This is a genomic window from Azospirillum sp. OGB3 (assembly GCF_014192915.1).
GTDB lineage: Bacteria > Pseudomonadota > Alphaproteobacteria > Azospirillales > Azospirillaceae > Azospirillum.
This window is the reverse complement of the sequence record NZ_JACHYN010000008.1, coordinates 136989-194659: the sequence shown is the minus strand read 5'-3', so window position 1 is coordinate 194659 and position 57671 is coordinate 136989. Positions and strand designations below refer to the sequence as shown.

Sequence of the window (57671 nt, the reverse complement as noted above, 5' to 3'; positions counted from 1 at the left end):
ATCGGTCTGGGTCATGAGATGGCCGGGTGTCGGAACGGGCTGCGGGCAGAAAGACTTGGAAAACGGAACCGGTCGAACCGGTGCGGCCGAGCCACAGCCTGCCGCCGTGGCTCTCGACGATCGAGCGGCAGATGGGCAGGCCGAGCCCCATGCCCGCCGGCTTCGTGGTGGCGAACGGCGAGTAGAGATGCTCGACCATGCCCGCCGACACGCCGGGACCGCTGTCCTCGACCTCGAAGGTCAGGCCGGCCGGCGGCGTGGCCCGGACACGCAGGACGACCTCGCGCACCGGGCTGTCCGCCGCGGCGATGGCCTCGATGCTGTTGTGCACCAGGTTGAGGAGGACCTGTTCGATCTGGATGCGGTCGCACAGAACGAGGGGAAGCGGCTCGGCCATGTCCACCCGAAGCTGGACCCGGTTGTAGGCGGCATCCCCCCGCACCAGCGTCAGCGTCTCGCGCAGGATCTCGCCGGCCGATTCCGGAGCCAGTTGAAGCGACCCCTTGCTCAGGAAGGTTCGCAGCCCGCGGATGACCTCGCCCGCGCGCTCCGCCTGGATCACCGCCTTGTCGATGAGCTCGTGGGCGCGCGGCGGCGTGTCGTTGTCTTCCAGCAGGCGCTGGGCGGCGCGCGCGTAGCTGATGGCGGCCAGCAGCGGCTGATTCAGCTCGTGGGCCAGGGCGGACGCCATCTCCCCGGTCACCGTGAGGCGGGAGAGGTGGGCCAGCTCGGTCTGGTGTTCGCGCAGCCGGACCTCGATCTCCCGCCGTTCGCTGACCAGCGCGCCGAGGAACAGGGCGGTGATGGCCAGGGCCAGCATCAGCGTCTGGTGATAGACCACCGCGCCCAGGGGAAGGCCGATCGCCTGCAACCCGGCGATCAGGCCGCTCTGGATGGCCAGGGCCGCCAGCACCGCGCCCGGCAGGCCGTGCGACACCGCCACCCAGACGAGGGGCAGGAACAGCACGTAGAACAGGTTGAACTGACCGTCGCCGATGGGCAGGAAGACCAGCAGCAGGGCCGCGGCGATGGCGGCCGTCTGGGCGGCGGTGGGCGTCTTCGGCACGCTCCAGGCGGGCGTCTGGTCCGGCCGGTGCAGGAGGAGGACGAAGGGCGTGACCACGGCGATGCCGATGGCGTCGCCCAGCCAGTATTGGAACGCCAGCGTCGGCAGGTCGGAGGCGGGCAAGGCCCCGTCCAGGACGAACACGCCGACAAAGAGGGGCGCCACGACGGCGGCGCTCAGGAAGGTGACGCCGACCAGCCAGCCGACGTCGCGCACCCGGTTCAATGCCAGACCGATCGCCACCCGGTGGCGCAGCACATGGGCGGCGGCCCCGTAGCCGGCGACGATGGCGAGGTTCGAGAGCAGCAGCGAGGCGATCGAGGCGGGATGCCCGCGCACCACCAGATCGGCGAGGATCAGCGTGGCGTAGACCATCGGCAGGCCACGCGCGCCGGTCCACAGCAGAAGGGCCATGTAGAGCCCCGCCGGCGGGTTCCACGGCGTGATGTTGAGGCTCGGCCGGGGATGAATAAAGGTCAGCCAGTCGATGGGCAGATAGGCCGCCAGGAAGGCAAGGGACAGCAGGACCATGTCCCGGCCGGTCAGGATGGCCGGCGTTCCCGTCGCACGGCTGGCGGGTGGAAAAGGCATCTCAGAACAGTCTTTCGGGCTGCACGGGCGAACGGCACGGGTGGACAGGGCATCGACTATACCGTCCAACCGGCGCGTTCGCCTATGCGGTGGGCGCCGATGCGATGAGGGGAAGCCCGGCGGGCTCCCCTTCCCGCCACGCACGGATCAGCCGACGAAGAACGGCTGCGTTCCATGCGCGGCGATGGCGTTCGACAGCCGCTCCAGCGCGTGGGCGTAGGCCGCCGTGCGCATCGGGATGTTTTTGGCCGTGCCCATGTCCCAGACCCGGCGACCCTCGGTCTCCATGATCACGCGAAGGCGCTCGTGGATCTCGCCGAGGCCCCAATAGTAGCCCTGGCGGTTCTGCACCCACTCGAAGTAGGACACCGTCACGCCGCCGGCGTTCGCCAGAATATCGGGCAGGACGATGACGCCGGCCTCGTTCAGGATGCGGTCGGCGTCCGGCGTGACCGGGCCGTTGGCGAGTTCCAGGACGACGCGCGCCTTGATGAGCCCGGCGTTGCCCTTGTGGATCTGATCCTCCAGCGCCGCGGGGACCAGGATCTCGCACGCGGTGCTCAGCAGCTCGTCGCCGGTCACCGCACGGGCACCGTTCTCGGTGTAGGCGGTCACCGAGCCGCCCCGCTCCTTGGCCGTCTGCACGGCCTGCGGGTCCAGCCCGTCCTCGCAGGCGATGGCTCCGCGGGAATCGGACAGGCCGACGATGCGGTAGCCGTCCGCGTGCAGCAGGCGGGCGATGTGGAAGCCGGCGTTGCCGTAGCCCTGGATCACCACCCGGCGGGCCGATCCGGACAGGCGCAGATCCTCTTCCAGATGCTTGATGAGGTAGTAGCCGCCGCGCGCGGTCGCGTCGTCGCGCCCGAGCGAACCGCCGAGCGGCAGCGGCTTGCCGGTGATGACCGCCGGGCTCGGCTGGCGGACAATGGAGCTGTACTCGTCGGCCATCCAGCCCATGATCATGGAATTGGTGTAGACGTCCGGCGCCGGGATGTCGCGGTCGGGGCCGATCATGCCGGCGAAGGCCTGGACATAGGCCCGCGACAGACGCTCCAGCTCCGACTTGGACAGGCTGTGCGGATCGACCTTCACCGCGCCCTTGCCCCCGCCATAGGGCAGGTTCATCACCGCGCACTTGAAGGTCATCCAGAAGGCCAGCGTGGTCACCTCCTCCAGGTTGGAACTCGGGTGGAAGCGGATGCCGCCCTTGGTCGGACCGCGCGTGTCGTCGTAGCGGCAGCGCCACGCCGGAAAGGAGCGCCGCGACCCGTCGTCCATGCGCACGGACAGGCGGACGCTCAACGTCTCCTTGGCGTACTTCAGTTTCTCGAGAACCTCGGAGTCCACCTCAACATGCTTTGCGGCTTCATCCAGGCGGCTCAGCGCCCCCGAAAGCAGATCGTCCATTCCTTTTCCCCATGGTTTCGGTCAGGAGCACCGAAGGTTGGCCGCATCTCCTTCCTGGAAGGTTCTGCTCACTTCCCCTAAGGCATATGACGGCCTTTTCTACTGGGGAATAACCCGGATCAAAATATCCGTATTATTACGGAAACCCCGTAACATTCTGTAAGTAAACGATAAATTTCTTACAGGCTGTCCGGTGCCATGCGCTCCGTATTCTTACGGATGGCCGTGGACAATGCCCGTGGGCAACAGTCCATCCGGGGTTGAACCACCGCCGCCGCGCAGGATCGAGGACGCATCGATGACCGAGGGAACCGACCAGCCGCTGATTTGGATCGGACGCATGGAGTACGGCCGCCTGCTGCGGGCCATGGACCGGCTGGCCGTGCAGGCCCCGGAGGTCTCGGCGTTCCTGTCGCGGGAGCTGGAGCGGGCGATCGTCCGCCCGGAATCCGACCTTCCCCGGACGATCGTGCGCATGGGCAGCCGGGTGCTGTTCCGCCGCGACGACGGCATGCCGCCCGAATGGGGGGAACTGGTTTACCCGGACCAATCGCCCAAGGACGACCAGATCAACGTCGCCTCACCGGTCGGGGCGGCCCTGCTCGGCCTCCGGGAGGGGGCGCATATGCCGTACAGCGACCCGGACGGAATCACCCGCCGGCTGACGATCGAACGCGTGCTCCCGGCCTGAGCCGCCTCCCCGGAGCGAGCCCGCCTCGCTCTTCATTTGCAAATGCGAATGATTCGCACTATTAGTGGAGCATGGTTCGCTCCACCGCCGCACTTGGCTTTGGACGGAACCGGAGACCCAACAGCCGAAGCCGATCGGGGGCGGAGACGATGTGTGAGCGTTGTCGGAAGACCGTGCCATCCTGCGTACTGGGACAGGCCAAACGCCGGAAGCTGTGGACGATTCCCACGGAGTATCATTGCTCGATCGTGGGCACCTGCCTGTCGTCGGAGGATGTGGCGTGGCTGTGCCGGCGGCTGAAGCTGGTGCCCACGGCGGACGCCCGCCCCTACGACATCCACCGCTATTTCGTGGAGAAGGCCGCGGAGGATGGGCCGGAAGCCCGGCTGATGCACAAGCGGCTGGATGAGAATTTCGCCGTCGCGGTGAAGCGCTTCGCCCGCGAGACGACCGAGGAGGGCTGGATGGCGCTGTGGACCGCCGCGGTGGCCTCGGGCGACGTGGCCGCCGCCTATTGGGGCGTGCTGAGCCACGGCGCCATGCCCGACGCGGTGCGGGTGCGCGCCTTCGCCGACGTGCACATGCTCTCCCACATCATGGGGGGCGAGAACCGCCGCCAACTGCGCGAGAACCGCGATCTGGCCCGGCGCTGCGAAGAGTTGACCGCCCGGCTGGCCAAGCAGGAACGCGCCGCCGCCGAACGCGTCGCCGAGAAGGACGCCCGCATCCGTGAGCTGGAAGCACAGCTCGCCGCCCAGCGGGCCGCCCCCGCGGTCGTGGAAGCGCCCAGCGCCCCGAAGCCCACACCCGGCCGGGCGCCGGGCCAGGCGCGGCTGCTGCGCACCATGGACGCCCTGCACCGTCGTGTCGCCAGCGAGCGCATGCGCGCCCGCCACGCCGAGGCCGAGGTGGAGCGGCTGCGGCGCCTGCTCGACCCACCGGCCGCGCAACTCCGCCGCACCACCGCCGCCGATACGAACGCCCCGACCGACCTTGGCGGGCGAGCCATTCTCTACGTCGGCGGACGGACCAAGAGCCTTCCCCACCTGCGGGCGGCGGTGGAGACGCGCAACGGCTGCCTGCTGCACCATGACGGCGGGTTCGAGCAGACGACCCGCTGCCTGGAGGGGCTGGTGGAGCGCGCCGACGTGGTGGTCTGCCCCGTCGATTGCGTCAGCCACGACGCCTGCCTGCGGGTGAAGGGGCTGTGCCGCCGCATGGGCAAGCCGTTCGTGCCGATGCGCAGCGCCGGAGCCACCAGCTTCGCCCGCATCCTGCACAGTTTTGGGCAGGACGGCGCCGGGGAGGAGTCGGCCCACCACTGAGCAGCGTCAGTACATTCGGCGCGGTCAGGCGCTGCGGACGCCGGCGAGGAAATCGCCAACCTCGCCGGTCAGCCGCTCCGCCTGCTGCGACAGCTCCTGCGCCGCGCTCAGCACCTGGGTCGCCGCCGCCCCGGTGTCGTTGGCCGCCTGCCGCACGCCGGCGATGTTGGACGCGACCTCCTGCGTGCCGACGGCCGCCTGCTGGATGTTGCGGGTGATCTCCTGGGTGGCGGCGCCCTGCTCCTCCACCGCGGCGGCGATGGCCGTGGCGATCTCGTTCACCTCGCCGATCACCCCGGCGATGGCCTGGATCGCCGCGACCGCGTCGCGCGTGACGGTCTGCACCTGGGCGATCTGGACCGCGATGTCGTCGGTCGCCTGGGCGGTCTGGCCCGCCAGCGTCTTGACCTCGTGCGCCACGACGGCGAAGCCCTTGCCGGCGTCGCCGGCGCGGGCGGCCTCGATGGTGGCGTTGAGCGCCAGCAGGTTGGTCTGGCTGGAAATCGCCTGGATCAGCCCGACCACCTCGCCGATGCGGTGCGCGCAGCCGGCCATCAGCCGCACCGTCTCATCTGTCCGCCGGGCGTCCGTGACGGCCCGCGTGGTGATGGCCTGCGACTGGGCGGCGCGGTTGCCGATCTCCCGGATGGAGGCGGTGAGCTGCTCGGTCGCCGCCGCCACCGTCTGCACGTTCGTCGAGGCCTGTTCCGACGCGGCGGCCACGGCGAAGGACTGCTGGTCGGTCTGTTGGGCCGCCGCCGACATGGAGCCGGCGGTCGTCTCCATCTCCGTCGCGGCGGAGGACAGGGTGCCGACCAGTCCGCTCACCTTGGCTTCGAAGCCGCGCGTCAGCCGGTCCAGCGCGACCGCCCGCCGTTCGCGCGCCTCCTGCTGGCGCCGCTGCTCCGCTTCCAGCCGCGCGCGCGCGACAGCGTGCTCCTGGAAAACCGCGACGGCCTGCGCCATGGCGCCGATCTCGTCGCGGCGGCCGGAGCCGGGAATGGCCACCCCCAGATCGCCGTCGGACAACCGCCGCATGGCCCCGGTCATTGCCGTCAGCGGGCGGACGACCCGCCGGATCACCAGCAGCGATCCCCCCACCCCGAGGAACAGGCTGAGCGTGAAGACGGCAAGGCTGGCGAGCAGGTCGGAACGCGCCTCCTCCGCGGCTTGCGCAACCCCCGAGTCAATGGCGGCGCCCACCGTGGCGGCCAGTGTGAGGATGGACTCGATGGCCATGGTCGCCCGGCTCATCCATTCGTCGGCGGTCACGGGATAGCGGCCGTCTGCACCGCCTGTCAGCACCGCCTGCCGGGTCTCGGCGAACCCCTGGAAGTAAGCGGCTTCGACCCCGTCGATGGCCCTCGCCAAATCGGGCGTGATGTCCGGCCGTGTGCGCAGCGCCCGGATGCCGTCCCAGGCCTGCTCCAGCCGTCCGCGGGATTTCGCCAGGGCATCGGCCTGTCCGGAGGCGACCGGCCGGCGGCCGGCGATGAGGGCGTTGAACAGGCCGCGCTCGCGCCCGGCGTGTTCGGCCATGTCCGCCGCGTAGCCGCGCAATTGGACGAGTTGGAGCGTCGCCGGCTTCGGCGGCGGGGCAACCGCTTCGAGCAGTTGGCGCAGGGCGGCGACCCGCTCGATGTGGGTGGTGATCACGCCGGCGAATCCCGAAACCACCTCCGGCGGTCTCTCGCCGACCTTGCGGGCCAGGGCCTCGTCGACACCGCGCCTGTGGTTCCTGAGTTCGACCAAGGATGCTTCCACGCCATCCAGGCGCGTTCCGTACGCAACCATCTCGGGCACGGCTCGCATGTCCTCCACTGCAGCGTGCAATGCGGCGTCTGCGCCGCTGCGGCGCTGCTCCAGACGGGCGCGACGCTCCGAGGACAGCGGGTCGGGGCTGTTCAGCGCACCGTTGGTGGCGCCCCGCTCAACGGCGAAATCACCCGCGGCGATGACCAAACCACCAGCCACCTGATTGACGATTCGATAGGCCGACGCCGCCTTGACACCGCGGAGAGCCCCATAGGCAGCGTTGCCCGCCATGTAAATACCGAGAAGGGCAAGTCCGCCAACAATCACTGGTAGAGTTGCCTTGATTGACAGTAATCGCATCGATTTACCTTGGGACACGGACAGCATTTGTGGAGTCAAATCCAGGCCTTGCCGTCTTTCCTTGATTTTGGTCAAAGAGCCTCCAAACACTTGAAGAAGCGCGGAATTTGCAAGAAAACCACCTATCGGTTGCAGGAATTGCGGATTTTCCGGTGGGAAATGTCCAGACGACGTTTCGCTTCAGCAAGCCGTCACCCGCCCAAAGTTGCGGGGCGCCGCTCCTCACTGTGCTACAGTGCCGCCGGAAGGAGCCCTCATGCCGTCTGAACACCCGTCGCCCGAAGCCTCTCAGCCCAGCCAGGATGTCCCCGAACCCCTTTTGAAGCTGGGCGACGCGCCCCGGCCGGCCGCCATGCCCGACAGCCTCGCCGCGGATGTCGCGGGCTGGCGCTTCGTCCTGCGCAGCCCCGTGGCCCCCAGCTTCTATTCCAAGCCGGGAACACCATGGCAGACACCACCGGAGGGCTGTCTGCGGGCCAGCGACCGTTGGAACCTGGACGGAGCCTTTCCCACCGACCGGCCTGTCGAAAACGGCGCGCAATGGGCAATCGCGCGGTTCGAAGGTGGTGTGTGGCGTGTGGAAAGCTGCGTTCCCGCAGCCCCCCGCCCGGCGGTGCGCGACCTGCTGCGCCTGCGGGTGGACCGGCTGACCGCCGCCCGTCGCTGGACGCACGGTGACCTGGAGCTTCTGAGCGGCCTGCTGGATGGCGGGACCATGGCGGAGGCGACCCTGCTGGCTGGCGACGATGGGCGGGCGCGCTCCTTGCGGTCGCTGAAGGCGCTGGGTCTGGCCGGAGCGGCCTCCGCGGACGACCCGGAGCTTCCCGACGCGGCGAAGACCCTGCTCGCGGACGGCGTGGAGAGCGTCGTCTGGCTCGACGCCGACGCGCGGGAGATCGCCGACGGCATCCTGTCCTGGCACGCCAAGAAGCAGGCGCGCGCCGCCGCGCGGGTGAGCCGGGGCGCCGAAGCCAAGCAGCGCGGCGACGACATCAAGGACGCGCTGACCAAGGCGGTGCAGCGGACCTTCCCCCGTATCCCCAAGGAGGCCGCCGCCGCCGCCGCGGCCCGGCTGGCGCCCGGCGTCAAGAAGCTGGGCCGCATGCCGGCGCTGCAACCCATCGTGGACGCGGTGGCGGAGGTGCGGCTGGAACGCTGGCGGCAGGCCGTGGCGTCGGAGCCGGAGGTGGCGAAGCGGCTGGCCGCCATGGAGGCGCGCGGCGACGCGAACCGCGCGCTCAAGCGCTATCGCGACCAGCGCGCGGTCGAGCGGGCGGAGGCCGAGCTGAAGGAATGGCGCGGCGACCTCGGTCCCGTGCTGTCCCGCCGTCTGGGCTGGTGACGGCGGAAATGGTGAACCGGCGTCAGCGCGCGCCGGGGAACCATTCGGTGTGACTGTCGCCGCTGCGGCCGTAATGGACGACCCGGCGGCCCAGGATGCTGACCGTCCAACCGGCGCAGCCGGACCGCAGCACCCGTTCGCAGAAGCCACCGTAGCGGATCATCCCGGCCTGGATGGCGCAGACTGCGGATTCCACCCCCGCGACGGCCAACGCCATGACGACCTCCGGGAAGGTGGTGCGCTCCTCGTCCGAAGCGCGGCTGCACTCCTGCAGAATGGCTGCGACCTTGGCGTCCATGACTTTTCTCCGTCCTGCGCAAGCTCTGTGGTCAATCGATGGGGATGGAGCGCAGCCCCATCCGGCGGACGATGCCCTTCAGCGTGTCCGCGATCCGCGTCCGCTCTGCGGGGTCCAGATGCCCGAAAAACTCGAATTCGTTGCAGTCGGCGAGGCCGAACGGATCGGCACGACGGTCGATCAACTGGTGGAGTCGGCAAAGCAGATCGGCTTGGTGGTCAAGATGATCTCGGACATCGCCAACCAGACGAATCTTCTGGCGCTGAACGCGACCATCGAGGCCGCGCGGGCCGGGGAGAACGGCAAGGGCTTTGCCGTCGTCGCCAACGAGGTGAAGGCGTTGGCGACCCAAGCGGCCAAGGCGACGGAACAGATCACCGAGCAGATTGAGCAGGAAGAGCAAAACCTATAATTGTGAATTATGAGAGAAGGCTCTCAACGGGCATCGCGCCGGTGTTCCGTTGCGGAAATGAAACAACCTAAAAGTTTAATGATCGGCTTGACCGATCCATTGACGGTGATATTGTCACGGGGAATCCGGAAATTGCTCCGGTGATGGTGATGACATTCAATCGGCGCGTCGCGTGCTCACGGCACCGGATCGCCGGACGTGCGCCACGCTCCGTCGTTCCGCTTTGCCGAGGCAGCCCATGCACCGCCTGATGCCGTTCCGCAACCTCGCGACCCTGTGGCTCGCCATCCTGCTTTGTGCTCCGGCATCGTCGTCCGCCCGAGCGGACGACATCTACCGGGTGCTGACCTGGAAGATGGCGCCCTACGCGATGGTGGACGAGCAGGGCAAGCTGACTGGATTCGAGGTTGAGATCGCCCGTGCGCTCTGCGACACCATGGGCATCCGCTGCGAGATCACCGCCCTGCAGTTCCCGGAGGTGCTGGATCTGCTGGACCGCAACGCCGCCGACTTCGCGGTCGCCAGCATCCTGAAGACTCCGGAGCGGATGAAGAAATACCTCTTCACCGACCGCCACAAACGCTCCAGTTCCAGCTACATCGGGCGGGCCGGCGAGTGGACGCCGGGCGCGGCGCCGGATCTGGCCGGCAAGCGCGTCTCCGTCACCCGCGGATCGAAGCAGTACGATTACCTGACCGCGAAGAACCCCGGCTGCACGGTCGTGATCTACGACGACCAGGCGGAGGCGCTGCGCGCCGTTCTCGACGGGCTGGTCGATCTGGCGCTGGCCCCGACCGCCGTCACCGTCCATCTGCTGACCAGCGCCGAGGGGGAGGCGCTGGAGGTGGTGGGCGACCCTCTGACTGAGAGTGGGCTGGGCGGCGAATCGGCGATCGCCCTGCCGCTGGGGCGCGAGGAATTGCGCGACCGGGTCAACATGGCCTTGCGTGCCATCCTGGCGGATGGGCGGTACGACGCCATCAGTTCCCGCTTCCTGCCCTTCCGGATGTACTGAGGCCCCGATGGGTTTCCGCATGCGCTTTCCCGCCGCACAGGTCGTTCCGATCATCGCGGTCCTGTTCGCCGGCCTTGCCCTGGTCCAGGCGGCACGGGCGGACGCGCCGCCGCCCGGCAAGCCGTCCCTGCGCATTGTGGTCATCGATCATTCCCCGCCCTTCAGCGACCGCGACGCCGACGGGCTGCTGATCGGCTTCAACATCGATTTCGGACGCGAGCTGTGCCGGTCGCTGGATGTGGTGTGCAGCTTTGACGCGGCCCCCTTCAAACAGATCATCGATGACGTCGCTGCGGGCCGCTACGACATCGGCTTCGGCAACGTCCTGCGCACGCCGGACCGCGAGCAGCGCCTTCTCTTCTCAATTCCCTATTGGCGGTCGAGCACCAGCCTCGTCGGCCGCCGGGGCATGCCGGAATTGACCCTCGAGGACGCCATCCGCAGCCGGCGCATCGCTTCCATCCGCGGGTCGCGGCAGCACGCGGCCCTGCTCCGTCTGGCCGACGCCGATCCGACGCTGCAGGCCAACGTGGTTCCCGTCGCGACGCTCGACGACCTGTGGGAGGCCATGCGCAGCGGACGGAGCGAGATGGCCATCGGCCCGACGCTGAACGTTGTGCATTTCCTGCTGTCCGACTCCGGGGACGGGTTCGAGACCATCGGCACCCCGATGTCCGAGGACGGGCTGGGCGGGACCGTGCACATCGTTTTCCCGCCCGGCCAGCGCGCGTTGAAGGAGGCGGTGGACCGCGCCCTGACGGCCCTGCGCAACGACGGCACCTACCAGCGGATCAACCGCAATTACTTCCCCTTCGACATTTACTGAACCGGAACCGGCCATGGCGTCCGCCCGCGACCGCAGGCATCCCCGCGTACGGCTGCAGCCCGCCATTCTCACCGGTGGTGCGATCCTGTTGGCGCTGATCGGCTTGCTCTTCCTCGGCATCGTCGCGGAACAGGGCAAGATGGAACGGCTGGCGGCCGACAGCCAGGACCGCATGGTGCCGCTGATCCTGGAGCGCCAGCGCGCCGTCGTGAATCTGGAGCGGCTGAAGCAGTCGGGCGCGATCGTTCTTTCCGCCGCCGACCCCCGCCGCCGCCGAGAAGCCCTGTTGGCCGCCCAGGCTCTGGCTTTCCACCCGACCTTCCAGTTCGATCCCACCCTGAAACGGCAGGTGACGGACGCTTATTCGGTCATCCGGCAAGTCTCCTCGGCGAAGGCGCGGCGGTTGGAAGGCGCCTCCCCCGGCGACCCCGTTCCGACCGCCGAGGAGGAACGCCTCGCCGAAGCGTGGGCGCAGACGCTGGTGGAACTGAACACGGTCGGCGACCGGCTGCTCGTTGACGTGACCGAACTGACGGCGGGACGCCTCGGCCAGATCCAGGAGCGCACCCGCCTGGTGTCGCAGGTCATCCAGTTCGCCTTCGTCGCGGTGCTGGCGATCTTCATCGCCGCCGGGCTGCTGATCCGCCGCCATGTGGTGCGGCCGCTGCTCGCCGCCGCCGACGGCCTGCGCCGCATTGGCGAGGGCGAGCGCGACATCCGGCTTCCCGGCGCCCGCACGCAGGAACTGGACAGCATCCAGAACGCCGTCGTCCGGCTGGGCACGCAGGCCGAGGAGCTGCGCCTGACCCGCGACCGGGCGGAGGCGGCATCCCTGGCGAAGGCCAGCTTCCTCGCCAACATGAGCCACGAGATCCGCACCCCGATGAACGCGGTGATCGGCCTGTCGCATCTGGCGCTGAAGACCGACCTGACGCTGCGCCAACGCGACTACCTCCTCAAGATCAGCCAGTCCGGCCAGCATCTGCTGGGCATCATCAACGACATCCTGGATTTCTCCAAGATCGAGGCCGGGAAGCTGAGCGTCGAGCGCACCGGCTTCCACCTCGACAAGGTGCTAGGCACGCTGGCCGACCTGATCGCGGAGAAGGCTGCCGCCAAGGGGCTGGAACTGATCTTCGACGTCGCCCAGAACGTGCCCAGCGACCTGATCGGCGATCCGCTGCGCATCGGCCAGATTCTGGTCAACTACGCCAACAACGCGGTCAAGTTCACCGAGCGCGGCGAGATCGCCATCATCGTCCGGCTGGAGGAGGAGGCCGGCGAGGATCTGCTCGTCCGCTTCGAGGTGCGCGACACCGGGATCGGCTTGAGCGACGAGCAGAAAAATCAACTTTTCCAGAGCTTTCAGCAGGCCGACGCCTCGACCACACGCAAATACGGCGGCACCGGCCTGGGTCTGGCCATCTCCAAGCGGCTGGCCGAGCTGATGGGCGGCTCGGTCGGGGTGGAGAGCGCGCCGGGCCGCGGCTCCTGCTTCTGGTTCACCGCCCGGCTGGGCCGCGACAAGCCGCGCCGCGTGCTGCTCCCGCGGCCCGACTTGCGCGGCCTGCGCTGTCTGGTGGTGGACGACAACGAGAACGCCCGCGTCGTGTTGACCGACATGCTGGCGGCCATGTCCTTCACCGCCGAGGCGGTCGATTCCGGCCCCGCCGCGATCCAGGCGGCCCGCTTCGCGGCGCGCGAGGGCCGGCCCTTCCGCGTCGTCCTGCTGGACTGGCAGATGCCGGGCATGGACGGGTTGGAAACCTCGGCCGGCCTCGCGGCGCTGGAGCTGGATCAGGCGCCACACCACATCATGGTCACGTCCTACGGACGGGAAGAGGTGCTGAGGGGCGCAGAGAACACGGCCATCGAAGAGGTGCTGTTCAAACCGGTCAACCCGTCGGCGCTGTTCGACGGCATCATGCGGGTTCTGGGTGCCGACGAGCAGGCTGCGGACGCTCTTCCGGTGACGGCCGTCGCTCCGGCCGACCTGTCGGGCTTGCGCGGCGCCCGCGTCCTGCTGGCCGAGGACAACGACCTGAACCAGCAGGTGGCCTGCGAGTTGCTGGGCGACGCCGGGCTGGTGGTGGAGGTTGCGGAGAATGGCGCGATTGCCGTGGCCATGGTGCGGGCGGCCCCCTACGACCTCGTGCTGATGGACATGCAGATGCCGGTCATGGACGGCATCGCGGCGACCGTGGAAATCCGCCGGTTGGGCTTCGCCGGCCTGCCCATCGTCGCGATGACCGCCAACGCCATGCAGGCCGACCGCGAGCGTTGCCTGGACGCGGGCATGAATGATTATCTGGCAAAGCCCATCGACCCGGACGCGCTGTGGACCGCCCTGCTGGCCTGGGTGACGCCCCGGCCGGGGCTGGGCGCCGAGGCCCCGGCCCCCTTCCCCGCGCCCGTTGCGGAGGAGCCGGGCGATCTTCCCACCGGCATTCCAGGGCTCGACACCGTCACCGGGCTGTCGCGTGTGCTGGGCAAGAAGCGTCTCTACCTCGACCTGCTGCGCAAATTCACCGCCGGGCAGCGCGGTGTGACAACCGCCATTCGCGCGGCGCTTGACGAGAACGACCTCGCCACGGCGGAGCGCTACGCCCACACGCTGAAGGGGACGGCCGGCAACATCGGCGCCCACCCGGTCCAGGACGCCGCCGAAGGCCTGGAGGCGATCATCCGCAACGCCCGGCCACGTCCGGAGATCGATGCACGGCTTGCCGCGCTGGAGCCGCCGCTGGGCGCCCTTCTCGCCCATCTGGACGCGGCGCTGGCGTCGATTGACGACGCCGCACCGTCCCAAGGCGGGAACGCCGCGGTGGATGCGGACGCGCTTGTTGCTGTGTGCGACCAACTCCGCCGACTTCTCCTCGACAGCGACCCCGACGCGGAGGAGGTGCTGTCCGCCAACGCGAGCCTGCTGCAAGCCGCCTTCCCCGACCGGTTCGACGCCATCGCCGATCAGATTCGCAATTTCGACTTCGACGAGGCCAGTGCCACCCTGAACGCGGCGCTGGTCGTCCGCAACGCGGCCGCCCAAGTCTGAACTGAGGCCGGCCCTGCCAGTCCCCTCCACATCGGAACGCCTTCATGGACATCGCATCGCCCGCACCGGCTCCCGCTGCGCCAAAGCCCACGATTCTCATCGTGGACGACACGCCGGACAACCTGAAGCTGCTCAGCGGCTTGCTGAAGGAAAGCTACAAGGTGAAGGTCGCCAACAACGGGCGCAAGGCGCTGGAGATTGCCGCCGCGTCACCGGCGCCCGACCTGATCCTGCTCGACGTGGTGATGCCGGACATGGACGGCTACGCGGTCTGCGCCGCCTTGAAGAAGGCGCCGGCGACCCGGCACATCCCGGTGATCTTCCTGACGGGCCGGGCCGACGAGGCCGACCGGGAGCATGGCTTCGCCCTGGGGGCGGTGGACTACATCGCCAAGCCGGTCGATCCCCCGGCGGTGCTGCGGCGGGTCGCCGCCCGCATCCCACCGTCCTGAGCGCGGTGCGTGCCCGCGCCGGCCTCAGGCCGGCGCTTCGGCCAGAGCGGAGACGCGCCGCGGCATGCGCACGACGAAGGTGGCGCCGCCGCCGGGAAGGCTTTCCACCTCGATGGTTCCCTGAAGAACCTGATGGACAAGGTTGAAGGCGATGTAGAGTCCCAGTCCCGGGAACTCGACGCCGCGGCGGGTGGTGAAGAAGGGATCGAACAGCTTGGGCAGATGCTCCGGGTCGATTCCCTTGCCATCGTCGGACAGGCGCAACTCCACCCAGTTCTCCTCCCACGGGGTGACCGACAGCGTGACGCGCCCGCTTTGGCCGGGCCGGAAGGCGTGGGCTACGGCGTTGCGGATCAGGATCGACAGCACCTCCGAGAGGGGACCGGGATGGCTGTCGATGGTCAGGCCGGCGGGGCAGGACACGGTAAGGCTGTGACCGGTCTCGCGCAGATGCGGGTCCAGCCCGAACAGCGCGTCGGACAGATAGTCCTTGAGGTCGAACACCCGCCGCTCCGATCCGGCGCGGTCCACCACCACCTGCTTGAAGCTCTGGATCAGGTTGGCGGTGCGCACGATGTTGGTGGTGACCAGCAACGCCCCCTCCCGCGCGTTCTCCAGGAAACGCGCAAGGTCGGACTTGCGGATCGCCCCGCTCTGGAATTGCGAGGCCAGCGATTCGACTAGGCCGGAGAGATGGGACACCGCGGTCAGCGCCACGCCGATCGGCGTGTTGATCTCATGGGCGACGCCGGACACCAGCAGGCCCAACGCCGCCATCTTCTCCGTCTGGATCAGATGCTGCTGGGTTTCCTCCAGCCGGCTGTGGGCGGCGCGCACCTCCTCGACGGTGGCCCGCAGCGAGTCGGCGGTGGCCTTCAACGACAGGTGGTTCTTCACCCGAGCCAGGACGATGGGGGGACTGATGGGTTTGCTGATGTAATCGACCGCACCCAGGTCGAGGCCGAACTTCTCGTCCTCCACCGAGGTGCGGGCGGTCAGAAAGATCACCGGAACGTCGCAGGTCCGCGGATCGGCCTTCAGACGACGGCACACCTCGTATCCATCCATGCTCGGCATCATCACATCGAGCAGGATCAGGTCCGGCGGATGATCGGAAAAGGCGATGCGCAGCGCGGCGTCACCGTTGTTCACCGTCTTGACCGCATAAATGGATTTCAGGTGGCTGCTCAGCAGCGACAGGTTGTCGGCGGTGTCATCCACGATGAGAATCGTCGCCTTCGTCGGTGCTCCCATGTCCGCCCCTTCCTCTTGCAGCGGAAAGGGACGATCCGTCGACCAGCCTGCAGAAACATCCTCACCCGCCGAAACGGACCTTACAACGCGATTTTTTATCATCAAAGACAATTTATCAGAGCTGTTGTTGCGATGGATTCTCCCCTCGGCTTGTTCCGCACCAAGAAAAACAACTGCATTTTATGCAATGTCCGGATTTAAAGGCGCCATTCCACGCCAGGGGAACCGGTCGGCGTCCAAGGGTGTTTCCGTGTCCGCGGGCGGCGGCCTGGGCGCGAAAAAGTGGTAGCCCGCCCCCACCCGTCAAACTGTCACAGACCACCCGTATAGTCCGTCCAACTTTGGAAATGCCTCGTGAATCCAGCCATGCCGATGCCCTCACGCACCCATACGACTCCGACCCTTGCCACGCCCACGCTGCATTGCGCCTGCTGTGGGCGCCCGTTCACCCGCACTTCCGGTCGCGGCCCCACCCCGCTCTACTGTTCGGCGGATTGCCGGACGCAGATCCGCATCCGCCAGCGGGTGTGGTCGAGCCGGCCCGGCTACGCCGTCGCAAGCGGCACGGCCAACCACCGCTCCACCCTGTTCGAGACGGCCTGCGCATCATGATGAAGCTGGTGATTCACGACCGCCATTCCGCCGCGGGACTGATCCTGCCGGAGGTCGCCCACATGCGCGACGTCGTGCACGCCCTGCGCGGGCTGGATGCGGTGGACAGCGCGTCGGTGCTTCTGGAAGCCTTCGCCCGGCGCTGCCTGGAGGCCGGCGTGGCCTTCGATTCGACGGACCCGCTGACCGCCTGTTCCTTCTGCACCCATCTGGTGGAGGTGGAGGTCCATGCGGAGGACGGGGCGGCGCCCGTCCAGTTCGTCCGGCTCTATGACCGCGACGCCGACGGCATCCTCTGCCGCCGCCATCACGGCACCCTGCACGCGGTGGCCCGGCAGTTGCGGTGCGAGGACGGCGCGCCCTTCCCCACCCTGCCGGCCATTGCCGCCAAGACGGCGGCCTTTACAGCGGGCATCCCGCCGCGCCCGCTCTGACCCAAGCGGACGCGGACGGGACAGCCGATCGTTACGGCATGTGCCCATTACGGCATGTATTGGCCGCCGTTGACGTCGAGCACCTGACCGGTGATGTAGCCGCTGCAGGCGTGTGACGCGAAGAACAGGAAGGTCGGGGCGCATTCCTCCGGACGGCCGAAGCGGCCCATCGGGAAGCCGGAGCTGATGCGGGCCTTGGTGTCCTCGTCCTTGTCGGCGTGGAAGGCCGTGTCGAAGGTGCCCGGCGACACCATGTTGAAGCGGATGCCGTCCTTCGTGTGGAAAGCCACCCAGTTCTTCTGGATGTTGTGCAGCCACGCCTTGGCCGCACCGTACAGGCCCGCGCCCGGACCGCCGCCGGTGTAGCCGGCGACCGAACCGACCGAGATCACCGAGGAGGTGGTGCCGTTCTGCGCCGCTGCGGCCTTCAGGTGCGGCAGGGCGTGCTTGGTCACCATCAGCGCCGAACGCGCGTTCAGGTCGGTCACCGCGTCGAAGAAGGCATCGTCGATCTCCGGCAGCGGCTTGCGCGCGACCAGACCGCCCGCGTTGTTGACGAGCACGTCGATGCCGCCGAAGCGCTCCACGAAGGCTTCGATCAGCGTGCCGCACGCCGCGCTGTCCGACACGTCGGCCTGGAGGAAGACGACCTCGCCGCCCAGCCCGTTCAGACGGGCCAGCGTGGCCTCCAGGTCCGCCGGAACGCGGCGGCCGTTCATGGCGACCTTGGCGCCGGCGCGGGCGAACGCCTCCACCGCCGCCAGGCCGATGCCCTGCGTGGAACCGGTGATCAGAACGCGCTTGCCCTTCAGATCGTCAAACATTCCTTGCCTCTCGTGTCTTGGTCTTGAAGTTCCCTCTCCCCTCTGGGGAGAGGGTTCAAACAGTCAGGCGGGGTTCCGGCAGGCCCTGGGCGCCGGGATCGAACATCAGGACGCGCCCGCCATGCGGGTCCTCGACGAGGTCCGCCGGCCCGCGGCTGAGCGAGGTGACCAGCATCGTCCGCAGGTCCGGCCCGCCGAAGGCGCACATGGTCGGCTTGCGCATCGGCACCTCGATGCGGCGGTCGAGTTCACCGTCCGGGGTGAAGCGCTTGATGCAGCCCTCGTCCAGGCAGCAGATCCAGTAGCAGCCGTCGACGTCCACCGCCGCACCGTCGGGGCGCCCGACCATCGCCCGCATGTCGACGAAGGGGCGGCGGTTGGTGGCGGTGCCGGTGTCCGTGTCGTAATCCCAGGCCCAGACCATCCGCACGTCGCGGTGGCTGTCGGACGCGTAGAGGGTGCGCCCGTCCGGACTGAAGGCGGAGCCGTTGGGAATGATGTAGCCGCCGGTCCCGGTGTCCGTCAGCCCGTCGGCGCGGGTGAAGCGGTGCCAGAGGCCGGAGGAGTCGCCCTTGCTGATGTCCATGACCATGCTGGACAGCCAGAACCGCCCCTGCCGGTCGCAGCGCCCGTCGTTGAAGCGCATGCCTTCCTTGGGGAAGCGGTGGGTGGCGAGGACTGTAACAACCGCCTCCCCGCCTTCCCCCGCCAGATCGACGTCGAAGACGCCGGTCTCGCAGGCGCAGACCACGCCGCCGTCCGGACGCAGGACGAGGCTGCCGATCATCTCCGGCAGGGTCCAGCGGCGGTGGGCGCCGCTGGAGGGGTCGAGCCGATGGATGGTCCGCGCCGGAATGTCGATCCAGGTCCACAGCCCCCGCTCGGCGTCCCAGACCGGATTCTCGCCGGTGCCGTTGCGCAGATCGGGATCGAAGACGGCCTCCAGGCCGATTTGGGTGACCGCAACGCCACGGGCCGTCATTTCGCGGACCCCACGGTGCCGGCGGTCGCGCCGTCCGCGGTCGGACCGTTGCCGCCGTTGCCCCGGAAGTAGCGCAGCAGCGGCAGCGCCAGGGTGATGACCGCGACGGTCAGCAGGCCGAGCGTGATCGGACGGGTGTAGAGGAAGTCCAGGCTGCCGCCTGACAGCGACAGGGCGCGGCGGAAGCTCGCCTCGGCCATCGGACCCATGATCAGGGCCAGGACGACCGGCGACGCCGGATAGTCCCAACGCTGCATGAAGAAGCCGACCACGCCGACCGCCAGCATGATGCCCACGTCGAACATGCTGTTGTTGATGGCGTAGGCGCCGACGACGCAGAGCGCCAGGATGAGCGGCGTCAGGATGGCGCGCGGCATCTCCAGCACTTTGCCCATCAGGCGCAGCGACGACAGGCCGATGATCAACAGGGCCGCATAGCAGAACAGCATGCCGGCGAACAGGGTGAACACCAGACCCGCGTGGTCCTTGAACAGCAGCGGACCGGGTTGGAGGCCCTGCATGGTCAGCGCGCCCAGCATGACCGCGGTCACCGCGTCGCCGGGAATGCCGAGCGTCATCATCGGCAGCAGGTCGCCGCCGGTGCAGGCGTTGGCGCCGGATTCGGCCGCCGCGACGCCCTTGAGCTCGCCCTTGCCGAAATTCTCCGGATTCTTGGAGAAGCGCTTGGCCTCGTTGTAGGCGACGAAGGACGCGATGTCCGCGCCGGCGCCGGGGATGATGCCGACGATGATGCCCAGACCCGACGAGCGGAGAATGGTGAAGATCAATCCCTTGAAGACGCTCCAGGGCGGGATGATCCGGCCGATGTAGACCTTGACCTCGGCCCGCGTCTCCGGCTGGCCCAGCGACTTGAAGGCTTCCGACGCCGCGAACAGGCCGATCATCACCGGAATGAAGGGAACGTTCAGCAGCTCGTTGAAGCCGCCGGTGAAGCGCGGGAAGCCGGCCATCGGGTCGAGGCCGACGGTGGACAGCAGGAGCCCGAGGAAGCCGGCGATCAGCCCCTTGACCAGGGAGTCGCCCGACACGCTGGTGATGATCGACAGGCCGAACACCGCGAGCGCGAAGGACTCGGCAGCGGAGAATTCCAGCGCAATGCCGGCCAGCAGCGGCGCCAGGAAGATCAGCATGAAGACGCTGAGGAAACCGCCGAAGCAGGAGGACAGCGTCGCCGTGCCCAGCGCGAGGCCGGCTTGGCCCTTCTGGCTCAGCGCGTAACCGTCCATGGCGGTCGCGGCGGCGGCCGGCGTGCCCGGAATCTTGAGCAGGATCGCGGTGATCGAGCCGCCGAAGATGCCGCCGAAGAACACGCCGCACAGCATCAGGATGGCCGAAACCGGGTCCATGCCGAAGGTGAAGGGCAGCAGGATCGCGACGCCCATGGTGGCCGTCAGGCCGGGCAGCACGCCGATGATGATGCCCAGCGTGACGCCGATCAGGGCGAGCAGAAGCGGCAGGGGTTCGTTGGCAAGGTTGGCGAAACCCTGAAGGAGCATGTCGATTTCATACATCTTCCATCTCCTCGCTGACTAGAACTCGCCCGTTTCGAACAGGCTTCCGTCCGGCAGCGGGATCTGCAGGGCGTACAGGAACACCAGATAGAGGAAGGCCGTGACCGCCACCGCGATGATCGGGGCGCGGACCCAGCTGCGCATGCCCATGAGCCGCATCATGCCGATGAGGAACACCACCGTCGTGGGCAGGTAGCCGATCAGGGACAGCATGTAGATGTAGACCGCGGTCGCGACCACGCCGATGGCCACCCGGTGGAACCGGAACGCCTCGGCCGGGGCCTGCGGCTCGGCGGGGGCGGCCTGGGCGGATTGGGCCTGGGCGCCGCGCTTGGGCATCAGCCGGCCGATGACCAGGATCGCGCTCAGCACGAGCAGCGCACCCGCGTAAATGATCGGGAAGCGGGCCGGCCCGACATCGGTGTCGAGGCCGGCCATCGTCGGAAAACCGCCCGACACGACGATGGCCGCAACGGCGACGGCGGCAACCACGGCGCCGGCGAAGAGGTCGGCCGAACGCGGCGTTCCCGACCCCGGAGTTCCACCAGAGGAATGGCTCATTGGACGTCTCCACGCACGGGGCACGGGCGGTGGACGCCCGCGCCCCTGTCTTTCCTGATTACTTCGCCATTCCGAGCTTGGTCATCAGGTCCTTGAAGAAGGCGTTGTCCTTCTTGATCATCTCACCGAACTCGGGACCGTCGGCATAGGCCAGGGTCAGGTTCATCTTGGTGAGCGTCTCCTTGAAGGCCGGCTCGTTGGCGGTCGCCTTGGACGCCTCGCGCAGCGTGTCGACGACGGCCTGCGGGGTCTTCTTCGGAACGACGATGCCGCGCCAGGTGTAGACCGACAGGTCGATGCCCTTCTCCTTGACGGTCGGGACCTCCGGGAAGGCCGCCGAACGCTCGTCGCCCATGACGGCCAGGATGCGCAGCTTGCCGGCGGCGACGTGGTTCACCACCTCGGCCGGGCTGACGCTCACCGCCTCGATGTGGTTGCCGAGCAGGGCGGTCACCGCCGGGTTGGCGCCGTCATAGGGGATGTGGCTGAAGCTGGCGCCCGTCTTCTCCTGGAGCGCCGCCGCGGCGAGGTGCCAGATGGCGCCCGTGCCGGAGTTGCCGATGCGCACCTTGCCCGGGTTGGCCTTGGCGTTCGCCAGGAAGTCCTCAAAGGTCTTGAACGGCGAGTCGACGTTCACCGTGATGGCGCTCGGCTCGGCGTTCAGGCGGGCGATCGGGGTGAAGTCGTCCGCGGTGAAGCGGGCAATGCCCATATGCGGCAGCATGGTGAGTTCCACCGTGCCCATGCCGATGCGGTAGCCGTCCGCGCGGGCGGCCATGATCTCGGTCAGGCCGACGGCGCCGGCGCCACCGGTCTTGTTGACCACGCCCATCGACTGGGGCAGGTGCTTCTTGGCCGCGTCGGCGTAGGCGCGGGCTACCAGATCGGTGCCGCCGCCCGCTGCGTAGGGGACGGTCAGCTCGATCGGCTTGGTCGGATAGCCGGCCGCCTGCGCGGCCACCATCATCGTGGCGGAGGTCAGCGCGCCGACGACGGCGCCGGTGACGAAACGATAGCCCTTCATGAACGTTCTCCCTGGGACTTTGCTTGTGATGGTGAGGGGGATGGAGAGGAGGCCCGCGGCGCGTTCTGCGACCGGCCACGGGGCGTTCCCCGGTCGCCGTCAGCGGATCAGCGCGGGTTGAGGCGCTGCCACGCCGCGACGAAGGCCGCCGCCCGCTCGCCGACGTCGGCGGCGGAGAGGCCCGGTGAATAGAGCGCCGATCCGAGCCCGAAGCCGGCCACGCCGGCCTCGAGGAACGGCGCCATGGTGTCCGGGGCGATGCCGCCCACGGGCAACAGGCGGGTGCCGGCGGGAAGGATGGCGCGCATCGCCTTGATGATGCGCGGGCCGACCAGCTCCGCAGGGAAGATCTTCAGGGCGTCGGCCCCGGCTGACAGCGCTGCGAAAGCTTCCGTCGGCGTGGCGATTCCGGGCAGGCTGACCAGCCCCGCGGCCTTGGCGGCGCGGATCACCGCGGTGTCGGCGTGCGGCATGACGACCAGGTCGGCCCCGATCTCCTTCAGCCGGGCCACCTGCTCCACCGCCAGGACCGTGCCGGCGCCGACCAGCGCGTCGCGCGGCAGCAGCCGGCGGACGGCGGCGATGCTCTCGAACGGATCGGGCGAGTTCAGCGGCACCTCGATCAGGCGGAAACCGCTGTCGTAGAGCGTCTGGGCGACGCCCTCCGCCTCGACGGGGGTCAGGCCGCGCAGGATGGCGACCAGCGGCAGGGCGGAAAAGGCGGCGTCGAAGCGGGCCTTCAGGGACTCATCGGACATGGTCGTCACTCCCCCGCCGGCGCGATCAGGCCGGCGGCAACGGCAAACTGGAAAAGCCCACGCGGGGCGGTGTTCTCAAGCCGGTCGGTGGGCTCGACGCCCAGCAACTCCAGGCCGCGGACGTAGCGGCGGCAGAGCGCGCCCTCGCCGATCAGCAGAAGCGGACGGCCCTCATGCAACTCGTTGCGCATGTGGCCGAGGCCGGAGACCAGCTCGTGGCCGATCAGCAGGCCGGACAGGTAATCCTTCAGAAGCTCCGCCGGCATGCGGCGGGTGATGCCGAGCGTGCGCGCGGCGAAGATCTGGTGCGTGAGGTCGCCCGGCCCGCTGGACTGCGCCGCCCGCACGCCCTCGGCGAAGGCGGCGTCGGACTCGGCCGCCGCCGGAGCGGCGTCCGCCGGCATCAGCCGGCCGAGGATCGAATGCTTGCACAGGACGGCAAAGGTCTCGCCGGTCATGTAGGTGGAGAAGCGGATCATGCGCCCGCCGACGATCTCCACCCATTTGGAATGGGTGCCGGGCAGCACCATGCAGGCGTCGCGGCCCCAGTCGGGACGGTCGGCCAGCACGCCGGCGATCTGGATCTCCTCGCCGCGCAGGATGTCCGGCGGGCCGCTCGGCGGGTCGTAGAGGACGCCCGGCGCGATCAGGATGCGGGAGCCCGACGCGCTCTCCACCGGGATGGCCTGCGAGGCCAGGGTGGTCGTGTCGGCGGGACAGCGGACATAGGGGGCCTCGCGCCAGCCCTGGGCGCTGCCCACCATGCCGCCGGCCACGACCGGCAGGCCCGGATGGGCTCGCAGCCAATCGCCGCACAGGTCGGTGAAGGCCTGCTCGAAGCCGGTGACGCCCGGCATCGGCAGATTCTGGATGCCGTGCGCGTTGGCGCGCTGGTCCAGCACCCGCCCGTCGCGGCCCATCAGGAAGCCGCGCAGGCTCGAGGTTCCCCAGTCGAGGGCGATCAGCGATGCCCCGACGCCCGTTCGTCCCGTTTCCATCCCAAATCCTTTGAAATCGCGTCGGCGACCGCCCGGACGATGGGTCCAAGCTCCTCCATCCGTTCGTCCGGCATGTAGGGCACAGCGCTCGCCACGCTGATGGCGGCGACGACCTGGTTGCGGACGTCACGGATCGGCGCGCCGACGCAGCGGATGCCGATTTCGTTTTCTTCAAGGTCGAAGGACCAGCCGCGGTCCACATAGGCGGCCAGCCGGGATTCGAACTCCGGCCAGGGCGCCAGCGGGGGCCGTTCCGGCGCCGCCGCGGTCAGGCGGAGCGCGTGTTCGTACAGCTCGGACCAACGCTCGCGCGGCAGGCCGAGGAGAAGCGCCTTGCCCAGCCCCGTGGAGGCCAGCGGCATGCGCAGGCCGATGCGCGACCGCATTTCCAGCCCGCGTGTGTTCGGAATCTTGTCGAGGTAGAAGACCTCCGCCCCCTCGACGACGCCGAGATGGACGGTGTCGCCGGTCTGGCGGGCCAGCTCCTCGATGTGCGGGCGGGCGATGGCCACCAGCGGACGCTGCTCCAGCGCGCGCATGCCGAGCGCGATCAGCTTCGGCCCCAGCAGATAGCCCTTGTAGGGCACGTGGTGCAGATAGCCGTCCTGGGTCAGGCTGTTGAGCATCCGGTGCGTGGTGCTGCGCGGCGTGCCCAGCCGGGCGGCGATGCCCTTCACGTCACCGATGCCCGCCGCCACGCATTCCAGGAGGGCGAGGCCGCGCATCAGCGTCTGGGTTCCGGAGGCCTGCGGCTTCTCCGGCGACGCTTGTGCATCGAGCGGATTTGCTCCGATGCCGGCCATATCCTCCCTCCCGCGTTGTTGTCCGATATCTGGCATATCAGTTTCCACCACTTTATGAAGGCGTATGGAGTGTGTCAAATAAATAAATCACCGTCCATATAGTGAGACAATGACGGCGCAAGACAGCCTTGCCCCACGGTCTGGGCGGCCGTCTTGATCGGGGCGGCGCCCCTGCCCATCTGTTCCCTTGAGGCGACCGGGGCCGCGCATGGTGCGGGCCACACAGGCCGTCTTCCCGCGCCTTCGCAAAGGGCGGGAACCATAACGAACGGAGTGCCTGATGGACTTCGGTCTGTTCACCGACCGTGCGCGCGGCGTCATCCAGGCCGCGCAACTGGCGGCTCTCGCCGGACGCCACCAACAGCTCGTCCCCGAACATCTCGTGAAGGCCCTGGTCGAGGACGCCGACGGCGTGCCCGCCAAGCTGATCCGCGATGCCGGCGGCGACCCCGAGCTTCTGAAGACCGCCGCCGAGGAAACCCTGAACCGCCAGACCCGTGTGGATGGCGAAGGACCGCACCCGATCTTCATGTCCCCGGCGCTCGCCGGCGTGCTCCAGAACGCGGTCGAGACGGCGCGGGGGGCCGGCGACAAGTTCGTCTCCCCCGAACGGCTGCTCGAATCGCTGGCCGCCCAGGGCGGCGCCACCCGCGCGCTGTTCCACCGTGCCGGTGTCGATCCGGCGGTGCTGGTCGAAGGCGTCGAATCGCTGAGCAAGAACCGCCCCGCCGACCGGCAGGAGGATTCCCAGATGGGCGAGGCGCTCGCCAAATACGCCCGCGACCTGACGGAAGAGGCGCGCCAGGGCCGTCTCGACCCGGTGATCGGGCGCGACGACGAGATCCGGCGGACCATCCAGGTCCTGGCCCGGCGCACCAAGAACAACCCCGTCCTGATCGGCGAGCCCGGCGTCGGCAAGACCGCCGTGGTGGAAGGGCTGGCCCAGCGGCTGGCCTCGGGCGATGTGCCGGAAGGGCTGAAGGACCGGCGCGTGCTGGCGCTCGACCTCACCGCCCTGCTGGCGGGCGCCAAGTTCCGCGGCGACTTCGAGGAGCGGCTGAAGGCCGTCTTGTCGGAGGTTCAGCAGGCGGCGGGCCGCATCATCCTGTTCATCGACGAGCTGCACTCGCTGATCGGGGCCGGCCGCACGGACGGCGCGATGGACGCCGCCAACATGCTGAAGCCCGCGCTGGCGCGCGGCGAGCTGCGCTGCGTCGGCGCCACCACGCCCGACGAGTACCGCAAGTACATCGAGAAGGACGCGGCGCTCGCCCGCCGCTTCCAGCCGGTCAACGTCGACGAGCCGTCCGACGAGGACGCCGTGTCGATCCTGCGCGGCATCAAGGGCAAGTACGAGGTGCACCACGGCGTGCGCATCGCCGACGCGGCGGTGGTCGCGGCGGTGCAGCTCTCCGCCCGCTACATCGCCGACCGCCGCCTGCCCGACAAGGCCATCGACCTCGTCGACGAGGCGGCCAGCCGCCTGCGCATGGCCATCGACAGCAAGCCGGAGGCGCTGGACGCCGTCGGCCGCCGCGTCGCCCAGCTGAAGATCGAGCGCGAGGCCCTGAAGTCGGAGCCGGACGCCGCGTCCCAGGAGCGGCTGCAGAAGCTGGAGGCCGAGCTGGCGGTGGACGAGGCGAAGCTGACCGCCATGGAAGAAGAGTGGCGCGTCGGCCAGTCCCGCCGCACCGAGGGCCGCCGCCTGAAGGAGGAGCTGGACCAGGCCCGCACCAAGCTGGAGCACGCGCAGCGCGACGGCGACTGGGCGAAGGCCGGCGAGCTGGCCTACGGCGTCGTTCCCGACCTGGAGAAGCGTCTGGCCGAGGCCGAGTCCCGCGCCAACGCCGAGCGGGAGGAGGTCACGGCGAAGGACATCGCCGCCGTGGTCACCCGCTGGACCGGCATCCCGGTCGACCGCATGCTGGACAGCGAGCGGCAGCGGCTGAAGGGCATGGAGGACCGGCTGGCCGAGCGCGTCGTCGGTCAGGCCGAGGCGGTGCGCGCCGTGTCCAAGGCGGTGCGCCGGGCGCGGGCCGGGTTGAAGGACCCGAACCGCCCGACCGGCTCCTTCCTGTTCCTCGGCCCGACCGGCGTCGGCAAGACGGAGCTGGCCAAGGCGCTGGCCGCCTTCCTGTTCGACGACGAGACCGCGGTGACCCGCGTCGACATGTCGGAGTATATGGAGAAGCACTCCGTCGCCCGCATGATCGGCTCGCCCCCGGGCTATGTCGGCTATGACGACGGCGGCACGCTGGCCGAGAAGATCCGGCGCCGGCCCTATCAGGTCGTCCTGCTGGACGAGGTGGAGAAGGCCCACCCGGACGTGCTGAACGTGCTGCTCCAGGCGCTCGACGACGGGCGGCTGACCGATGGACAGGGCCGCATGGCGGACTTCCGCCACGCGATCCTGATCATGACGTCGAACCTGGGGGCGGACGCCCTGACGGCGCTCGGCGAGGACGACAGCCTGGAGGGCGCCCGGATCGAGGTCATGGACGCGGTGCGCCGCGCCTTCCGGCCGGAGTTCCTGAACCGGCTGGACGACGTGTTGATCTTCCGCCGGCTGGGGCGCGAGCAGATGGCCCACATCGTGGACATCCAGCTTGCCCGCGTCGCCGACCGTCTGGCGGAGCGCGGCCTGTCGCTGACCGCCGACGACGCGGCCCGCGCCCGGCTCGCCGACCTCGGCTGGGACCCCGCCTTCGGCGCCCGTCCGTTGAAGCGGGCGGTGCAGAATCTGGTGGAGGACCCGATCGCCGAGCGGCTGCTCGACGGCGAGGTGGACGAGCGCTCGACCCTGCACCTGTCGGCGCGGGACGGCCGCCTGACGCTCGACGGGGTGCCGGTCGAGGAGGACCGGGCCACCGGCTTCAAGGCCCCGGAACGCCCGCCGCTGGGCTTCGCCCTGACCGGCGGCGGCGGACGGAGCAGCGCCGCCGTCCACTGAGCGTGACTCGAAACGGAAACCCCGGTCCACAAGGGCCGGGGTTTTTCGTTGCGCGGGTCCGCCAACACATCATGGATGTTTGGCCGCTGTGGTAAGCAGGGGACGGGTCGGGCCGTCATCGGCGTGCCATGCGGAGGGATGAGAAATGAGCGGACTGAACGGGTACGGTGAAAACGCGACAGCCCTCACGGAACAGTATGAGAGCGTGGCCTTCGCCGACGTGCATCGCGACGTGCTCCACCTCTTCCCCTCCCGGCGGAGCCGCATTTTGGACATCGGCGCGGGCACGGGACGGGACGCAGCCGCCCTGTCACGGCTCGGCCACGATGTGACCGCCGTCGAACCGACGGTGGAGCTTCGCAGCGCGGGAACCCGCATCCACGCCGCGACGCCGATCCGCTGGATCGACGACAGCCTGCCGGAGCTGGCCGTGGTGCGGAGCGACGGCGGGCGTTACGACGTCGTGATGCTCACCGCCGTGTGGATGCACCTCGACGAGGCCCAGCGCGGCGTCGCGATGCCGCACATCGCGGCCCTGCTGAACCCGAACGGCCGGCTTCTCATGTCGTTGCGGCACGGCCCGGTGCCGGCGGGGCGGACCATGTACGACGTCTCGGCCGCCGAGACCATCGAGCTTGCCGCGTCCGTCGGCCTTCGCTGCGTCCATCGCAATCACCGGGAGGACATGCTCGGCCGCGGCGATGTGTCCTGGAGCTTCCTCGGATTGGAAGCCCGCTGAGGGACATCGGCGGGCCCCGGCCTTACGACCGCTGCCGCTCGGGCACCATCAGCCAGCGGGCCAGGGCGTAGAGGTTGATCGCCACATAGACCGCCGCCCCCACCACCCCCATGATGAGTCCGCCGAGCTGCTGGTCGGCGAGCGCCGACAGGCCCCAGGGCGCCGTCGTCTCCAGATGGTAGACGAACAGCGGCTGCGGGGCGAAGATCAGCAGCGCCGCCAGAATGGCGAGATGCACCGAGGTGCTAAAGGCCGACAGCAGCCCCCGTCCCCGCATCGCCGCGTCATCCGGGGCCAGCACCGTCCGCCACGCGGCGACCGCGCCAACGAGCAGGCTGGCGTGCATGACCCACAGCACCGCGTCGAAGCGCAGCGCCGCCATGTAGGGTCCCGGCAGGTGCCATACCCAGAGGAACAGCCCGAACAGGCCCCAGGCGATCTCCGGAACGGCCAGGGGTGAGGCGAGCGTCCGCACCCAACCCGGCCAGCGCACCGCGCCAATCGGCCAGGACAGGACCAGCAGGGGCGCCGCCACCTGGATGGTCAGGAGATGCTGGACCACCCGCGCCGAGAACAGGGCGGAGGTCAGGTTGCACAGAGGCGACACGAAGGCGGCGAACAGCACCAGCCACCCCGCGGCGAAGCACCAGGGCTGGTGCCGCGCCATGCCTGCCCCATGCCGCCGCACCACCATCGCGTATCCAGCGGCGGCCAGGACGAACACGGACAGCAGGACCGGGTCGCCGTTCCAGGCGCTCCAGAACCCGTCCGGCACCGGTGGGGCGCCGCAATAGGGAATGATCGAGGGCAGCGTTTCGGTGAGCACGGCTGGACCTCCCTTGGTCTACAGCCGTGTAAAACCGAGAACGGCGCTCAGGTTCCCAAACGCCGCCCTTTGGTTCAGGCCCGTTCGGCGGTTTCGATCAGGTCGCCGCGCCCGATGCGGCGCAGGGAGGCCTCCAGCCGCGTGTCGTCCTCGCGGATCTCGCGCAGGGTGTGCAGCGTGAACATCACATGCGCCTCCGCCGCCGCATGGGCGGCCTCGGCGTCGCCCGCCAGCACCGCGTCGGCGATGGCCAGATGCTGCTCCAGCAGCAGGTCGCGCACGCCGGGCCGGGTGTAGAGCCGGTCCCGGTTGTAGAAGACGTCGTTGCGCAGCATCTCCGACAGGGCGCCCATGATGTGCAGCATCACCGTGTTGTGCGCCGCCTCGTAAATAGCGAGGTGGAGTTGGGCGTCCACGTCGGCCTCTTCCGACGGGTCGTCCTTGCCGTGGGCGTCGCGCATGCGCTGGGCCAGGGCGCGGATCGCCTGACGGTCGAGGTCGGTCGCCCGCTGCGCGGCCAATTTGGCGGCGGCGGCCTCGATGGAGGTGCGGAACTCCAGGTAATGGAAGGGCGCGTCCGGATCGGATTGCAGCAGAGCCGCCAGCGGGGCGGCGATCGGTGCCAGGAACTGCGCAATGTGCGTGCCGTTTCGCCCGGAGACGAGCAGCCCGCGCTCCTCCAGCTTCTCCAAGGCGTCGCGCAGCGACGGGCGCGAGACGTCCAGCTTGAGCGCCAGGTCCCGTTCCGGCAGCAGCTTCTCCCCCGGACGCAGCACGCCTTCCCGGATCAACGTCTCCAGATGGTCGGCGATGGCGTCCGCCAACTTGGCCGGCTTTATCATTCCCCTGCCCTGCCCCTTGCCCTGCATCCGCAGAAATCCCGCCTGATCCCGAAGGTTAGATATCGTCACGGCTCGCGCGCGTCCAGCCCGACCACGCCCAATGGCACCGTTTCCCGATCGCAGCGCTATCGAAGGGGTCAGGTGGTAATACCACGGGCAAGAAAAAGTCCCTCGCAACGCCGACGGTAAATTGAATTTTCCCTATTGCCAACCATTGCGACCCAATGTATCCGTTCAGAGCCTTTGGTCATATGTTTTGACCGGAGCCCAACCCAAGAAAAAACTGATCTCCACGGCCGTTCGACCGTGGAATGACAGGCGGCGTGCGTCCGGATAAGACGCGCGGTTCCGGGCTCCATTCATGGTCGCTGGCCAAAGCAGAACCGAGAATCTGCGGCATAGGTAGGAAACATGCAGCCCTGGACACAAGTCTACGATCCCGCGGGTAACCTTTGGCTTTCGGCACTTGTGGCCGCGTTGCCGATCATTTTCTTCTTCATCGCGCTGACGATGCTGCGCTTGAAGGGCCACATCGCGGGCACCATCACCGTCGCCATTTCGCTGGCCGTCGCCATCCTGTTCTACAAGATGCCGGTCGGCATGGCGCTGGCGTCCGCCGGATACGGCTTCCTCTACGGCCTGTGGCCGATCGCCTGGATCATCGTGGCCGCCGTGTTCCTCTACAAGATCACGGTCAAGACCGGCCAGTTCGAGATCATCCGCTCGTCGGTGGTGTCGATCACCGAGGACCAGCGGCTTCAGATGCTGATGGTCGGCTTCTCTTTCGGCGCCTTCCTGGAAGGAGCTGCGGGCTTCGGCGCGCCGGTCGCCATCACCGCGGCGCTGCTGGTCGGTCTGGGCTTCAACCCGCTCTACGCCGCCGGTCTCTGTCTGATCGCCAACACCGCCCCGGTGGCCTTCGGCGCCATGGGCATTCCGATCATCGTCGCCGGTCAGGTCACCTCGCTCGACCCGTTCCGGATCGGCGCCATGGCCGGCCGCCAGCTTCCGCTGCTGTCCGTCTTCGTGCCCTTCTGGATCATCATGATCATGGACGGCTGGAAGGGCGTGCGCGAGACCTGGCCCGCCATCCTGGTCGCCGGCGGCACCTTCGCCGTCACCCAGTACTTCACCGCCAACTTCATCGGGCCGGAGCTGCCGGACATCACCTCCGCCCTGGTCAGCCTCGTCAGCATCACCGTCTTCCTGAAGTTCTGGAAGCCCAAGGCGATCTTCCGCTTCCCGAACTCCCCGCTGGCCGCCGGCCCGGTGCCGCAGTCGGTCGGCGCCATGGCGTCGAGCGAGTTCAACGCCCAGCGCGGCTACAGCGCCGGTGAGATCGCCAAGGCCTGGTCGCCCTTCCTGATCCTGACCGTGATCGTCACGATCTGGAGCCTGAAGCCCTTCAAGGCCCTGTTCGCCAAGGGCGGCGCGCTGGCCGACACGGTGCTGTACTTCCCGGTCGCCGGGCTGGACAAGCTGGTGCTGAAGGCCGCCCCGATCGTCGCCTCGCCGAAGCCCATCGAGGCCGTCTACAAGCTCGATCTGCTGTCGGCCACCGGCACGGCCATCCTGATCTCCGCGATCATCACGATGATCATGCTGAAGATGCGCCCGGCCGACGGCGTCAAGACCTTCGTCGAGACGGTCGGCGAGCTGAAGCGCCCGATCTACTCGATCGGCATGGTCCTGGCCTTCGCCTTCATCGCCAACTACTCGGGCCTGTCCTCGACCCTGGCGCTGCTGCTGGCCGGCACGGGCTTCCTGTTCCCGTTCTTCTCGCCGATCCTCGGCTGGCTGGGCGTGTTCCTGACCGGGTCCGACACGTCGAGCAACGCGCTGTTCTGCGGTCTGCAGGCCACCACGGCGCAGCAGGTGGGCGTGTCCGACGTGCTGATGGTCGCGGCCAACACCACGGGCGGCGTCACCGGCAAGATGATCTCCCCGCAGTCGATCGCCGTGGCCTGCGCCGCGGTGGGTCTGGTCGGCCGCGAGTCCGAGCTGTTCCGCTTCACCGTGAAGCACAGCCTGTTCTTCGTCGCGATCATCGGCGTCATCACGATGATCCAGGCCTACATCCTGCCCTGGATGATCCCCTAAAGCGTCGACGCCCGAACCCCCTTCTCCTCCCCCGGGGGAGAAGGGGCGTCATCCACTGCCGAGCTTCATTCCCTACGGCGCCGCTCGGCCTTCCATCCGGTCGGGTGGCGCCGCTTTCTTTGTCCGCCTTATTTTTTATGCATTGCAGCATCACAGCGCTGCGTTTGGTCAATTCATTTTACCATTGCGGCCACCCAGCAAATCGATTATCCGACGTACTGACTGTGGCACACAACAAGCCGTCCGCCCGGCGGGCGGAAACAAACCTCGCCCCAGCACCCGCAACCCGGACCGGCGATCACGGAGGAGTCGTCGCGCGGTCCCAGATCCGGAGGCCCCGAGAACCGATGCTGCCCGCGCCCTATGACCGCCTGCACGCGGCCCTCCGGGAGTTCATGCCGGACGAACGCCTCGTCACCGACCCGCTGCGCACGCTGGCCTACGGGACCGACGGCAGCTTCTACCGCCTGATCCCGAAGATCGTCGCCATCGTCGAGGCCGAGGGCGAGGTGGTGCGGCTGCTCAACCTCTGCCGGGAGCTGAAGACCCCGGTGACCTTCCGCGCCGCCGGCACCAGCCTGTCGGGCCAGGCGGTCACCGACTCCGTCTTGGTCCTGCTGGGCGACAGCTGGCGCGGCTGCACCATCCCGCCGGGTGCCGCGACGGTGACCCTCCAGCCCGGCGTCATCGGGGCGGAGGCGAACCGCAAGCTGGCCCCCTTCGGGCGCAAGATCGGCCCGGACCCCGCTTCCATCGCCACCGCCAAGATCGGCGGCATTGCGGCCAACAACGCCAGCGGCATGTGCTGCGGCACCGCGCAGAACAGCTACCGCACGCTGGCCTCCATGCGGCTGGTGCTGGCCGACGGCACGCTGCTGGACACCGGCGACGCGGCCAGCCGCGACGCCTTCGCCGCCAGCCACGGCGCCCTGCTGGCCGGCCTGTCCGATCTGTCCGCCCGCACCCGCGCCGACGAGAAGCTGGCGGAGCGCATCCGCAACAAGTTCCGCATCAAGAACACCACCGGCTACAGCCTGAACGCCCTGGTGGACTTCGAGGAGCCGATCGAGATCCTCCAGCACCTGATGATCGGGTCGGAGGGCACGCTCGGCTTCCTGTCCGAGATCACCTACAACACGGTGCCGGAACACGCCCACAAGGCGAACGCCCTGCTGATGTACCCGGACATCGGAGAGGCCTGCCGCGCCGTCGCTCTGATGAAGCCGACGCCGGTCTCGGCGGTGGAGCTGATGGACCGCGCCTCGCTGCGCTCGGTCGAGGGCAAGCCGGGCATGCCGGACTTCATCGGCGGGCTGGGGCCGGACGCCTCCGCCCTGCTGGTGGAAATCCGCGGCGAGGACGCGGCGGCGCTCGACGCCAACATCGCCGCGGTCAGCGCGGTGATCGCCCAGACCCACACCCTGTTCCCGCCGACCTTCACCACCGACGCCAAGCTGGGCGAAAGCTACTGGAAGATCCGCAAGGGCCTGTTCCCGGCGGTCGGCGCCATGCGCAAGGTCGGCACCACCGTCATCATCGAGGACGTGGCCTACCCGCTCGACCGGCTGGCCGAGGCGACGGTCGAGCTTCAGGCGATGTTCCTCAAGTTCGGCTACACCGAGGCGATCATCTTCGGCCATGCCCTGGAAGGGAACCTGCACTTCGTCTTCACCCAGGCCTTCGACACCGACGAGGAGGTCGACCGCTACCGCCGCTTCATGGATGCGGTGTGCGATCAGGTGGTGCGCAAGTATGACGGCTCGCTGAAGGCGGAGCACGGCACGGGCCGCAACATGGCGCCCTTCGTGGAGATGGAGTGGGGTCCGCAGGCCTATGGCCTGATGAAGGAAATCAAGGCGCTGCTCGACCCGCAGGGCCTGCTGAACCCCGGCGTCATCCTGAACGACGACCCGGAGGCGCATCTCAAGAACCTGAAGGCGATGCCCGCCGCCCATCCGCTGGTGGACACCTGCATCGAGTGCGGCTTCTGCGAGCCGACCTGCCCGTCGCACAAGATGACGCTCTCCCCCCGCCAGCGCATCGTCGGCTGGCGCGAGATTTCCCGGCTGGAGGCCACCGGTGCCGACGCCGCTCGGCTCGGCGCCCTGCACGACGCCTACGACTACCAGGGCATCGACACCTGCGCGGCCTGCGGGCTCTGTTCCACCGCCTGCCCGGTGGGGATCGAGACGGGGCTGCTCATCAAGGCGCTGCGCGGCGACCGTCGCGGGGCGGTAGCCAAGGGTTTCGGCAGCTACGTCGCCGACCACACCTCCGGTGCGCTCTCGGTCGCACGCGCCGGGCTGAAGCTGGCCGACCTGGCCAAGCGGACGCTCGGCGACGGCACGGCCAATTCGCTGTTCGAGGGGCTGCGCACCGTCACCGGCCGGCGCCTGCCGCACCTGCCGCGCGCCCTGCCCACCCCGACCGATTTCACCCCGCCGGCCCAGCCGAAGGGCCCAGCCGACGCGCCGACCGTGGTCTATGTGCCGAGCTGCACCAGCCGCAGCATGGGGCCGGCCGCCAGCGATCCGGAAAAGACCCCGCTGCCGGTGAAGGTGGAGGCGCTGTTCCAGAAGGCCGGCTACCGTGTCGCCTATCCCGAGCAGCTGGCTTCGCTGTGCTGCGGCATGCCGCTGGAGAGCAAGGGCCTCGCCGCCCAGGCCGACGCCAAGGCGGAGGAGATGGTCCGCGCCATCTGGGCGGCCAGCGCCAACGGCAGCGCCCCGGTGGTTCTCGACACCAGCCCCTGCTCCTTCCGGCTGAAGAAGCATCTGAAGGACGCCGGGCTCCAGGTCCTCGATCTGGTGGAGTTCATCCACGACCATCTGCTGGACCGCCTGACCTTCACCAAGCAGACGGAGCCGGTGGTGCTGCACCTGACCTGCTCCACCCGCCGCATGGGGCTGGACGGCAAGATGAAGGCGGTGGCCGCCGCCTGCGCCACCCAGGTGGTGGTGCCGGAGGATGTCGGCTGCTGCGGCTTCGCCGGCGACAAGGGCTTCACCACGCCGGAGCTGAACGCCCACGCCCTGCGCCACCTGTCCAAGGACATCCCCGCCGGGGCCAAGGCCGGCTATTCGAACAGCCGGACCTGCGAAATCGGCCTGTCCGACCACTCCGGCCTGCCGTACCGTTCCATCGTCTATCTGGTCGATGCCTGCTCGACGCCGAAGGCGCCCGCCACGGCTTCCACGCGCGCGTCGGAACCCGCGTTCTGAGGCGGGAGGGAGGAAAATCATGAGCCACGACGGCACCACGAGCCGCCCCGACATCGAGCGGCCTGAAAGCGTTTACTTCTTCGGCACCTGTCTGGTCGATCTGTTCTATCCGGAAGCCGGCATGGCCGGCATGGAGCTGCTGAAGGCGCAGGGCGTCCGCGTCGTTTTCCCGCAAGGGCAGAGCTGCTGCGGCCAGCCCGCCTACAACTCCGGCTACCGGGAGGAGGCGCTGAAGGTCGCCCGCGCACAACTCGACTATTTCCCCGGCGACTGGCCCATCGTCGTGCCGTCGGGCTCCTGCGCCGGCATGATGAGCAAGCACTGGCCCGACCTGTTCAAGGGCGAGCCGGACGAGGCCCGCGCCCGTCAGGTGGCGTCCCGCGTGTGGGAGCTGACCCAGTTCCTCGTCCAGGTTCTCAAGGTGAAGTTCGAGGACCAGGGGCCGCCGGTGAAGATCACGTGGCACGCCTCCTGCCACGCCCAGCGCGAGATGGGCGTGACCGACGAGCCGAAGGCCCTGCTGCGCCAGCTCGCCAACGTCGAGCTGGTCGAGTTGCAGCGGGAGAAGGAATGCTGCGGTTTCGGCGGCACCTTCGCCGTGCGCCATCCGGAGATTTCCGCCGCCATGGTCGGCGACAAGGTGGCGGACATCGAGAACACCGGGGCCAAGGCCGTGGTGTCCGGCGACTGCGGCTGCCTGATGAACATCTCCGGCGCGCTGGAGGGGGGCAAGAAGCCGGTCCGCGGCGTCCATATCGCCCAGTTCCTGAAGGAGCGCACCCATGGGTGAAACCAGCATCAACTTCGCGAAAGCCTCCAGCGCGGCGCTCCAGGACCAGCAGCTCCGCGGCAACTTCCGCCGCGCCATGGACGGGCTGATGTCCAAGCGTGCCGTGCAGTTCGCCGACACCGCCGAGTGGAACGGGGTGCGGACGCTCGGCGCCTCGGTCCGCCTGCGCGCCCTGTCCAAGCTGCCGGAACTGCTGGAGAAGCTGGAAGCCAACTGCACGAAGAACGGCATCCAAGTCCATTGGGCGTCCACCACTGACGAGGCCAACGCCATCGTCCTGTCCATCATGCAGCGCGTGAACGCCAAGCTGGTGGTCAAGGGCAAGTCGATGGTGTCGGAGGAGATGCACCTCAACGCCTTCCTGGAAAAGCACGGCATCGAGAGCCTGGAAAGCGACCTCGGCGAATATATCGTCCAGCTTGATGAAGCGATGCCCTCGCACATCATCATGCCGGCGATCCACATGAACACCAAGCAGATCGCCCATCTGTTCAAGCAGAAGATCAAGGAAGCGGAATACACCGAGGACGTGGCCCAGCTCACCGACCTCGCCCGCCGCGTCCTGCGCAAGAAGTTCGCGACCGCCGACGTCGGCATCTCCGGCGTCAACATGGCGGTGGCGGAGACCGGCACGCTCTGCCTGGTGGAGAACGAGGGCAACGGGCGGATGAGCACAACGGTGCCGCCCGTCCACATCGCCGTCATGGGCCTGGAAAAGGTCGTGGAGAAGCTGGAGGACGTGCCGCCGGTCATCAGCCTGCTGACCCGCTCCGCCACCGCCCAGCCGATCACCACCTACGTCAACATGATCTCCAGCCCCCGCAAGGAGGGCGAGAAGGACGGCCCGAACGAGATCCATCTGGTGATCCTCGACAACGGGCGGTCGGGCATCTACGCCGACGAGGAGCTTCGCAACACGCTGCGCTGCATCCGCTGCGGCGCCTGCATGAACCACTGTCCGGTCTACACCAAGGTCGGCGGCCACGCCTATCAGGCGCCCTATCCCGGCCCGATCGGCTCGATCCTGATGCCGCAGGTCGAAGGGCTGGAGAAGCGGGGCGAACTGCCCCACGCCTGCACCATGTGCAACGCCTGCGTCGAGATCTGCCCGGTCAAGATCCCCATCGTCGAGATCATGGGCCGCCTGAGGTCGGAGGCTGTTCATCCCGGCGACGCGGTGCGGGGCGCCGGCTCGCACGCCAGCAAGGCGGAGGCTATGGTGTGGAAGGGCTGGTCGATGACCTACGCCTCGCCGCTCGCCTACCAGTTCGCGACGGCGCTGCTGGCCAAGCTGGGCAACGCCGCTCCCGCCAGCCTGCCGCTGCTGAAGGAGTGGACGAACGTGCGGGCCAAGCCGCGCTTCGCCAACCGCACGCTCCACGCCCTCGCCCGCGAGAAGGGGATTCCCGATGTCTGAGTCCAGAAACGCGATCCTGGGCAAGCTGCGCGCCGGGCGCGACGCCCACCCGCTGACCCCGCCGGAGTCCGACTTCGCCGTCCTGCGCAACAAGCGCTGGGACGGCGCGGAGCGGCTGGAGCGCATCAAGCGCATGATGGAGGCCGTCCACACGGAATTCCTGGAGACGACGGAGGCCGACTGGCCCGCCGACGTCCAGGCCTTCCTGAAGGCGCAGGGCACCCGCAACCTGCTGTTCGGCCCGGCAACCGAGGCCGGAGCGCGCCTGTCGACCGAATGGGCGGCGTCCGGGATGGCGGGCGGGCCGGAGCTGATCCCCTACGCCGACCGGGTCGAGACCTTCAAGGAACGGCTGTTCGACGGCATCGACGCCGGCATCACCACAACGCTGGGCGCCATCGCCGACACCGGCAGCCTGATCGTCTGGCCGACGCCGGAGGAGCCGCGGCTGATGTCGCTGGTGCCGCACATGCATTTGGCGCTGCTGCGCGCCGACGCGCTGTACGACACCTTCTGGCAGGCGATGACCGAGAACCGCTGGGCCGACGGCATGCCGACCAACGCCCTGCTGATCTCCGGCCCGTCGAAAACGGCGGACATCGAGCAGACGCTGGCCTACGGCGTCCACGGGCCGAAGCGGCTGGTGGTGGTTATCGTCCGGTAAGGGCGCGGAAAGCGCGTTTGACGTTCATGACCCTCTCCCCTCCGGGGAGAGGGAATTTAAAGCCCCGCACGGGTGGCGGTGTGCCGCCGGGACGGGTATAGTGCGGGGTCTTGTTCGCCTCATGTTTTTCAGGACCCCACCGCCTTGGACCAGACCGCCGTTCCCACCCCCCAGTCCGCCACCATCGCCGAGCGGGTCGCCAAGACCGGCATCGACGAGGCGATGATCGACGCCCTTGTCCGCACCTTCTACGGCAAGATCCGCGACGACGCCCTGCTCGGCCCGGTGTTCGGCGCGGCGATCACCGACTGGGAGCCGCATCTTCTGAAGATGATCGACTTCTGGTCCTCGGTCGCCCTGCTGACCCACCGCTACGACGGGCGCCCCCTGCCCGCCCATGTCCGTTTCGACATCGGGCCGGCGCATTTCGAGCGCTGGCTGGCGCTGTTCCGCGAGACGACGGCCGAGGTCTGCACGCCCGAGGCCGCCGCCTTCTTCGAGGACCGCGCGGCCAACATCGGACGCAGCATCCAGATGGGGGTGGATTTCTTCCGCAAGCAGGCCGCCGACGCCGCTGCCGGCCGCTGATCAGGCGCCGCGCACCGGCTTGCCCTTCACGCCCCAGCTGTCCGTGAAGTCGCGCACGCCGGGGATGGTCATCATGTGGGCGTCCTTGACGTAGACGAACTGCTTGGGGCCAAGCTCGTACTCCATCATGGTGATGCCCTTGGCCCGGCAGCGCTTCTGCTCCTCCGCCCCGATGCGGCGATCGGAGACCACCATGTCGGGATGCTCCAAACCCACCCCGGCGCAGAAGCTGCGGAATCCGTTGTTGGTGCCCTCGGCGACGAGGCGCGGCTGGGTGTCGGGCGTGCTGTTGAAGCGGCTGGCCGCGGTGCCGACCGCCCCCCGCATGGACGGGCTGCCGACGATCCAGATCCCGCGCTCCTCGGGCGGCGGCTTCGGGACGGTCGGGGGCGGCAGGGTGGCCGTCTGCTGCGGCGACGGGAAGCCGGGGAACTGGCAGCCGGCCAGCGCCGCCGCGACGGTGACCATGGCAAGACCTTTCGACAGGGGTGGCACGCTGTTGTCTCCTCCATAACCCTCGCAGGGTGCGGCGCCATCGGCGCCGCTGGTGATAGCAACGCTCAAGCCGGCCCGATGGCTCCAAGATGACGGGCAAGCGCGGCTTCGAGAAGGCGCGGCGTCACCGGCTTGTGCATCAACCCGAGACCGTGCCGCGCGGCGTCGCGCTGCGGTTCCGGCCCGATCTCCCCGGTGACGATGAGGCCCGGTACGTCGGCGCCGAACAGGTCGCGGATGCGCAGAATGGCCTCCGTGCCGACGCGGCCCTGGCGCAGCCGGTAATCGGCCAACACGATGTCGGGCCGCCGCGCTCCCGTGCGCAGACGCTCCAGCGCTTCGCCGGTGCTCCCGGCGGACAGCACCTCGAACCCCCATTCGCCGAGCATCGCCGCCAGCCCCATCAGGACGATGGCGTCGTCCTCAACGACCACGGCCAGCCGCCCCTCCCCGGTCGCCGTGATGGAATCGGCCCGTTCGCTCCGGATGACCCTTGGAGACCGCGGCGTGTCCTGACGGACCAGCGGCACGCTGACCGAGAAGATCGACCCGTGGTCCGGACGTGACACCAGATCCACCGGGTGGTCGAGCAACCGCGACAGCCGGCGCACGATGGCGAGGCCGAGGCCCAGTCCCTGGTCGCGGTCGCGCTCCGGGTTGCCGATCTGGTGGAACTCCTCGAAAATCCGCTCCCGCTGGTCGGGTGGGATGCCCAGGCCGGTGTCGTGCACCTCGACGCACAGCCGCGTGCCCTGAGGGCGGCAGTCCACCATCACGCGGCCCCGGTCGGTGTAGCGGATGGCGTTGTCGACCAGATTGCGCAGCATCCGCCCCAGCAGGACACGGTCGCTGCGCACCGTGCCGGTGAAGGGCACGACCCGCCAGTCCAGCCCCTTGGCTTCGGCCAGCGGGGCGTAGGCGGCCGACAGCGGGCCGAGCAGGTCGGCGACCGGGAACTCCTCGATCTGCGGGGCCACCACCCCGGCGTCAAGGCGCGACACGTCGAGCAGGCTGTCCAGAAGATCCTTCAGCGTGTCCAACCCCTGCTGGAGCCGGTTGAGCGCCCGCTGCCCGGCCTCGCCGGCGACATGCGGTCCCAGCGCTCCGGCGAACAGCAGGATCGACTGCATGGGCTGACGCAGGTCGTGGCTGGCCGCCGCCAGGAAACGGCCCTTCGAGCGATCCGCCTCCTCCGCCGCCTGCTGGGCGCGCCGGATGTCGTGGATGTCCACCGCGGTGCCGATCCAGGAGACGATGGCCCCCCTTTCCCGCACCGGCACCACGCGGCACTGGTGCCAGCGCCACGCCCCGTCGGCGCGCCGCATACGGATGTTGCTTTGATAGGGCGTTCCGGCGGCGATCGAGCGCGTCCTCAACTCAAGGTATGCGGCGCGGTCATCCGGATGAAAGCCCTGCCACGCCGACATGGCGTCCGGGTCCTGGCCGGTGTAGGCGCGCAATTCCTCGTTGTAGTATTCAGGCGTGCCGTCGGAACGGTTGATCCACATGAGCAGCGGTGTGTTGTCCACCAGCGTGCGGAACCGTGCCTCGCTCGACCGCAGCGCCTCCTCCGCTCGCTTGCGGGCGGTGATGTCGCGGGCCACCCCGACGACGCCGATGGCCGCGCCCCAGGCGTCGCGCAGGGGCATGACGCTGATCATCAGAACACGTTTGCCCTCCTCCGTCGGGAAGGGCAACTCCTCCTCGACCGTCTCTTCCCGCCCGGTGGCGATCACCCTCCCGCACAGATCGTCGAGCCGCGCAGCCTCCTCCGGCGGAAACAGATCCTCGTCGGTCAGGCCCGCCACCTCCTCCCGCGCCCGCCCGAACAGGCGCGCGGTCGCGGAATTGACCAGGGTGAAGCGACGCTCGCGGTCCTTGGCGAAGATCGGGTCGGTGACGCTCTCCAGAAGGCTTTCCAGCAGGGCGTTCTTGTCCCGCAGCAGCGTCTCCGCCGCCTGGGCGGCACGGTGGGCGGCCTGGGTTTCCATCTCGTGCATGGCGAGACGGGCGAACTCCTCCAGATCCCGCTCGTCCTCCGCGCTGAACTCCGGATGGGGCCGGTGGTCGAGCAGGGAGAAGGTTCCGATCCGCAGCCCATCCGGCGCGATCAGCGGCGCGCCGGCGTAGAAGCGCAAATGCGGCGGCCCGGCCACCAATTCGTTGTCGGCAAAGCGGTCGTCCTCCCGCGTGTCGTGCACGACCAGCACCGCGTCGTCGAGAATGGTGTGGGCGCAGAAGGACAGCCGCCGCTCGACGACCATCGTTTCCAGGCCATAGCCGGCCTTGGACCATTGCCGCGTCTCGTCCACCAGATTGACCATGACGATGGGCATGCGGAAATGGCGGGCGCCCAACCGGGCCAGCCGGTCGAAAGCCGGTTCCGGCGGCGTGTCCAGCACGCCGTAGCTCTTCAGCCGGTCGAGCCGGGCGCGCTCATCCGATGGCCATGGCTGCTCGATGCTGGTCAACGTCACCCCTTACGAACAGATGCGGATAAGACGCTGATGGTCGGGCGCAGACGCGCCTTCATCATGATGTGGGCAGGGCCAATGCTCATGGAAAGACGCGGAACCGGTTTCCCTTCCGCCTGCCTTCCGGTCTGCGGCACAATTGCTTTGAACGCAAACCCTTTGAGTCCGGGCAAAGAGCCGCTCGCGACCCCACATGACCAGAAGCCGTTCCCCGTCCCCACTCGGAGCACAGCATGAAGGACAACAGGCCGAACCACGAATCCGCCGCCTACCGCATCGCCTTCGAGGACCGCGATTTCCTGTTGAGCGAGCCGATGCGCGGGGTGCGCTTCATGCTCGAATACGCCAAGCCGGAATCGGAGCTCAAGGCCTGGGGCATCCGGTCCACCATCGTGGTCTATGGCAGCGCGCGGGTGCCCTCGCCCGAACGGGCGGAACAGCTTCTCCGCGACGCCCGCACGCCGGAAGAGCGGCAACTGGCCGAGCGGCGGGCCAAGCAGGCGGCTTGGTACGAGGAGGCGCGGACCTTCGGGCGCATCGTGTCGGAGCGCGGCGGCGCCCTGGCGCCGACCGAGGACGGGCAGCGCGACAACGTGATCGCCACCGGCGGCGGCCCCGGCCTGATGGAGGCCGCCAACCGCGGCGCGCAGGAGGCCGGGGCGCCGAGCATCGGCTTCAACATCAGCCTGCCGCAGGAACCGCACCCCAACCCCTACAGCACGCCGGAGCTGACCTTCCGCTTCCATTATTTCGCCATCCGGAAAATGCATTTGGCGATGCGCGCCAACGGGCTGGCCATCTTCCCCGGCGGTTTCGGCACCTTCGACGAGGCGTTCGAGATCCTGAACCTGCGAAACACCAACAAGGCCTCCCGCCTGCCCATCGTCTTCGTCGGGCGCGACTATTGGAACGAGGTGGTGAACTTCCGGGCGCTGGCCGACCACGGCATGGTCAGTGCCAGCGACCTCGACCTGTTCGACATCGCCGACACGGCGGAGGAGGCGTGGGACTGTATGACCCGGCTCGGCCTCAAGCGCGGCAACCCGCCGCTGGGTCCCGCCGGCACCGGCCTGTCGGCGGCCGACGAGGAGGCCTGAGGCTCAGCCCGGCGGCAGACTGTCGGCAGCCGGAGCCGTCGGGGCGGGGGCGTTCAGCGCCACCCGCCCGACGCCCGGAATCTTGACCGCGAGATCGAAGGGATCGACCCCGAAGGTCATGCCCAGCAGGTTCACCTCGAACCCTTCCTCCTTGGCCAGGAGCAGGCCGGCGAGGCCGAACAGGCTGACCTGCCAACCGGTGCCGCTGGGCGCACGTGCGATCAGGCCGGTGCCCAGATAGTCCTTGCCCAGCGCCGTGGAGGGCAGGTCGAGCCGCAGGTCCGGCACCGCCCGCCCCACCCAGGCGGCGAAGGTGTTGCTGTTGGGGCCGGGCCAGATGCGGTATTCCCCGGCGTAGGGGTAGCTCCGGGCGGCCTCGGCGATCTTGGGGATGGCGGCCTCGGCGGCGGGGCCGCGCAGTTCGGCCAGCACCGCGGGGGCGGAGCCGAACCAGCGCCCGTCCGGGTCGCGGTTGCTGACCGCCACCGCCGGCAGGCCACGGTAGACCCGCCAGCCGACCACTTCATAGACGGTGTAGGCCGACGCCCCCGCCGGCTTCACCGCGAACCACGGGTGCGTGCCGAAGGCGCCGCGCCAGGACAGGGCGCGGGCGGCGTAAACCTGCACCACGGCCTCCGGCGTCGTGGCGGGATCGGGAGCGAGGCCGACGGACCTGCGGTCCGCCCGGCTCCAGTCCACGCCCAGTGTCGCCGTTCCCGACGCGATCACGAAGGCCGGACCGGCCAGCAGCACGACCAGCGTCATCAAAATCACCAGGATGGTGGCCGCCATTCTTTTCCGCACCGCTCCCTCTCGCCTGATGGGCCGTTTCCCAGATAGGCTGTCATCGCCCTGCCCGCCACCGATGTTGTACGTTGACGACCATCCGGATGGTTCATCGCCGGATGGTTCATCGAAGGAGCGCACCGATGCCCGTCGCCGATCTCACCGACCTCATGGACCGCATCACCCGTCAGGCGCCGACCCGTGCCGCGACGATGGAGGTCGCCCGCGCGCTCGGCTGGACCACGGGGCCGAGCCGCAAGGGGTGGAAGGTGGTCCAGCCCACCGGCTATGTCGGCGGCATGGTCGTTCCGCCCAGCGCCGACACCGCCGCCGCGGAGGCGTGGTTCGACCCTGAGGGGACGGAACGCGGCCTCGCCGGTCCCAACGCGGAGTTTCCGCCCTATCTGACCAGCCTGGACACCGCCCTGTCCGCCGTCCCCGCGGCGGGGCGAGCGGCCGCCCTGCGGACCGCGCTGGACCGGCACCGGGCATGGCAGGAGGAGTCCGGGCGGGACGACGCGGCGCTCGTCCGCCTGCCCGCCTTCGTCATCGCGGCGTGGCTGTCCGTGAAACCGGCGGCGTGACGGACGTCACTCCGCCGCTCCGCTCTCCTTGCGGGAGCTGTTCATGGCCTGGGCGGCGGCGAATCCGATAACCCGGTTGGCGGCGTCCGGATCGTCCACCCGCACCACCACGCCGCGCCCGACCAGATGGATGCCGTGAGCCTGGAAGGCCCGGATCAGGCGGTGATAGGCCTCGCGCCGGATGACGAACTGCTCGTTTGGCTTGGTGATGAATTTGACGCCGATGATCGCCGCGTCGTCCTCCACCCGCCGCACCCCCTGCGATTTCAGCGGTTCGATGAAGCTCGGCCCCATCTCCGGGTCGGCGGACAACTCCTTGCCGACCTCCTTCACCAGCTTCTTCACCAGCCCCATGTCGGTTTCCGGCGGGACACGGAATTCCAGACGCATCAGCGCCCAGTCGCGGCTGTAGTTGGTCAGCGCCTTGATCTGGCCGAAGGGCAGCGTGTGCACCGCGCCGCGGTGGTGGCGCAGCTTCAACGAGCGCAGCGAGATGCCCTCCACCGTGCCGCGCAGGTTGCCCACCTCAACGTAGTCGCCCATGTGAAATGCGTCCTCCAGCAGGAAGAAGACGCCGGCCAGGATGTCGGCGATGGTTGATTGCGCGCCCAACCCGATGGCGATGCCGACCACCCCCGCCCCCGCCAGCAGCGGCCCGATCTCGATTCCCAGCGAGGACAGGGCGATCATGACCACGATGACGACCAGAACGACCTGAAGGAACTTCCGCAGCAACGGCAGCAGGGTCGCCAACCGCTGGCCGCGTGACGACACCCCGTCGTGCCGGGCCTCCTCCAGGGTCCGGTCGATCGCCCGCACGACCATCGTCCAGGCGACGTAGCCCAGCAGCAGCACCACCGTCACGTTGAACAGCAGCCGCAGGGCGATGCCGGTCGCCCCGCTGGCCTTCTCGACCCGGAATCCCCATATCGCCGCGGTGGCGAAGACGCCGACGACGAACAAAGCCAGCCACAGCGCCCGCATCACCCGCGCCACCGCGGCCTTCCCCGCCTCCGTCTCTTCCCCCCGGTAGAAGCGGGCAAGCGGGCGCTGGGCCATCAGCGCGATGGCCGGCACGGCCAGCGCCACCAGCAGGCTGGTGAGCATCCGCGGCCCCGTCGCCGGTTCCAGCCGCACCGCCGCCGCCGCAACGACCAGCCACAAGGCGACGAGATAAACCGAAGCCACCACCGCCCACAGGCCGAGCGTAGGGTGGTCCCTCACCTCGACGCCCAATGGACGGGCGATTGCCCGCGCCACCGGGGCACGCCCGCGCCACACGCGGTAAAGCAGATACAGGAAGGGCACGGTGCTCAGCGGCAAGCCGATGGCGACGATGGCGTTCCCGCCGACTCCCAGCGCCAGCAGAAGATCGATCAGCCCGAGCACCGTCGCGGCCAGCGTCACGGTGACCACGCCCGTGCGGTGAAGGGCGCGCGCTTCGGCGTCCTCCAGCGGAATCAGGCGCAGTCTGGGGCGCCTCGGCGCGCAGAGGAAGCGGATCAGCCGGTCGGTCAGCAGCACGGTCAGCGCCGCCTGGAGCACCGCGAGCAGGACCGCCGGGGCCGCGGGATGCGGCGGCCGCAGGATCGCGTAGGCGGTCAGCACACCGAGCGCGAAGGCGCCCACCGGAACCAGCCCCAGCACGAAGCGCAGCGCGCCGGTCAGCAGCGGCGCCCCGCTGTCCGACTCCAGCTTGCGGAGCGGCCCGGCCAGGACCCGGCTCGCCAGCAACAACGCCGCCGTCCCCGCCGCGAAGAGGATCAACAGGCCGCGCAGCAGGCGCAGCGGGTGCACCGCCGCCTCGCGCCCGTTGGGGCGGGCGAAGGCGTCCGACAGGATGGTGGGAAGCTGCGGGTAGGTGGCGGCGACCGCCTCCAGACGCGCGGCATACACCTCCAGTGCCGTCGCCGGTCCCGCGGCCGCCGGCGCGTGGGCATCGGGCGTCTGCGCCACGGCCCATCCGGACGGCGAGGCCGCGAACAGCAGGGCGGCAAGCAAGGCAAGGACCGGCCACCGAGCCAACGTGCGGCGCGTCCCCGAATCTTCGTTCATAGCGGCCGTCCTGCCGGAGAGCGACGGAGCGGTGCGCATCGGGCGGAAAAGTCCGCGCCGACCTGGACCGACAATAGGAAACGCTCGTCTGCCCATCGATCAGGAAGCCAGTACGTTACCGTTGCCTATCGGACGGCCCTGCGGCGCAACGCGCACCGTGATCCTGACTTTGGACCATTCCGGAGCTCCCGGAGCATGGGAACGGAGCTTGGGAACGGCCGGAGGCCGCCGCCCGCCGATGGGTGGAGCGTATGTTACCGTAACACCCAGGTTCGTGACCTGCCGTCACATGCGGGCATCATCAATCGTCCCTATAATGCCCGGATTCACCAACGGTCTAAGGAGCCGCCGCATGCGCCTGTTATCCATCCCGTCCTTTGCCTTCGGGGTCCACGCCGCCGCGCTGGTCGCGACGCTGGCCATCGCCACCCCGGCGCAGGCGCAGTTCGGCCTGTTTCTCGGCGGGCGCGGCGGGGTGGATCTGACGGACGAGGATTGGGACCTGTTCCGCAAGGCGCTCGCCGACGCTCTGACCCCGATGGAGGCGGGACGGCGCACCGAATGGAACAACCCGAAGACCGGAGTGCGTGGCGATGTGGTCGTGCAGAAGGTCCATGAGCGCGACGGCGCGCCCTGTGGAGACGTTCAGGCCAATTTCATCCGCCGAACCGTCCAGCCCTACCGGCTGACCTTCTGCAAGATGCCCAACGGGCAGTGGGCCATCGCGCCCTGACGGTTTTCCGCGTCAGAAGCCGGTCTCGCGGATCAGCACGGCCAGGGCGGTGCGCCAGAAGCGGTCGGCCAGGCTGCGCGCCTCGCCGTCCACGCGGGCCACGCCGCGCATCTGGTGGCCAGGTCCCGCCTGCGTCCGGTCCAGCGGCGCCAGGGTCACCCGGTAGACGGCCTCCACCGGCTTCAGGTTGGACCGTGCGGCCTCGGCGTTCGTCCGCCCCATCGACGGCCCGGTCTGGCTTTCCACGGCGATCGGACCGCCGTGGATCGAAGCCAGGGCGGGAACATCCAGCCCCTTCACGCCGACCCGGTCCACCGCCGTCACCCGCGCCGCCATGCGCGGGCGCAGCGGATCGTCGGCATGGAACACCGCCCCCGCCCCCACCGCGACGCGGGTGAGGTCGTTCTCGGCGACATAGCCAACCAATTCACCGCCGCCGTCCGCGACGATCTGGCCCAGCGCCAGCGATGGTCCCACCCAGCGCCCGGGGCGCAGCGCGTCGGCGATATCCACCACCGTGCCGGCGATGGGCGCGCGGATCTCCAGCCGCGCCAGACCGTCCAGCAGGCCCTGCCGGTCGGCCAGCCCGGCGGCCAGATCCTCCTCCATCACGCGCACCCGGTCCAGCCCGTCGCGGGCGGCCAGCGTGCGGTCGATGCGATCCTGGGCCAGCGCGATGCGCAACTCCGACTGCTGCAGCTTGCTGGTCAGTTCCGGCGCTTCCAGGCGGAACAGCGGGTCGCCCGCCGCCACGCGCTGGCCGGGCTGGACCAGCACCTCCGCGATGCGCGACGGCACCGGGGCGAACAGGGTCGAGAAGCCCTCCGCCCGCCACACCGACGGCACGGCGATGGTTCCGGTGATCGGCACGAAGGCCAGCCAGACCAGCGCGGCCAGACCGCCCAGCGTCATCAGGAGGTTCCGGTTGGGCCGCAGGCTGCCCCGCCGCTCCCACCATTCCCTCGCCTCGTTGACCAGGGGGCGCAGGATGAACCAGCCGACTTCCACCGCGAACAGCACGATGCCCAACACCTTGATGAAGACGTGATAGACCAGCACGGCGATGCCGATGAACAGCACCAGCCGGTAGACCCAGGTGGCGAAGGCATAGGCCAGCATCACCCGGTGCAGCCACGGATCGAACCGCTCCGGCACCTCGTCGCCCAGGCCGAACAGCCATTCCCGCAGCCGCCAGCGGGCAAGCGCGAAGGCGCGGTCCTGCAGGTTCGGCACGTCCAGCGCGTCGGCCAGCAGGTAATAGCCGTCGAACCGCATGAAGGGGCTGAGGTTGATCGTCAGGGTCGTCACCCAGCTCACCGTCGCCACGAAGAAGGCGGCGCTGCGCAGCGGCCCGTCGGGCAGGAAACTCCAGGCCAGCGTGGCGAAGGCGGCCAGCGCCAGCTCCGTCAGCATGCCCGCCGCCGCGATGTGCAGCCGGGCGCGGCGGGAGACGAGCCGCCACGCGTCGCTGGTGTCGGTGTAGAGCACCGGCCACATCACCAGGAAGGCCGCCCCCATGGTCGGCACCCGGCAGCCGAAGCGTTTCGCCGTGTAGGCGTGCCCCAGCTCGTGCAGCGTCTTCGTGACCAGCAGGGTCAGGCCATAGAGCGCCATGCCCTCCAGCGTGAAGAAATGGAGGAAGGTGTGGGCGAAGCTGTCCCACTGGCGCATCGCCAGGATCAAGCCCAGAATCCCTGCCCCGATCACCGTCCACATCCAAGCGCGGCTGTAGAAGGGCGCCACATAGCGCACCGTGGCGTTCAGGAAGGCGTCGGGGCGGACCAGCGGAATGCGGAAGAACAGGTAATTGTGCAGCAGCCACATCCACCAGGACGTGCGGCGCGCCGCCGTCTGCTTCGCCAGGAAATCGACGTCGGCGCCCTGGGTCAGGTTGCTGCCGGCGAGGAACTTGTAAAGGTCGACGACATCCTCCGCCTCCGGCTGCAGGACCGTTTCGGCGGCCACCGCGGCGGCGATGGCGCGGGGCGATCCGTGATGCCAGCGGGCGATGACCTCGAAGGCGCCATGGCCGATGCGGAAATAGCGGTTGCGCACCGGATCGTGGATCGTCCAGCAGGGCGAGCCGTCCACCGCCGGCGGGGCCGGCAGCAGTTGCAATTCCTCGCGCAGCGGCGGCAGGCGCACGCTGTCCAGCGGGTCCACCGGCGTGACCGCCGCCGGCCCCGTCGTGATGCCGATGGCGGCGGCGCCCATGGCTCAGAGCCCCACGGTCTGGCGCAGCGCCGCCAGCGGACGGCGGAACAGGTAGAAGGCCAGCGGCACCCGCTCCCCCTGGATTTTGGCGGTGCCGCGCAGCCCGATGCGCGGCGTCGGCTGGTCCGGCGCCAGATCGGCGCGGACGCGGTAGGCCAGGACCCCGCCCGGGGTCAGCCCCGGCTCATAGCTGGCGTGCGAGACGGTCGCGCGCAGCGGGCGCAGGGGATCGACGTTCAGATAGAGGCTGACCGCCGCCCCCTCCTGAAGGACGATCGCGTCGTTGACCGGCACATGCACGTCGACCTCCGCCGCCTGCGGATCGGCCAGGGTCAGGATGCGCTCGCCCACCGCCACCGGCTTGCCCAGCCAGTCGTTGGCGTCGGTGAAGACGGCGATGCCCGTCCGCTCCGCCTTCACGGTGACGCGGTCCATCAGGTCGCGGGCGAAATCCATCTCCGCCCGGCGCAGCTCCACCTGGGTTTTCAACTGGGCGATGCGCGCCTTGCTCTGGGGGTCGGCGAAGGCCCCCTGCGACGCGGTCAGCAGCTCCGCCTCCGCCGAAGACAGCGCCTTGCGCGCCACCTCCAGGCGGCTTTTCAGGACCGTTGCCTCGAAGGTGAACAGCGGTTGGCCGGTGGTCACCGGCTCGTTCGGCTGGACGTGGAAGCGTTCGATGACGCCTTCCAGCGGTGCGCTGACGATCAGCGGGTCGCGTGGCGCCACCTCCGCCGGGGCCAGCGTCGATTGCGGCACCGGGATGGCCAGCACCGCTGCCAGAACCGCCACCGCCGCCAGCGCCCACACCCCCTTGCGCGCCCGCGCGCGGGACCGGCGTCCCGCCCGGGTCAACGCCCACCAGGCGTGTCCATAGCCGCCGGAAAGCTGCGCGAGCAGCACCTTCTCCCCATCCGTCCAGGCGTTGTCGCGGGCGAGCCACAACACCGCCGTGACGGTGCCGTCCGGCCCCGGCAGAGGCACCCACAGCGCCTGCGCCGGTCCCCACTGGCCCCAGTCGCAGGCCAGCGCGGGCGGAACCTCGGTGGCGGCGATGCCGTGCAGGTTGCGAGCCTCAGCCCCCGCGGCGATGGCCGAGGCGGCGGCCTCCAGCCAGCGGGTGAAGGGAGCGTCGCGTTCCGGAACGGCGACGTTGGAAACGGCTTCCAGCCGCGTCTTGCCCGACGGCGCGACGGTCAGGAAGACCGCCTGCTGATAGGCGATCATCCGCCGCGTCTGGTTCACGATGAGGAAGCGCAGCGCCTCCGGGTTCTGGGCCTGCCGGGCTTCCTGCTGCAAATTCAGGAGGAGCAGGAGGCTGTTCAGCGGGTTGGCCGCTTCCGTACGGACGGATGTGACGTCATCGGGCACCTTTGGCCTCCTCCGGCGGGGTGAAGCGGGCGGTTCCGCTCATGCCGGCGACCAGATTCGGGGCGTTGCCCGGCTTGTCGGCCAGCAGCTTGCCCGTCACCTTCAAGGATTGGCTGACCGGGTCGACGCGGGCGCCGATCAGGGTGACCTCACCGTCCAGAGCCTCGCCCGTCTCGTCGATGCGCATCTCGAACCGCTGGCCGGGCTTCAGCCAGACCAGCCAGGAGGACGGGACGATCAGTTCGACCCGCAGATCGCGGTCGGACAGCACTTCGAGCAGGGCCGTGCCGGCGGGCACCGACTCATGCTCGCGGATCCGCTGCTCCACCACCTTGCCGTCGAAAGGTGCCTTCACGTCGCAGCGGCGGACCTCGATCTCCGCCTTGCGCAGATCGGCACGGGCGGCCTCGGCCTTGACCTCGGCCATCTCGACCTCGGCCCCGCCGATGGACTTCAATTGTTCCAGCCGGCGACTCTGCCGCACCGTGACATCGGCGGCGCGCAGGTTGGCGCGGGCCGCATCGACCGCCGCCTGATAATGGCTGCAATCGAACGCGACGAGCGTCTGGCCCGCCTTGAAGGATTGCCCCGCCTCCACGGTGATCCGTCCGATGCGTCCGGCGATCTCGCTGGACAGGACGGCGTGCTGCCGCGCCTCGATCAGGGCGCGGACGCCGCCCTCGGGTGCCGGCGCCGGGTCGGCGGCGGCGAGCGGCAATGGAAGCAGCGCGATAGACAGCGCGGCGAGGAAGCGTGAAGGGCGAAAGCGGCTCATCATGGCAGAAATTTTCTGCACCCTTTGCTCCGGAAGCGCAACGTTCCAGGATCAGAAGGTGGTCCTGTACGCTTATTTGTTTCAGCGCCGGCACACCGGCACAGCCGAAAGGGGGCGGCGACGCCGCGCCGCCCCATTGGCATCAGCGGGCGGTGGCGCGCCCGAACGGGGCCAGCGCGCTCAACGGCACCGAGTAGACCTTCGCCGGTTCCGACCGCGTGGACGGGCTGTAGGACACCGTCATGGGTGCGGTCATGGAGGCGGCCGGTTGCTGCGGCAGTTCGGCCACCGTCACGCGCTCCGGTGCTGCGGCCTTGCGATCCGCCGGCTCGTCGCCGCGCGCGGCGACCGGGGCGGCCTTTGACTCGGCCATCGGTTCGGTCTTCGGCTCGGCCGCCTTTTCGACCGGAGCCTTCTCCACCGGGACCGCCTCGGAGGTCGTGGCGGGAACCAACAGATCCTGCAGGCGCCCCGTGCCGCCGGCCTTCTGCTGCCAGGCGCCCAGCCCGTCGGACACCGCCTGACGCAGGGTCGCGAGATCCTGGGACGGCACGGCTTCCGGCATCGGATCGACGCCTGCCGACACCATGACGCGGGCGTAGGCGTTCTGCAGGTCGGCGTAGACGAGATCGCGCCGCAGGTCGGAAACTAGTTCCGACACCTCGGCCTGGATCACGCTCATGTCGCCCTGCTGGCCGACCGTGCTGCTGTTGACGTATTGCTGCCGGATGCGCCGGTCGATCGCCGCCTGATCGGCGTTCAGCGAGAATTCCTGCGACAGCTCGCGGAACTGCACCATCGCCACGCGCACCTGGCTCAGCACCGCCACGCTCAGCGCCTGACGGCGGAAGGCGACCAGCTCCTCCTGCGCCTTGGAGAAGGCGTGGGTGTCCGGGGCCGAGGCCAGGGACAGGATGTTCCACGAAACCCGCGCTCCGTAATCGGCCCAGCGCTGGTTCAGCAGGAAGCTGTTGCTGTCGTAGTGCAGGCCGGCGTTCAGGTCGATGCCCGGCAGCAGCTTCAGCAGGGCGCGCCGCGTCTCGTCGGCGGTGATGCGGGCGTTGTAGGATTCCTCCAACAGCTCCGGCCGGTTGAGGAGCGCGTAGGTTTCCAGGGATTCCACAGACGCCGTGATCGCCGGCACGTCCTTGCCGGTGACGTCCGGCGGCATCTGGATGGTGAAATTCTCGCCCGGCGGAAGCCCCATCAGCGCGCCGAGCTGCGACTTGGCGGCGACAAGTTCACGCCGCAGCGTCTGGAGTTGGCGCAGCGTGTCGACCAGCGCACGCTGATAGGACAGGGTCTGCAACGGGGCCTGGACGCGCTGGGCCTCCAGGGCGTTGGCGTTCTTGCGCGCCGCCTCGATGCGCTTCTCCAGCGGCTCGATCCGCTTCAGCAGCCGCTCCGCCGCGACGGCGCGCCAGTAGGAGGTGCGCACGTCCTGCAGGATGCCCTGGACGACGCGGCGGCGGCGCTCGTCGGCGATCAGGACGAGGTTGGAGTTCTGCCGTGCGCGCAGGTAGCTGACCCCGAAATCGAGAATGTTCCAGGTGAAGCCCAGATCGGCGGTCCGGCGGTGCCGGTCGGTGGCCGTGGTGCTCTCGCCGGTGCGGCGGCCGGTGGCGAGGTTGAGGCTTTCCGACCCGGATTCGTTGTTGCGCCCGGTGTAGCCGGCCCCCGCCACGAGGCGCGGCAGCATGTCGAACCGCGACAGGTCGAGCTGCTGGTTGGCGACCGCCATCTCCATCAGCTTCACGCGCTCGTCGAGATTGTACTTGATGGCCCGCGCCATCGCCTCGTGCATCGACACCGGGCTGGTGATCGGCTCCTGAGGCGCCATGATGACCGACATGTCCTCGCGCAGGCGGGACACATTCTCGTCATCGGTGAGAGGCTTCGGGCTGACGGAGCATCCGCTGGCGATCAGCGCGGCGGCGGCCAGGGCGAAGGACGCGCGGGTCTTGTTACCCCGCGGCCGGAGGGAGGAAGCGAACCGGGTCATTCTCGTCGGCAATCCATTTGGAAAGAAAAGCTTACGCGGGGAAGACGGCGGCAGGAGCGACGGACGGCACTAGGCCGCCCGACTTCCCGGGGGAACATGCGAGGCAAGGGCGGCGAGCAACGCCGCGGTCTGGGCATCGGCGGCGCCATGGATCTGAGCGACCTGCCGGGAGAAGGCCGGGCGGGCCAGTGAGGACCCGTCGAACTCGGCGCGCGGGGCGGGAGCCTGCCCTTGCCCCTGCCCCTCCGGCGCGACCGGCGCGTTGCCGGGATCACCGCCCGCCGGCGCGTCGCCGGCCGGTTGCTGCCCTCGGCCTGGCGCTTGCCCCTGAGGCTGGGCTTGCGGTCCACCCTGGCCACCGGGACGGTTGGCCGGTGCGTTCTCGATCGTCGAGCCAGGCCCCGTCTGGCCGCCGGGACGGTTGCCCGGTGCGCTGCCCAGCCCACCGGTTGCGGTGCCAGGGCCGCCGGGAACCGCGCTGCCGCCCGGCGTGCCACCGGAGGCTGCTCCCGCGGCGCCGGCCGGACCACCGCCGACGCCGTTCAGGCCGCCGGAGCTCGTCCCGGTGCCCGTTGCGGCGCCACCGGCCGCAGGCCCACCCGTCGCCGGTCCCCCCGTGCCGAAGCCCGCCGGGGCCCCGCCGAACGCACCGCCGCCCGCGCCACCCAATCCGGCGCCAATTCCACCCGAAGCGGCACCGCCGAACCCCGAGCCGCCGCCTATGCCGCCGCCCAGGCCACCGCTGACGACGCTGCTCAACCCGGAATTGCTCGACCCGCTGGCACCGCCTCCCAGAACCCCGCTGGACGAACTTGCCGTGCCGCCGCCGGAGGGGACACCCCCCATGGCGGAAATCGTGATCGAGCGCCCGGCATCGCTGCTGGTGGAGTTGCCGATGTTGCCGATGGTGATCGAACGCCCGGCATCCGTGCTGCTGTTTCCGTTGCCGGCACCGCTCCCGCTGCCAATCGACGAACTGGTGATGACGCGGCCCGCGTCGCTGCTCGTCTGCAGGCCGGGCAAGGTCGGCGCGGTGCCCAGAGTCGGTCCGACCGTCTGCGTTATGCCGGTGCCGGTGGCTGTTGCGACCGACGTGATGGACGAGGACACCACCGTCGTCGTGTTCCCGGTGGAGGCCGCCACCACCACGACCGGTGGCGGTGGCGGCGGAGCCACCGCGTAAGTGGTCGTGCCGGCGTTGCCGGTGTTGCCGACGGCGTCGCTCGCCTTGGCCGAGATCACGTAGCTGCCGACACTCAGGTCGGCGGCCAGAGGCAGTTGCCAAGCGCCGGTCGCGTTGGCACGCGCCGTGCCGACCGTCTGGCCGTTGATCGTCACGGTGACAAGACTGTTCGCCTCCGCGGTGCCCTGCACGACCGGGGTGCTGCCGGCGGTGGTGTTCAGCGCCACGGTCGGAGCGGCCGGCGGCGTGGTGTCGATGGTCAGGGAGGTGACCGCCGACAGGCTGCTGGCATTGCCGGCCTTGTCGGTGGCTTGGATCTGGACGCTGTGCGTGCCGTCGGCCAGCGCCGCAGCGAACTGGAAGGTCCAGAAGCCGCTGGCGTCGGCGGTCGCCGTTCCGGCGGCCTTGCCGTCGACCAGCACGGTCACCGTGCTGCCGGCCTCCGTCGTCCCGGCGAGAGACGGCGTGGCGATGCCGGAAATCCGCTCGCCCGCCGCCACACCGGCGACGGTGGCACTGGTCACCAGCGGGGCGGGCGCAACCGGCACCGCGGTGTCGATCACCACGACCAGCGCATCCGACGGATCGCTGACGATGCCGAACCTGTTGGTCGCCATGGTCGTGATGCTGTGTGTCCCATCGGTCAATGGCGTCGGCAGACGATGGACCCAGAAGCCATTCTCGTCGGCCACGGTGGTTCCCACCGCAACGCCGTCCACCAGCACGGTCACCGTGGCGTTCGCCTCGGCGGTGCCGGACAGGGTGGGCCGCGTCACGTTGGTCAACCGGTCGGTCGCCGACACGCCGGAGTCGGACAGGCCGCTCAGCACCGTCCCGACCGGCTTAGCCGGGATCGGGGTGTCGATGCGTACCTGGCTGGTGTCGCCCACGCCTTTCAGGGTGGTCACCAGCGGTCCCTGGGCTGCGTCCGTCACGATCGAACCGTTCAGCGCCAACCCGAGGACCGCGATGCCTTGCGGCGCGCGGTCGCCGACCGGAACGACGTAATCGAACCGCAGCAGCGAGCCGGTGCTGCCCGCCGCGTTGTAGACGGCGTTCCGGATCTCGCTGCCGACCGCCAGTTCCAGAACCGGATTGCCGCCGCTGATGATGGAGGCTTCGCTGAGCTGCACGAAGAAGCTGACCGTCTCGCCCGGCAGATAAGTCCGTGCCGGGGGAGGCGTGACGCTGACCACCGACGGCGGCGTGCGGTCCACCGACACGCTCCGGGTCGCCTGTGTCGGGTTGCCCGCCGCGTCGGTGAGGCTGGCGGTGATGGTGTAGCTGGTGCCGTCGGTCAGCGCCAGCAGGTCGCTGGAGGGGACGGCCAGGCTCCAGCGGTTGTTGACCACCGTGGTGCTGTAGGTCTTGCCGTTCAGCGTCACCGTGATCGTCTGGCCGTCCTCGACACCGTTGGCGACGCCCGACACCGTCTGTCCCACCGCGCTGTCCGCGGCGTTCAGCACGTTGTCGCCCGCCACCGTGGCGATCGCCAGGGTCGGCGGCGTGCGGTCGATCGAGACGCTGCGCGTCGCCTGGACCGCGGCGTTGCCGGCCACGTCCGCCAGATCGGCGGTGACGGTGTAGGTGCCGCCGTCCGGCAGAGCCAGCAGGTCGGCGGAGGGAATGGACAGGCTCCAGGCGTTGTTGGTCACCGTCGCGCTGTAGGACTTGCCGTTCAGCGTCACCGTGACCGTCTGGCCGTCCTCGACCCCCGTGGCGGTGCCGGAAACCGTCTGGGGCACTGCGCTTTCCGCGGCGTTCAGGACATTGTCTCCAGACACCGTGGTGATCGCGACCGTCGGCGCCGCTCGGTCGAAGGTAACGGTCCGGGCGGTGGAGTCGGCGCTTTCCATTCCGGCGATGACCTGACGGACGGTGAAGTCCACCGCACCGCTGAGGCCGGACACATCGACACCGGTGAAGCTGTAGGCGCCCGACGCGTCGGCCATGGTCGTCGCAACAAGCGAGCCGTTGGCGTAGAGCCGCACCGTCGTGCTGGCGTTGGCGTTGGCGCCGCTGCCGTTGAAGGTGACGCTGCTCGCCTTGGTGATGTTGTCCGTGTTGCTGTTGCCCGTGTCCGACGCGGGCGCGAGGGTCACGGCGCTTCCCAGGACGGCCGGGGTGATCGAGAGGCTGGCCGTATCCGTCGCCGCGGAGAAGGCGGAAATCCCGCCGCCGCCCGCGGTCGCCACCTTGGTCCCGGCGGCGCCGCTGGTCTGGTCCCAGGCCCGGAAGGTGATCGCCGCGCCGAGGATGCCGGCGTTGGCGCCCGTCGGCTGGTAGTAGAGCCGGTCGGTCGTGCGCAGCAGCAGCGCGCTCCCGCTGTCGTTCACCGTGCCGACCGCGGTCCAGCTGGTGCCGCCATCGGTGCTGTAGAACCAAGTGCCGCCTTCCGACGTGTCCACACCGACCAGCGCGATGCCCGTGACGGCGCCGCTGTCCACGTCGGACACGTTCCCGCCAAGCGCAACCAGGGACGACACGGCGACGCCGCCGGCGCCGTTGGGCGCGCCCGCGGCCTGGGCAACGCTGGGCAGGGTGAGGACAGTGTCGGACAGCACCGGGGCGTCGTTCACCGCCGTCACGGCGATTCCCGCCGTGGCGCTGGAGGCGCTGAACTGTCCACCGGCCCCCAGCCCACCGTTCGCCGTGGTGTCGTTGCCGACCGTGGTGCCCGCCGTACCGGAGGTCTGATCCCACGCCTTGAAGGTGATGCCGTTGACGACCGAACCGTTGTAGTCGGCGTTCGGCACGAAGCGCACGCGGTCGGTGCTGGAGAGCAGCAGGGCCGATGCGCCCGAGACCCCGGTGATGGTGGTCCAGCTCCCGGCCCCGGTCTTGTACTGCCACGTGCCGTTGCTGGAGTCGGTCGCGGTGATCGCGATGCCCAGTGTGTTGCCGTCGACATCGGTGGCGGTACCGGCGGAGGCCAGGATGGCCGCCACGGTGTCGCCATTGTTGCCGGAGGCGTCCTCGTCGATGGCGGTCAGGCTGCGCGCGTCGGTGCTCTGCACCGGCGCGCTGTTGAGGATGGTGGTGTAGCCCGAGCTCGCCGTCTGCGTGCCGCCCTTGCCGTCGCTGGCCGTCACCACCACGCGCAGGTACTTGTGCGCATCCGACGTGGTCAGCGTGTAGCTGGAGCTCGTCGCTCCGCTGATCGAGGCGGCGTTGGTGCCGTTGCTGTCGTCGGCCCGGTACCATTGGTAGGTGAAGGACCGGTTGTCGCCGTCGGCGTCGCTCCAGGTGCCGTTCGTCGTGGTCAGCGCGTTGCCCACCGTCGCCGTGCCGGTCACGTTCGGCACCGCGCTGTTCACCGGCGCGCTGTTGAGGATGGTGGTGTAGCCCGAGCTCGCCGTCTGCGTGCCGCCCTTGCCGTCGCTGGCCGTCACCA

Annotated in this window: 45 protein-coding genes and 1 pseudogene (2 of these 46 cut by a window edge); 21 read left to right on the top strand and 25 right to left on the bottom strand. The window is 69.2% G+C overall.

Features of this window, described 5'->3' with window-relative positions; genetic code table 11:
• Positions 1–15, bottom strand: partial view of a response regulator gene (locus FHW79_RS17680; RefSeq protein WP_183180164.1) — the beginning only. The gene continues 612 nt to the left of window position 1, outside the view; only the first 15 of its 627 coding nucleotides appear in the window; it begins with the start codon at positions 13–15; its stop codon lies off the left edge, out of view.
• Positions 1–1657, bottom strand: the 5' portion of a protein-coding gene (locus FHW79_RS17675; RefSeq protein ID WP_247884464.1) for an ATP-binding protein. Its footprint begins 2 nt before the window's first position; the window shows 1657 of its 1659 coding nt (coding positions 1–1657); its start codon is at positions 1655–1657; only part of the stop codon is in view: it crosses the left edge, with 1 base visible at position 1. Before FHW79_RS17675 ends, FHW79_RS17680 begins: the two co-directional genes overlap by 17 nt.
• 147 nt (positions 1658–1804) lie before the next feature.
• On the bottom strand, positions 1805–3064 hold the full coding sequence (locus FHW79_RS17670; RefSeq protein WP_183180163.1) for a Glu/Leu/Phe/Val dehydrogenase: 1260 nt from the start codon (positions 3062–3064) through the stop codon (positions 1805–1807).
• A 298-nt stretch (positions 3065–3362) separates the two neighbouring features.
• On the opposite strand from FHW79_RS17670, the gene FHW79_RS17665 reads away from it, so the two are divergent.
• Entirely contained in the window at positions 3363–3755 is a 393-nt protein-coding gene (locus tag FHW79_RS17665; RefSeq protein ID WP_183180162.1) for a GreA/GreB family elongation factor, read from the top strand.
• Between the two features lie 173 nt (positions 3756–3928).
• Positions 3929–5080, top strand: a complete 1152-nt coding sequence (locus FHW79_RS33530) for a DUF2325 domain-containing protein (protein ID WP_348984198.1) — start codon at positions 3929–3931, stop codon at positions 5078–5080.
• Between the two features lie 24 nt (positions 5081–5104).
• Here the strand turns inward: FHW79_RS33530 and FHW79_RS17655 are convergent, their stop codons facing one another.
• Positions 5105–7126, bottom strand: coding sequence for a methyl-accepting chemotaxis protein (locus FHW79_RS17655; RefSeq protein WP_183180161.1), 2022 nt, complete (start codon positions 7124–7126; stop codon positions 5105–5107).
• 325 nt (positions 7127–7451) lie between these two features.
• Here FHW79_RS17655 and FHW79_RS17650 point away from each other — a divergent pair, with 325 nt between their 5' ends.
• Positions 7452–8537 carry a hypothetical protein gene (locus tag FHW79_RS17650; protein ID WP_247884463.1) on the top strand — a complete coding sequence of 362 codons (1086 nt, stop codon included), beginning with the start codon at positions 7452–7454 and terminating at the stop codon, positions 8535–8537.
• A gap of 22 nt (positions 8538–8559) precedes the next feature.
• On the opposite strand, the gene FHW79_RS17645 is transcribed toward FHW79_RS17650, so the two are convergent.
• Positions 8560–8835 carry a phage envelope protein gene (locus FHW79_RS17645; protein ID WP_183180160.1) on the bottom strand — a complete coding sequence of 92 codons (276 nt, stop codon included), beginning with the start codon at positions 8833–8835 and terminating at the stop codon, positions 8560–8562.
• Between the two features lie 142 nt (positions 8836–8977).
• On the opposite strand from FHW79_RS17645, the pseudogene FHW79_RS17640 reads away from it, so the two are divergent.
• The 5 genes and pseudogenes from FHW79_RS17640 to FHW79_RS17620 all read left to right on the top strand — a co-directional run.
• Positions 8978–9223, top strand: a pseudogene (locus tag FHW79_RS17640) (methyl-accepting chemotaxis protein); the annotation flags it as partial.
• A gap of 262 nt (positions 9224–9485) precedes the next feature.
• Positions 9486–10262 carry a transporter substrate-binding domain-containing protein gene (locus FHW79_RS17635; RefSeq protein ID WP_183180159.1) on the top strand — a complete coding sequence of 259 codons (777 nt, stop codon included), beginning with the start codon at positions 9486–9488 and terminating at the stop codon, positions 10260–10262.
• Positions 10263–10269: 7 nt separating this feature from the next.
• Entirely contained in the window at positions 10270–11088 is an 819-nt protein-coding gene (locus FHW79_RS17630) for a transporter substrate-binding domain-containing protein (protein WP_247884462.1), read from the top strand.
• Between the two features lie 13 nt (positions 11089–11101).
• Entirely contained in the window at positions 11102–14140 is a 3039-nt protein-coding gene (locus tag FHW79_RS17625) for a response regulator (RefSeq protein ID WP_183180158.1), read from the top strand.
• 44 nt (positions 14141–14184) lie between these two features.
• Positions 14185–14592, top strand: a complete 408-nt coding sequence (locus FHW79_RS17620; RefSeq protein ID WP_183180157.1) for a response regulator — start codon at positions 14185–14187, stop codon at positions 14590–14592.
• Between the two features lie 24 nt (positions 14593–14616).
• On the opposite strand, the gene FHW79_RS17615 is transcribed toward FHW79_RS17620, so the two are convergent.
• Positions 14617–15846, bottom strand: coding sequence for a hybrid sensor histidine kinase/response regulator (locus tag FHW79_RS17615; RefSeq protein WP_183180156.1), 1230 nt, complete (start codon positions 15844–15846; stop codon positions 14617–14619).
• Between the two features lie 366 nt (positions 15847–16212).
• Here FHW79_RS17615 and FHW79_RS17610 point away from each other — a divergent pair, with 366 nt between their 5' ends.
• Both FHW79_RS17610 and FHW79_RS17605 read left to right on the top strand, forming a co-directional pair.
• Positions 16213–16458 carry a hypothetical protein gene (locus FHW79_RS17610; RefSeq protein ID WP_247884461.1) on the top strand — a complete coding sequence of 82 codons (246 nt, stop codon included), beginning with the start codon at positions 16213–16215 and terminating at the stop codon, positions 16456–16458.
• Positions 16455–16892, top strand: coding sequence for a hypothetical protein (locus FHW79_RS17605; RefSeq protein WP_183180155.1), 438 nt, complete (start codon positions 16455–16457; stop codon positions 16890–16892). The genes FHW79_RS17610 and FHW79_RS17605 overlap by 4 nt, the downstream gene beginning before the upstream one ends.
• A gap of 47 nt (positions 16893–16939) precedes the next feature.
• Here the strand turns inward: FHW79_RS17605 and FHW79_RS17600 are convergent, their stop codons facing one another.
• The 8 genes from FHW79_RS17600 to FHW79_RS17565 form a co-directional block, all read right to left on the bottom strand.
• Positions 16940–17716: an SDR family NAD(P)-dependent oxidoreductase gene (locus FHW79_RS17600; RefSeq protein ID WP_183180154.1), complete on the bottom strand. Its 777-nt coding sequence runs from the start codon at positions 17714–17716 to the stop codon at positions 16940–16942.
• A gap of 55 nt (positions 17717–17771) precedes the next feature.
• Positions 17772–18698 carry an SMP-30/gluconolactonase/LRE family protein gene (locus FHW79_RS17595; protein ID WP_183180153.1) on the bottom strand — a complete coding sequence of 309 codons (927 nt, stop codon included), beginning with the start codon at positions 18696–18698 and terminating at the stop codon, positions 17772–17774.
• Positions 18695–20230: a tripartite tricarboxylate transporter permease gene (locus FHW79_RS17590; protein ID WP_183180152.1), complete on the bottom strand. Its 1536-nt coding sequence runs from the start codon at positions 20228–20230 to the stop codon at positions 18695–18697. Before FHW79_RS17590 ends, FHW79_RS17595 begins: the two co-directional genes overlap by 4 nt.
• Before the next feature lie 18 nt (positions 20231–20248).
• Complete coding sequence (locus FHW79_RS17585) at positions 20249–20791, bottom strand: tripartite tricarboxylate transporter TctB family protein (RefSeq protein WP_183180151.1); 543 nt, start codon at positions 20789–20791, stop codon at positions 20249–20251.
• Positions 20792–20849: 58 nt separating this feature from the next.
• The gene (locus FHW79_RS17580) at positions 20850–21815 is read right to left on the bottom strand and encodes a tripartite tricarboxylate transporter substrate binding protein (protein ID WP_183180150.1); all 966 of its coding nucleotides are present in this window, start codon (positions 21813–21815) and stop codon (positions 20850–20852) included.
• 107 nt (positions 21816–21922) lie between these two features.
• Positions 21923–22573: a 2-dehydro-3-deoxy-6-phosphogalactonate aldolase gene (locus FHW79_RS17575; protein ID WP_183180149.1), complete on the bottom strand. Its 651-nt coding sequence runs from the start codon at positions 22571–22573 to the stop codon at positions 21923–21925.
• Between the two features lie 5 nt (positions 22574–22578).
• Complete coding sequence (locus tag FHW79_RS17570; RefSeq protein ID WP_183180148.1) at positions 22579–23571, bottom strand: 2-dehydro-3-deoxygalactonokinase; 993 nt, start codon at positions 23569–23571, stop codon at positions 22579–22581.
• Positions 23535–24374, bottom strand: coding sequence for an IclR family transcriptional regulator (locus FHW79_RS17565; RefSeq protein WP_183180147.1), 840 nt, complete (start codon positions 24372–24374; stop codon positions 23535–23537). The genes FHW79_RS17570 and FHW79_RS17565 overlap by 37 nt, the downstream gene beginning before the upstream one ends.
• A gap of 280 nt (positions 24375–24654) precedes the next feature.
• Here FHW79_RS17565 and clpB point away from each other — a divergent pair, with 280 nt between their 5' ends.
• Both clpB and FHW79_RS17555 read left to right on the top strand, forming a co-directional pair.
• A complete protein-coding gene (clpB, locus tag FHW79_RS17560; RefSeq protein WP_183180146.1) occupies positions 24655–27324 on the top strand; it encodes an ATP-dependent chaperone ClpB in 2670 nt (889 codons plus the stop codon).
• 145 nt (positions 27325–27469) lie between these two features.
• Positions 27470–28063 carry a class I SAM-dependent methyltransferase gene (locus tag FHW79_RS17555; protein WP_183180145.1) on the top strand — a complete coding sequence of 198 codons (594 nt, stop codon included), beginning with the start codon at positions 27470–27472 and terminating at the stop codon, positions 28061–28063.
• A gap of 22 nt (positions 28064–28085) precedes the next feature.
• Here FHW79_RS17555 and FHW79_RS17550 read toward each other — a convergent pair whose 3' ends face one another.
• Complete coding sequence (locus FHW79_RS17550; RefSeq protein ID WP_183180144.1) at positions 28086–28889, bottom strand: cytochrome c oxidase assembly protein; 804 nt, start codon at positions 28887–28889, stop codon at positions 28086–28088.
• A 74-nt stretch (positions 28890–28963) separates the two neighbouring features.
• A complete protein-coding gene (locus FHW79_RS17545) occupies positions 28964–29731 on the bottom strand; it encodes an FCD domain-containing protein (RefSeq protein ID WP_247884460.1) in 768 nt (255 codons plus the stop codon).
• A gap of 411 nt (positions 29732–30142) precedes the next feature.
• Between FHW79_RS17545 and lldP the strand changes: the two genes are divergently transcribed.
• From lldP to FHW79_RS17515, 6 genes are all read left to right on the top strand, one after another.
• Complete coding sequence (gene lldP / locus FHW79_RS17540; RefSeq protein WP_183180142.1) at positions 30143–31831, top strand: L-lactate permease; 1689 nt, start codon at positions 30143–30145, stop codon at positions 31829–31831.
• Positions 31832–32178: 347 nt separating this feature from the next.
• Positions 32179–35052 carry an FAD-binding and (Fe-S)-binding domain-containing protein gene (locus FHW79_RS17535; RefSeq protein WP_183180141.1) on the top strand — a complete coding sequence of 958 codons (2874 nt, stop codon included), beginning with the start codon at positions 32179–32181 and terminating at the stop codon, positions 35050–35052.
• Positions 35053–35071: 19 nt separating this feature from the next.
• Entirely contained in the window at positions 35072–35842 is a 771-nt protein-coding gene (locus tag FHW79_RS17530; RefSeq protein WP_183180140.1) for a (Fe-S)-binding protein, read from the top strand.
• Positions 35835–37259 carry a LutB/LldF family L-lactate oxidation iron-sulfur protein gene (locus FHW79_RS17525; protein ID WP_014242361.1) on the top strand — a complete coding sequence of 475 codons (1425 nt, stop codon included), beginning with the start codon at positions 35835–35837 and terminating at the stop codon, positions 37257–37259. The genes FHW79_RS17530 and FHW79_RS17525 overlap by 8 nt, the downstream gene beginning before the upstream one ends.
• The gene (locus FHW79_RS17520) at positions 37252–37923 is read left to right on the top strand and encodes a lactate utilization protein (RefSeq protein WP_183180139.1); all 672 of its coding nucleotides are present in this window, start codon (positions 37252–37254) and stop codon (positions 37921–37923) included. The genes FHW79_RS17525 and FHW79_RS17520 overlap by 8 nt, the downstream gene beginning before the upstream one ends.
• Before the next feature lie 144 nt (positions 37924–38067).
• On the top strand, positions 38068–38511 hold the full coding sequence (locus tag FHW79_RS17515; RefSeq protein ID WP_183180138.1) for a group III truncated hemoglobin: 444 nt from the start codon (positions 38068–38070) through the stop codon (positions 38509–38511).
• Here the strand turns inward: FHW79_RS17515 and FHW79_RS17510 are convergent, their stop codons facing one another.
• Both FHW79_RS17510 and FHW79_RS17505 read right to left on the bottom strand, forming a co-directional pair.
• Entirely contained in the window at positions 38512–39006 is a 495-nt protein-coding gene (locus FHW79_RS17510; protein WP_348984196.1) for a substrate-binding domain-containing protein, read from the bottom strand.
• A gap of 65 nt (positions 39007–39071) precedes the next feature.
• Entirely contained in the window at positions 39072–41483 is a 2412-nt protein-coding gene (locus FHW79_RS17505) for a PAS domain S-box protein (RefSeq protein WP_183180136.1), read from the bottom strand.
• 230 nt (positions 41484–41713) lie between these two features.
• On the opposite strand from FHW79_RS17505, the gene FHW79_RS17500 reads away from it, so the two are divergent.
• Positions 41714–42577 carry an LOG family protein gene (locus FHW79_RS17500; RefSeq protein ID WP_183180135.1) on the top strand — a complete coding sequence of 288 codons (864 nt, stop codon included), beginning with the start codon at positions 41714–41716 and terminating at the stop codon, positions 42575–42577.
• 3 nt (positions 42578–42580) lie between these two features.
• On the opposite strand, the gene FHW79_RS17495 is transcribed toward FHW79_RS17500, so the two are convergent.
• Positions 42581–43369 (bottom strand): DUF3750 domain-containing protein, encoded by a 789-nt coding sequence (locus tag FHW79_RS17495; protein ID WP_183180134.1) that lies wholly within the window; start codon positions 43367–43369, stop codon positions 42581–42583.
• 137 nt (positions 43370–43506) lie between these two features.
• Here FHW79_RS17495 and FHW79_RS17490 point away from each other — a divergent pair, with 137 nt between their 5' ends.
• Positions 43507–43947 carry a hypothetical protein gene (locus FHW79_RS17490; RefSeq protein WP_183180133.1) on the top strand — a complete coding sequence of 147 codons (441 nt, stop codon included), beginning with the start codon at positions 43507–43509 and terminating at the stop codon, positions 43945–43947.
• Positions 43948–43953: 6 nt separating this feature from the next.
• Here the strand turns inward: FHW79_RS17490 and FHW79_RS17485 are convergent, their stop codons facing one another.
• Positions 43954–46002, bottom strand: coding sequence for a mechanosensitive ion channel family protein (locus FHW79_RS17485; protein WP_211108346.1), 2049 nt, complete (start codon positions 46000–46002; stop codon positions 43954–43956).
• A 352-nt stretch (positions 46003–46354) separates the two neighbouring features.
• Here FHW79_RS17485 and FHW79_RS17480 point away from each other — a divergent pair, with 352 nt between their 5' ends.
• Positions 46355–46735 carry an RT0821/Lpp0805 family surface protein gene (locus FHW79_RS17480; protein WP_183180131.1) on the top strand — a complete coding sequence of 127 codons (381 nt, stop codon included), beginning with the start codon at positions 46355–46357 and terminating at the stop codon, positions 46733–46735.
• Positions 46736–46747: 12 nt separating this feature from the next.
• Here the strand turns inward: FHW79_RS17480 and FHW79_RS17475 are convergent, their stop codons facing one another.
• The 5 genes from FHW79_RS17475 to FHW79_RS33280 form a co-directional block, all read right to left on the bottom strand.
• Positions 46748–48949 carry an HlyD family efflux transporter periplasmic adaptor subunit gene (locus FHW79_RS17475; RefSeq protein ID WP_183180130.1) on the bottom strand — a complete coding sequence of 734 codons (2202 nt, stop codon included), beginning with the start codon at positions 48947–48949 and terminating at the stop codon, positions 46748–46750.
• Between the two features lie 3 nt (positions 48950–48952).
• Positions 48953–50317: an HlyD family efflux transporter periplasmic adaptor subunit gene (locus FHW79_RS17470; protein WP_348984195.1), complete on the bottom strand. Its 1365-nt coding sequence runs from the start codon at positions 50315–50317 to the stop codon at positions 48953–48955.
• Positions 50307–51095: an efflux RND transporter periplasmic adaptor subunit gene (locus FHW79_RS17465; RefSeq protein ID WP_247884459.1), complete on the bottom strand. Its 789-nt coding sequence runs from the start codon at positions 51093–51095 to the stop codon at positions 50307–50309. The genes FHW79_RS17470 and FHW79_RS17465 overlap by 11 nt, the downstream gene beginning before the upstream one ends.
• Positions 51096–51234: 139 nt before the next feature.
• Positions 51235–53094 carry a TolC family protein gene (locus tag FHW79_RS17460; RefSeq protein WP_183180129.1) on the bottom strand — a complete coding sequence of 620 codons (1860 nt, stop codon included), beginning with the start codon at positions 53092–53094 and terminating at the stop codon, positions 51235–51237.
• Positions 53095–53163: 69 nt separating this feature from the next.
• Positions 53164–57671 (bottom strand): Ig-like domain-containing protein (locus tag FHW79_RS33280; RefSeq protein WP_282184002.1); only part of this gene is annotated, 4508 nt, incomplete at its 5' end.

Coding starts and splice junctions, on each gene's coding strand:
- FHW79_RS17650 (WP_247884463.1), top strand. CDS start 7,452: ATGCCGTCTGAACACCCGTCGCCCGAAGCCTCTCAGCCCAGCCAGGAT.
- FHW79_RS17465 (WP_247884459.1), bottom strand. CDS start 51,095: ATGATGAGCCGCTTTCGCCCTTCACGCTTCCTCGCCGCGCTGTCTATC.
- FHW79_RS17655 (WP_183180161.1), bottom strand. CDS start 7,126: ATGGCGGGCAACGCTGCCTATGGGGCTCTCCGCGGTGTCAAGGCGGCG.
- FHW79_RS17565 (WP_183180147.1), bottom strand. CDS start 24,374: ATGGCCGGCATCGGAGCAAATCCGCTCGATGCACAAGCGTCGCCGGAG.
- FHW79_RS17495 (WP_183180134.1), bottom strand. CDS start 43,369: ATGGCGGCCACCATCCTGGTGATTTTGATGACGCTGGTCGTGCTGCTG.
- FHW79_RS17585 (WP_183180151.1), bottom strand. CDS start 20,791: ATGAGCCATTCCTCTGGTGGAACTCCGGGGTCGGGAACGCCGCGTTCG.
- FHW79_RS17630 (WP_247884462.1), top strand. CDS start 10,270: ATGGGTTTCCGCATGCGCTTTCCCGCCGCACAGGTCGTTCCGATCATC.
- FHW79_RS17580 (WP_183180150.1), bottom strand. CDS start 21,815: ATGAAGGGCTATCGTTTCGTCACCGGCGCCGTCGTCGGCGCGCTGACC.
- FHW79_RS17530 (WP_183180140.1), top strand. CDS start 35,072: ATGAGCCACGACGGCACCACGAGCCGCCCCGACATCGAGCGGCCTGAA.
- FHW79_RS17595 (WP_183180153.1), bottom strand. CDS start 18,698: ATGACGGCCCGTGGCGTTGCGGTCACCCAAATCGGCCTGGAGGCCGTC.
- lldP (WP_183180142.1), top strand. CDS start 30,143: ATGCAGCCCTGGACACAAGTCTACGATCCCGCGGGTAACCTTTGGCTT.
- FHW79_RS17620 (WP_183180157.1), top strand. CDS start 14,185: ATGGACATCGCATCGCCCGCACCGGCTCCCGCTGCGCCAAAGCCCACG.
- FHW79_RS17535 (WP_183180141.1), top strand. CDS start 32,179: ATGCTGCCCGCGCCCTATGACCGCCTGCACGCGGCCCTCCGGGAGTTC.
- FHW79_RS17485 (WP_211108346.1), bottom strand. CDS start 46,002: ATGAACGAAGATTCGGGGACGCGCCGCACGTTGGCTCGGTGGCCGGTC.
- FHW79_RS17575 (WP_183180149.1), bottom strand. CDS start 22,573: ATGTCCGATGAGTCCCTGAAGGCCCGCTTCGACGCCGCCTTTTCCGCC.
- FHW79_RS17480 (WP_183180131.1), top strand. CDS start 46,355: ATGCGCCTGTTATCCATCCCGTCCTTTGCCTTCGGGGTCCACGCCGCC.
- FHW79_RS17520 (WP_183180139.1), top strand. CDS start 37,252: ATGTCTGAGTCCAGAAACGCGATCCTGGGCAAGCTGCGCGCCGGGCGC.
- FHW79_RS17665 (WP_183180162.1), top strand. CDS start 3,363: ATGACCGAGGGAACCGACCAGCCGCTGATTTGGATCGGACGCATGGAG.
- FHW79_RS17490 (WP_183180133.1), top strand. CDS start 43,507: ATGCCCGTCGCCGATCTCACCGACCTCATGGACCGCATCACCCGTCAG.
- FHW79_RS17570 (WP_183180148.1), bottom strand. CDS start 23,571: ATGGAAACGGGACGAACGGGCGTCGGGGCATCGCTGATCGCCCTCGAC.
- FHW79_RS17645 (WP_183180160.1), bottom strand. CDS start 8,835: ATGGACGCCAAGGTCGCAGCCATTCTGCAGGAGTGCAGCCGCGCTTCG.
- FHW79_RS17625 (WP_183180158.1), top strand. CDS start 11,102: ATGGCGTCCGCCCGCGACCGCAGGCATCCCCGCGTACGGCTGCAGCCC.
- clpB (WP_183180146.1), top strand. CDS start 24,655: ATGGACTTCGGTCTGTTCACCGACCGTGCGCGCGGCGTCATCCAGGCC.
- FHW79_RS17545 (WP_247884460.1), bottom strand. CDS start 29,731: ATGATAAAGCCGGCCAAGTTGGCGGACGCCATCGCCGACCATCTGGAG.
- FHW79_RS17555 (WP_183180145.1), top strand. CDS start 27,470: ATGAGCGGACTGAACGGGTACGGTGAAAACGCGACAGCCCTCACGGAA.
- FHW79_RS17475 (WP_183180130.1), bottom strand. CDS start 48,949: ATGGGCGCCGCCGCCATCGGCATCACGACGGGGCCGGCGGCGGTCACG.
- FHW79_RS17600 (WP_183180154.1), bottom strand. CDS start 17,716: ATGTTTGACGATCTGAAGGGCAAGCGCGTTCTGATCACCGGTTCCACG.
- FHW79_RS17670 (WP_183180163.1), bottom strand. CDS start 3,064: ATGGACGATCTGCTTTCGGGGGCGCTGAGCCGCCTGGATGAAGCCGCA.
- FHW79_RS17460 (WP_183180129.1), bottom strand. CDS start 53,094: ATGACCCGGTTCGCTTCCTCCCTCCGGCCGCGGGGTAACAAGACCCGC.
- FHW79_RS17590 (WP_183180152.1), bottom strand. CDS start 20,230: ATGTATGAAATCGACATGCTCCTTCAGGGTTTCGCCAACCTTGCCAAC.
- FHW79_RS17525 (WP_014242361.1), top strand. CDS start 35,835: ATGGGTGAAACCAGCATCAACTTCGCGAAAGCCTCCAGCGCGGCGCTC.
- FHW79_RS17615 (WP_183180156.1), bottom strand. CDS start 15,846: ATGGGAGCACCGACGAAGGCGACGATTCTCATCGTGGATGACACCGCC.
- FHW79_RS17610 (WP_247884461.1), top strand. CDS start 16,213: ATGCCGATGCCCTCACGCACCCATACGACTCCGACCCTTGCCACGCCC.
- FHW79_RS17635 (WP_183180159.1), top strand. CDS start 9,486: ATGCACCGCCTGATGCCGTTCCGCAACCTCGCGACCCTGTGGCTCGCC.
- FHW79_RS17500 (WP_183180135.1), top strand. CDS start 41,714: ATGAAGGACAACAGGCCGAACCACGAATCCGCCGCCTACCGCATCGCC.
- FHW79_RS17605 (WP_183180155.1), top strand. CDS start 16,455: ATGATGAAGCTGGTGATTCACGACCGCCATTCCGCCGCGGGACTGATC.